Below are 57671 nucleotides of genomic sequence, written 5' to 3'. Positions count from 1 at the left end.
GGGGAGAGCCTGAAGATATTGCAGACATTGCTGCTTTTCTCGCTTCAGCAGACAGCCGCTGGATTACCGGACAATTAATTGATGCAAGCGGCGGTTCTCATTTGTAAGTTTAGTTTTTACACCTTCCCACTGCTTCAAGCAGTGGGAAGGTGTTCCCCTAGCTTTTTTACTTTGAAGCCTCTACTCTCCCTGAAGTATCGGAACAAAAATATCCGCGTTATTAAAATGCTGTTCTTCTCCAAATTTGAATACTTCAAGCGCAAGCGCCAACGTATTATTTTTCAGATCATTTTCTTTCAAGAACGTTTTGATTAGTACATACGGGTCCTGATCCACAGCTCTCACCTTGGCATAGGATTGGCTGTCTACAGTGAAGCCGATCATGCCTTTCGGGATATCCTCAATATTCTCAACTTCCATACAGTAGATGTAGGTAAAAAGTACATCATTCGCAAAATGAGGACATACATACTGATGTTCATTCAAAACTCTTTTAATTTCAATCTTTCTTTCCAGAAATAATCGATTTGCTTCGTTAATGCTTCCCTTGTCGAATCTTTTAAAAACATTCGTTACAGGAACGCCAACGAAATGCTTCGCCTCCAGCGTCACGATCTCGATTTGATTGTTCTGCATGAACCTCTCTCCTCGCAATATGAGTTAGCCGCCTATGATCCTTAAATGATTATAAATATATGGATATTTTACCAAATACAATCTTTGAACACTATCATCTAATTGAGAAAAAAACACCGCTAGATCACTCCAGCGGTGTCGAGTCATCAGGCAGAAAGCTCCCGCTCCTGCTTTTCCTTAAGCTCAACGAGCAAAGCGTGCAGCTGCTCTGTCGCGAGTCCATGCAGCACCAAACGAAACCCGGCTCTTAGCGTTGTCAGCGGCACCATCGGATGCTTGTTGTTAATGAGCGCAAGCCGGTCATTGCTTCCGATGATTTTCGAAGCGAGTATGCCTATCGTTTCATCCAGCTGCAAGGAATTGGTCGCCCGCCAGAAATCATTATCGGTCAGGAATAATTGGTAGACTGGCGTAAAGCATTCAATTGCGGTCGTAAGATCCATAAAGTTCGTCCAACGCTTCGGCATGGCATCAATAGGCAATGGCGTAGACGTAATGGCAGAGAAATTTAGACGTTCCTGCTTGGTAACTTCAATCCCTTTATCCAGCAGCTCCTTGTTCAAGTTAATGACGAAGTTGTACAGGTTCAAATCATGAATAAGGAATAAATCGTCCTTCACCGGCTCCAGATTGGTCGGCTTAAGCGGGTTCATCGTTATGTTAACGCCCGGAACATTGTCGCGAATGAACTGGAGCACCTCCGACCCGAGATAGAAATGACGCAGAATCATATAGTTGGCGCTCGGGCTGACGAACGTTTTCATGCCCCAATGCAGCACGCGGTGCAGCACCCGGGAAGACGTGAGCGCCTTCGGTACGATGATCTTATAAATTTGCAGCAATATGATCAGGAGACGGGCAAACGGGCGAAGCAGCGGGAGCAGAAACTGTCGCGACCGGCTTGAGCAATCCTTTAAGTAGGCAGCCTTTGCTTCCTCATTGAAGGGAATGCTTTGATCAAGATAAATTGCCAGAAAAGGATTCGGGTCGTCACGGTCATGTGCCATATTGCGAAAAAAGTCCGCCTCGCTCATACGTTATTCAGCTCCTCTAATTGCAGCAAATAGAGCCGTGCCGTTGTCTTGGCCGTCTTGACAATGCGGTCTGCAATATCGGCTGTTAGCAGCGGGTGCTGCACCACCGTCTCCAACCGCTCAAAGTGCAGCTCGTCGGAATCGCTATGATAGAGCAAGAACGAGACCTGCTCGTCGTCCAACCCCAGCTGATCGCGAATCATTTCTCCCCAATAACGGGCCATCCGGCAGCCAAGTCCCTCGATAATCCACATAGCACCGATGAGGTCGACGGGGTTGTCACGGCTCGCACGCTGGAACAAGTAGGCCGACAACGCCTCACTGCCGATATTTTTCTCCCCAGCTTGAATGGCTGTCAGATCTCCCCCAACTGCTGCATAATTACGCTCTAGAATTTGAAAATCACGATGCTCATCGCGTGCATGAGCAATGAACGTCGATCGCAGATCGATATGCTCAATCGGAATGTAGGACGCTGCACGCGCGATCCACTGCGAGCCGTCGATAACTTGCTGGCGGATATTTTCCATCAGCGATTTATAGTCGTTCATCGAGAATTTCCCATGATACAGCTTATGAATAATCGGCACGCGGGCCAGCTTCTGTTCAAAATCGATCCATACACGCACAAGCTGGCGAACGAGGTGAGCTTGCACATCATTTGTGCTGTCATATTTCAAATTCGGCGCTTCCGGCGACCGCTCCTCGAAGGTTGACTGAGGCACTTCGTCCTTAGAGCCAACAACGTTCAGCAGCATATATGAGGTCTGGAACCGGCCGCTCTCCGGCACCATGCATAGTACGCGCTCGCCGGGCGTCAGCTTGCCGCTGCCAAGCAGCTCCTCCAGCATAATGTAGATCGATGCCGCTCCTGTATTGCCCCGCGTGTACAGATTGGTGAACCATTTCTCCTCCGGAATCGTTAAGCCGCCAAGCTGCAGCAGACGGAATATTTCATCACGGAAGAAGTGCGAGGAATAATGACACACCATCCAGTCGATCGAAGCCGGATCAATTGCTCCCTCCTCTACAAGCTCGAAGAAGCGGTCCACCCCCACCTTCGGCATTTCATTCACAAGCCGGATATCCTGCTTCAGATTGATCGCGCCATCATCGGCAGCATCGTGAATCGTCCGGTAATCCTGCCAGCTGGCATGTTCCTTGTTATCCATATTGCTTCCTGCGTACATGCATACGTCATAGCTGTTCGCATAGGACTTGTTGTCGATCCACTCGATACGAAGCGACAAGCCGCTCGGAGCAGGACTATTCTGCAAAATGGCCGCTCCAGCACCATCCGACAGCATGAAGCGGAGAAAGTCCGTATCGAATGGCACCGCGCTGTCATGGTAAGCCTGCTGCGCTTCGAACCGTGTATGCTTGAAGACGCGGCTCGGAAACTCGCTGGCGCAGGATATCGCGATACGACTCTCGCCAGACAGCACTTGCAGAAAGGCGTTTTTCATCGCCTGCATGCCACTGGCGCATACGCCGTGATGAGTTGCGATCTCCATGACGGGCAAGCCCGTCTCCGCATGAACCATACTTGCGAAGCCGGGAACAAGCAGGTCACCCTGCGTTGTTCCCACCGCAAGGAAATCGATGTCGTTCTCAGGTGCGTTCGGATTGCGATTCAGCGCATCGCGAATGGCCAGCGCCGCCATCTCGGCGTTGCTGTACAAGCTGCGCTGCTCCTTATCGATGGCATAATGGCGATAGCGGATTTTATTTTGCTCAAGGATGCGTCTCATGGACTTCGAGCTCTTGCCGTTGATTCGGCCCAGGTAATCTTCTATCTCCTCATTGCCGATTGGCTCTCCCGGAAGGAACTTTCCCATACTTGTCACGTAAACGTCGTTCATCCGTGCACCTCCAGTAGAATAGGGTATATATCCCATAATCTCTGATGGAGCCGTCTACGGATAGTTCCAACTTTTTATAGTACTAGTGTAATCTGCACAATCACTGCAATTCAGCAAGAAGCCAGCATGAGGCCTTATAAATCCCCTCATACCGGCCTCTTGCTAATTTCTAAATGCCTTAATTATCTCCATAACTATGCTCTTCTTTGTTTCCTGCTAATAAAACGCCTATCGATGAACCAAGCGATAAGCAAGGACAGGATGCCGAGCACAACCGGTATGCCAAACGCTTCGTAAGAGAATGAGCTGCCTTTCAGCTTCAAATGATCGGCAGCACGGTATTCAAGCCGCTTAGCCGCAAATTGCGCTGTCCGGACATCTTCTTGTGCAGCCAAGTCTTCAAATGCAGCGTCCATGGCAAAGCGGTCTGACTGATCGCGATGCAAGTAAAGCAGCTTCGAACTATGCCCGCTGTTATTCCATTGCTTGATGTCCTCGGCAGCTGTAGTCTCAGCATCCGCCCCTACGACAATCATTTTCGCAAGCTTCGGCACGTCTCTAGTCTGATAGCGCGCAACCAAGTTCAGGCCATGCTTCGTTACGATGACTTCATTACTGCTGGATACCGTTAGTGTCGTTGTCGTTCCGGAAGCGGCATACGTATCAAATGCGGCGGACAAATCGAGTTCATCCGCGCCATTATAGAGCAGCACACCCGCTTTAACTTTGTTCCACTGATACGCATTATTCATTACGTATGTAATATCGCTCAATCCGGCTTGGAATGGCTTCATATACGGATTTTGCACGTAATCGTAAGAAGGATAGTTCATATGTTCCGCTACCGTTCTCGCAGCGGTATCGCCTAACTGCTGGGAAATAACATACAGCGTTGCATCGATTCCCGATGTCAGACCGGCAGAAGATACGATATTGCCCTGCGGCACATAGCGCTGGTCTTTCACCCACTGAACCTCAGGATATTTCTTAATCAGCCTGTTAATATCCCCCCAATGCGTCGCGGCTGATTTGCCGTTCAGCAATCCGGTATCCGCTAGATTCTCTGCGCCATTACAGATGGTGAGCAATGTCGTGTTCACGCTTGAATGCTTTTGAATCCATTCACGGACAGGCGCATATTTATGGTCATCTAGTATCGGCATAAACGGAATGACGATAATGTCCGGGCTTTTACCCAGCATCGCGTCCATTTCATCAAATGAATAATGAGGAACGACATCAAGTCCCCCGGTGAGAGATTTAATGCTGCGGTCAGGTGCAACACCGTATACATTGTAAGCTCCTGTCATTGCAAACATCTCGTACGGAACGAGAAAATCGAACACTTCAGTCACTTCGTTAGCCAGCAGCACAGCCACTGTCGGTTTTTCGGCGTCATATTCCGGCACTTGTACATTCGTTAAAGATGGAGCCGTCTTATCATAAATCGACATGCCCGCATTCATTGTGTTAATGAACCCTGCCGCCCCTGTCCCTCCAACGACAATGACAAATAGAATGAGATAAATCATAACTCGCAATACTGCTTTCACTTGTGTGTTCCCCTTTAGCACTGGATTGTTTGCCCTACAAATGATAACAATCCAAACCGCGTCTATCATCGGGCTGCAGAGGGTGAGCGGCTCTCAACTTAGGTCGGGACAGGTGCTGGACCCCGGTCTGTTCTCTTTTTTTCGCAAGACTCGATAGAGCTATTGCTCCATTTATTTTCATAGCATTTGGTGATCAAAGAACAATGCCCTCTTCCATAGGGGTTCTATGTTAAATCTGTTTGTCATTACATATCATTTATCCTATTGATACTTGCATGCTGTACGCGCTTCCTCCCTGTGAACAGAGTAAGTCCAAAGCACAAGATTAAAATAATTCCAGCAGCTACATAAGGGAAGTTCAGGTTCACATCGAATAGGATGCCTGCGGCTATCGGTCCGATAATATTGCCCAGGCTGGTAAAGGAGGAGTTAAGTCCTGCCACATACCCCTGCTGTTCTTGGGCGGCCATGGACATTTGCGTACTAATGGCCGGACGCAGAAGATCAATAGCCAAAAATATAACAAAGGTTACAGCGAAGATCAGCCAGTATTGCTCGACTAATAATGTCAGTAGCACGAACACTCCTGCAGCGAGCAGGCATAATGTGATGACCAGCTTTTCACCATAACGGTTCATGACCCAGCCGAAAATAGTCAGCTGAATGACCGCACCCCCGATAGACGCAAATGTGAAAATAAAGGCGATATCCTTCGGTGTAAAGCCAAACTTGTGGTCGACGAATAGGCCAAACACCGCTTCATAATTAGCAAGTCCAAACGACATGACGAACACAATAATTAAACTTATAAAATACGGTTCACGGTAAGCGAAACGCAGCTGCTGAAGCAATTTCGGCGCCGGGTGAGACAATGCCTTGTCGCTGTTCTTATCAGTTTTCACAATCGATGGCAGCGATTCCGGTAGTATAATCATCGTCAGAACTGCAGCAATCAGTCCGGCTGCTCCAGCAGCAAAGAACGGCACGCGAATACCAAACTCCGCAATAAAGCCTCCAATACCAGGAGCGATGATATAGCCTGTCGAAATCGAAGCATTGATAAAACCCATTCCTTTGGCACGCTCTTCTTCGGTCGTGATATCCGCTGCATAAGCCATAACGGCTGGCATAATAAGCGCTCCGCTAATGCCTCCCAGCATCCGGGATACAAAGAGCAGCAGAGCAGAATCCGCTAATCCGAATATGACCTCCGCACAGGCGAAGACCAGCATACCAGCTATAATAATGCGCTTACGCCCGAAGGAATCAGACAGCCGCCCTGCCAGCGGCGAGAAGACCAGCTGTGTGAACGCAAAGGAGGCGGTAAGCAAACCGGCGATGCTTCCGTTAACGTCCAGCATTGTAATGTATTTAGGAATGACAGGTATAACCAGACCGATGCCGGCAAAGACCAAAAACAAATTAAACATCAGGAGCAGCATAATGCCCCTGTTTCTGAATAATAAAGCCATCTGATTGTCCCCCAGCCAGTGCCAATTTCCATTCCGACCACTTAATAAACATAAACATATAAAAAGTATGTTGTGAATGTAATACACAAATTTTACAGTGTCAATATAAACTTTTTAAATGAAAATGTTTATTATATAGAAAAAGTAATCCCTCTAGCACGGTTAGAGGAAAAGGCATCTAAAGAGAAACCAGATAGCTTCTGACGAAGCTGAACTAGTCAAGCACGGGTATCGATTTCATGGTCAGTGAAATTAAGCGATGGCTGATCCCGATCTTCCTTGTTCTTTTTATGCTCGATGTGATGAAATCCCCACCCGCACATATCATTAAGAACTGTACTGAGGGTTTGCCCATGCTCAGAAATGCAATATTCAACTTTAGGCGGAATCTCCTGATACACCCTCCGAACGATCATGCCATCTCGTTCCAGCTCACGAAGCTGGCTGGTAAGCATCCCTTGGGTGATAGTTGGAATCATCCGTCTCAGCTCTCCAAATCGTTTGGTACCTTCCGTCAGCAAAATATATAAAATAATCGGCTTCCACTTCCCTCCAATGACTTGGAGAGTTGCTATGACTCCATTTGTTAAATAAGAATTGTTTATATCTTCGGCCATCGATGATCCCTCAAATACTCATATTTTTTTGTAATACCTTTAGAGTACTGCTATTGTAACAAAAGAAAAGCGGTTAACCAATACGCTCAAAAAGTGTACTTAGTACGCTTTAGCATACTAATGGAAATTCAGTAACGAAGGTACTTTCAACCCGACTTAGTATGAGAAAACAGCGTACTTTACAGGAATTAATTCCTCAACAATAATGGAGCAGTCAAGCGCTGACGCCATCTTGTGGAGAGAGGAAGATTCCCATGAAAATTTTAGTCATTGTTACCCACCCGTCCTTCGATCAGTCTCGAGCCAACCGTGCTCTTATTGATGAACTGAGTCCTTATGATAATATTGATGTTCACAACCTTCACGAGGAGTACCCGGATTGGAACATCGACATCGAGAGAGAACAGCAACTGCTGACCAAGTATGACCGTGTAGTACTTCAATTCCCTTTATTTTGGTACAGTACCCCGCCGCTGCTCAAAAAATGGCTGGACGATGTGTTAACGTACGGATGGGCGTATGGGACAGGCGGCGATAATCTGAAAGGCAAGGAATTCATCGTGGCGGCAACAGCAGGCGGCAGCGAACACAATTATCGTTCAACCGGCCACTATGAGTTCACGATAAATGAGTTCTTAAGGCCTTTACAGATAAGTATCAAATATACCGGCGCTGTCTACTTGCCTGCCTTTGTTATATACGATACCCTGGAAGCCACGGATGACCAGCTGAAATTGGAAGCACGCAAGTATGCAGAACATATCCGTGCCTCCGCAGATGTACTCGTTGAAAATACAAAGGCCTCTTAAAATAAGCAACTCCGTACAATATTAACCAGAGAACAAACAAACACACCGCTTCAAGCTGCTATAGCTTGGAGCGATGTGTTCACTTTGTAGCGTTTCGCGGCCTCTAAATTTCGCGACTAGGATCAAGCACTAAAGCTTCTCCATTAACCTTGACGTGCTCTGTGATCATCGTGCCCCAATCTGGAAGATGTTGTGTTTCCCCTAGAAACCTGCTTCCGGCTAAAGATCCGTTATCCATCTTTGCTCCTGCAAAAAGACATCCCTCGAATTTACAATACATAAGATGAGCACCGCGAAAGTTAGCATCCGAGAAGCGGCAGCGGACGAAGGATACATCTCTTCCTTTCGTATGGCTCAAATTGCTGCCTGTAAAATCACAATCCTCAAACTGTTCGCCAAACGCAGCATTCTTGAGAATTGTTTTATGAAACGAACAATGTTTGAATATCTTCGTGATGAATCTGCCATCTAGTTTAACCCCATCAAAACGGCAATTCGTAAAAGTAGAATAGATTAAGCCCCCTCCAGGCTCGAAAACTGCATATGATAGATCAAGGTTTTGTACAGTAAGATACTGCATGGACTCGGTCAGAACGACCCCTCGAAAATCCTCTAACCCGTCAGCGGTTTGGCCATAAGGGGACGAAGGGAAAGAGCGGTCTTTTTTGTGCAAGTTTTGTTTTCCAGTTACAGCAGCTAATGCCTTGTTGACGGCAGCGATCTGAGCTGGCTCCCACCTGGAAATCAGTTGCTTCTTGTTCAATGAGTGAACCTCCTCACAGCTCAATTCATGTTAATTAATACTACCATAATTCATAGATGAGATGAGACTGTGATGAACCTGTTACCGTCTTCTTTTCACTCACCAATGACTATGATCACTTCCAAAATGCAATATATCCTTTACATTTTCCAATACATAACTTACAATAACTTCTAATCATTAACCGGAAGGGACCCCTTGTATGCTTGTTAATAAAGTTCGTGAACTACGAGCGCGCTTCAGATGGTCGCAGCAGGACCTAGCGGATGCCATTGGAGCCACTCGTCAAACCGTAGGGTTAATTGAGAAAGGGGACTACTCCCCTTCTATTACGCTTGCCCTTAAAATTGCCGCAGCTTTCCAATTACCTGTGGAGGAAGTTTTTTATTTAAAGGCGGAGGAGGAATAAGATGCTAACACGGATTATACGCTCGCCCTTACTTTCACTCACCCTGTTTCTCAGCACGTTAGGCTTGGCTTATCTATTAAAGCTGATGCTGACAGGGGAGCTTTCGACTACGACGGGAAGAATTTATTGCGCGATCTTTGCTATCCCTCTAGGCGTGCTGTGGGTATTGCTTGTAAGGACTTATAATCGAAGAAATCCGAAAGACCGCATTAGTGTCTGGGCCGTAATCCCGTTTGAAATTCGAGAAGTCGATGAGGGGCAGCAATGGATCTCATTCAAAGCTTGCCGGAACGTCTATATTTACTATGGCTGTGGTATACCCTTAGCTGCGATAACCATCCTGTTAATTCCACCTAATGCTGTCTATACTTTAATCACTTTCGGCTTGCTAGGATTGGGCCAATTTCTCGTCTATGGTCTAACCATGTGGAAGTATAGCCGCGTCTAATTCTACCTATTCGTATTTCTACCGAGGGGAGAGCAAATGCCTATGAATGCAGCCGTCAAGTTGATGCAGAAATTCAAAGATTCCGAGAATCAGAATAGACTGAAAGTCTATCAGGGCAAGGTGGAGCTCATTAGGAAACGGAATTTGGAAGCATGGGATGACGGTGACCTTCTAGCGGAGTCCCTCCGTCTGCAAAAGGAAGCAAAGTCCGGAACACCATTGGACGAGTTGCTTATCGATGCTTATGCGTTAGTCTGTGAGGCAGCGAAGAGAACACTGAGCTTACAGCCTTACGATGTTCAGATCATGGCTGCTATCGCTCTGCACGAGAGATTTCTGATCGAGCAGCATACCGGTGAAGGTAAAACGCTCTCTGCTGTCATGCCTGCTTATCTTAATGCGTTAACCGGCGAAGGCGTTCATGTGCTGACTTTCAACGATTATTTGGCCAAACGGGATGCTGATTGGATGGGACCGATCTATCGTTTCCTCGGGTTAACGGTACACTCGGTTCAAGCGGGCATGAGCTTGCCCGAGAAACGGGAGGCGTATGCCAAGGATATCACTTACGTTACGGCAAAAGAGGCAGGCTTCGATTATTTGCGTGACACGATTGCACTGAGCGAAGCCGATACCGTACATCGTCCTTTCCACTACGTCATCGTCGACGAAGCCGATTCGCTGCTTCTTGATGAAGCGCGGGTACCGCTAGTCATCGCCGGCGTGTCGGGCTCTTTCGGCAACGAAGCCTTTCGTTTTGCTGAAGTGGCCCGGCAGCTTGAGCAAATCGAGCATTACGACTTCGACGAGTCCATGCGGAACGTTTATTTGAATGAAATGGGCTCTGCAAAGGCAGAATCGCTGCTAGGCTGCGGCAATTTGTACGAAAGCCATAATAATCATTTATTGTCTTCATTAAATTGCGCGCTGCATGTAGAGACGTTATTGAAAAAAGACGTCGATTACATCGTCCGGGACGGGAAAATCGAGCTGATCGACGAATATACCGGCCGCGTGGCGGAGAACAGGCATTTGCCGGACGGGCTGCAAGCTGCACTTACGGCTAAAGAAGGGCTGCAGTCGGCATCCGACGGGAAAATTCTTGGGACAATTACCCTGCAACACTTCCTTAGCCTCTATCCGAAGGTTTGCGGAATGACAGCCACCGCATACGCTTCTGCATCGGAATTCGAAGCGATTTATGAGCTGCAGGTTGTGCGAATTCCGCCAAGCCGGCCAAACATACGGATTGACCATCCGCGCCGGATATATACCCACAAAGAAGCCAAGCTTAAGGCGCTTGTACAAGAAATCTCGTCTGTTCATGCAACGGGACGTCCGATGCTCATTGGCACATCTAGCGTCGAGGAGTCGGACACGCTGGCGAATGCGCTAGCGGCTGCCCGTATATCCTGCCATGTTCTGAATGCGAAAAACGATGCCAAAGAAGCCGAGATCATCGCCAAAGCGGGAGAAATCGGGGCTGTGACGGTGTCCACGAATATGGCAGGACGCGGCGTCGACATTCGGCTCGGCGGCGGCAACCCTACTCAAGCAGAAGTTGTAGCCAAACTTGGCGGATTGTATGTAATAGGTACACATGTGAACGAAAGCGTGCGGATCGACAATCAGCTGCGCGGGCGTTCTGCCCGCCAAGGCGACCCGGGTTCGTCTGTATTTTTCATAAGCTTGGAAGACGAGTTAATGCTTCGGTTCGGCATTGATAAATGGGTTCGAGGCCGCAGGCAAGATGAGCCCCTTGAGGAACCCGTTCTCCAAGGCAAAATCTCGCATATCCAGCGCGTTGCCATGGCCCAGAACTTCGATATTCGCCAGGAACTGAACTATTATTCAGATATGGTGGAGGATCAGAGACGAATTCTGTATGAGGAGCGGCTCAGAATTTTGAACGGCGAGCAGCCGATGAGCCCGTCGGAGCAGCGGGTACGGCTTTTTTATATCGACGAGTTCTGGGCGGATCATCTGGCATACGCTTCTTACATTCGCGAGGGCATCCACTTAGAGAGCCTTGCCAGCCGCAATCCGATGGACGAATTCCATGCGCTAATCACCCAAGCCTATGAGCAAATTCCGGCTAAAATAGATAGAGAGTCAGCGGATATACTTGCAAGACTCGGAGGTTCGAATGATCCGGCGGAGTGGGAAAAGCTTGGTCTGAAGAGCCCTGCCTCCACTCGGACTTATATGATCAGCGATCACTATATCCAGAACAAGCGCAGCTCATGGACACCAATGACGGTAATAGCTTACTATTTGCGTAAGGTTCTGAGGGCGGCTTTGCTGCCGATACACAAGCTGCCGAAATATTAATATCGTGGAGTTTTTCGCCGCCATAGTTTTGGCGGCCTTTTTTAAATTCGTTTTTCTGCGATATAATAGCCTCACCACATATAAGGCTGGCTTCAGCAGCTCACGGAAGGAAGACAACTCTCCAATGAAAGCAACCGTGAATGTACAAGAGCACATACTGATCTGGAATCATGCCACGTTCAAAATCATGGATGTACGACATATCGGCATACAGGACGGCGAATCCGTGCCCCCTTACCTGTTCCCTGCTAGCGCCTTTCTGTATGTAACGCAGGGTAGTGCAACGCTAATTTTGGACGGAAACGAGCATACTGCAAAGCGTTTCTATATGCTTCATGGCGGCAAAGGTAGCCGTCTGGACATTATCCTGACGGATGAATCGTTTCATTATTACCTGATCTTCTATAAAGCCTCCTTGCCGCTAGCTGTCGAGCAGCGCGCACTCCGGCATGGAGATCAACAATTGGCATTCCACCTTCAATACGGTTTTATCCCGCTCCACCCTGCCATTCTATATGAACTGGCTGAGCGAATGCTGGACGAATGGCTTGAACAGGGACGTTTGGAGCGGCTTCATGTCAAAACACTATTTTACCAATTTGTATACGAGCTGCTTCGGCAGATGGACCAACAGCAAGTCAGCATCGTTAAGCCTAACCTTGCCTCTCAGCTTATCCGCTACATGCAGGAGCATTATGCCGAACCGCTCACCCGGGAATCACTGGCGAGCACATTCCACTACAGCGTACCCTATCTGTCTAAGCATTTCCGCCGGGAAACTGGAACTAGCATCATTGATTACTTAATCCGCATTAGGATGAACCGGGCAGGGAAGCTGTTGCAACAGACCGAATTTTCTCTGCAAGAGATTGCTGCAAGTGTCGGATATGCAGACGTATCCTATTTCATCAGAATGTTCAAAAAGCATACCGGAGTAACACCCAAACAATTCAAGGATGAGTTCGTACAAGGAGCAAGAAGCTCCTATCGTCCTATCATTAGGCTCGGATCATCCATTGTTCCGCGTAGGCTTCGTCGTTATATTGATATCAGAGATGATAATGATTATCAATATAGCGAAAAAGGAGATTTACAGATGTATAGAAGCAAATTACCTGTTGGAGTTACGTTGCTGCTGTGCCTGACCCTATTACTTAGCGCATGCGCCGGCCCAGCGAACACGAACGGCAGGACTGGCACTAACCTTGCTCCAAGTCAAACTGCTGGTTCAGAGAGCAATCCCAGCAATTCCGGCAAAGCAGCAACTGGAAATACAACAGGCAGCTCGGAGATGGTAGCCTATTCCGCTGTTAACGGTGAAGTACAAATTCCCAAAAACCCTCAAAGGATCGTCATGGTGGCAGGAGCCTTCACCGGACATTTGCTAGCGCTGGGCCTGAAGCCTGTGGGAACCGGTGACGAGTCCTTTAACAGCTATACAGAAGGAATACTGGATGACGTTGTCAACATCGGCAGCGATGTGCCTTACGAGAAAATAACGGAGCTGCAGCCGGATTTAATTGTAGTCTGGAACGACCGTGAAACGATCGAAAATTTGTCCAAAATCGCGCCGACTGTCGCTGTTGAATACGGGGTACCTCTGCGGGAGCAATTAATGGATTTTGGCAAGATGACTGGCAGAGAAGAGCAGGCGAAAGCCTGGATTGCAGATTGGGATGCTAAAATCGCAGAATACAAACCTCTCGTGAAACAAGCGGTAGGTGACCGCACCGTTTCAATATTCGATTCGGGAAATCCTAAAGAATTTTATGCCTACGGAAGCTTTGGCAGAGGCGGAGACATTATTTATGGCGAGTTCGGTCTGAAAGCACCTCCGATTATTCAGAAGGAAGCCATCGACAGCGGCACAGGCTGGGCCAAATTATCGCTTGAGTTGTTGCCGGAATACGCAGGCGACTATATCTTTATCAGCGGGTGGACTGACGATAAAAATGCGGCGCCGGTTTTTGAAGGCAGTATCTGGGCTAACCTCCCTGCTGTCCAAAATAATCACGTTTATCGCGAAAACAGCCGGGGCTTCGTCTTTAGTGACCCTATTTCGATGGAAGCCCAGCTTAAATTTGTCGTAGATAGCTTAACCAAAACATAGTGAAATTTAGTAGACGTACGGTTTGTGAGAGGCGAGGGGGAATCCCTCGTCTTTTTTATCTAACCAATCAGCGGAAAACGAATCGCAATTGTTGTACCCTGCCCTGTCTCACTGCTAATACGGATAGAACCTTGGTGCTGATCGACGATCCAGTGTGCGATCGAAAGCCCTAAGCCCGCTCCTTGATCCCCTCTATCTCTTGCGGAATCTCCCTTATAGAAGCGATTAAACACGAGCGGCAAATCACGTTTTAGAATCCCCGCTCCATTATCCTGAACGATTATAAGAACCGACTTCCCCTGCTTGACGCATCCCAGATCAATTTGTCCATGCTCCTGCGTAAATTTAATAGCGTTGTCCAATAAGATCATGAACAACTGCCTGAGTCGATCCTCATCACCTTTATAGTAGAATTGCGAGTGCTTTACAGATAAAATACTTCCAGAAATAAATAAGTTGACTTTGAGAAATGAAAAATACATCGCCGGGGCGCTTTGGCCATATGGCGATGTATTCATGGTTCATATTGCTATCAATCTTTCCGATATTCCTCTTCCCCGTCGCAATCGGATTTTCCTCATAACTAAACCAATCGTTTCAACTAGGGAACACTCCACCTTCCTAGTGGGGTGAAAAAATCAGGGCACTCAACAAATAGAGCCCTGATTTCATTGAAGGGGTTATGTGCGGTAAAGTGAGTAAGATAAAATCTACAATTGATTTTATTTATTGTCCTTAAACTTACTCAAACTTGAAAAGTACCAGGCAACTTCATGAATATGTCTGAATCTGTAGCACGTCTACTTCTTGCATTTCTAAGCGCGTCTACATCTACTGTTGTAATAGATATGCCTTCAACTCCAGAACCAAATTGAGATAATATTTGTTTAACAGCTATTTTCCTTTTATCTTCCTCTAAGTATCTTATTGGTGCAAAAACACCACTTTCCCCAAATTGAGATACATTACTCATTACAACATACTGATAAAATCGGTGTGAATCGGCGATACAGCAATGTTTATAAAGAGATGCATCTGGATTATATGCTGAAATAAAAAGAATATCCAGAGGATCAATTTCGCCGGAAGGTATTGAATTTATTTTTTTCACTATATCAAAATGACTGTAATCATAACAAATTAATATACCAAATCGACCTAAGGATTCATGGTGGAATCTATATACAGAACTACCCTGCTCCATTTTGAATTTGGTATTTTTAGGTGTTAGCGCATCGTATTTAGAACGAGTTAGCTTCTGATATTCAAATATCTTCACTTTATTATTTCTAGCGGATGGAATGAAAATATTACATCTATTCTTGCCATTCGCATCTTCTAAAATATTAACATCTTTTTGCTCATCAAATTCAAAACCACCAATAATAATCGTATTAAATTTTAACGCGAAATCTTCAAGGTAATCTTGCATAGATTGTGGTAAAAATACTTCAGGGAAAATAAGAAAATCTACGCGCTCTTTAGTAATTTCAATTCGCTTTTTAAATGTATCCATTACAAATTTTAATTTCTCAATAAATTTACATGCATTAGGCGATGAAGAAAAATGGTAATAATGATTGCGGTAGTCATCTAACCCTATTGAGTTTAATTGTGCAACAGCAATGTTTATTTGACGAAGATCATCACTTCTTGTAGATTTATAATTTATAGAATTCAGATCGATTTCTTTAATAAAGTCAGGGGAATTAATGTAGTTTCTATAATTAGGTTGATGGCTTCTAAAATATTCAGGCGGTGAAATCAACTCATAAACAGAATCTTCTTTTATCGTATTGTGTAAGAAGTAGGCTTTAAAATCCCTTAAAGTACGAATGGGTAACTGATACTGGATGTGTGCAACTCCGTCCCCACTTGCATTAAACAGTTCCCCACCAACTGTAATACCCTCGCCCTTTTTACCTTTTCTTCTAATTGGCCCGTATATACCACTGCCACCATAATTAGAAATATTGGAAAGCAAAACAAAACTAAAAAGCCTATGAACATCAGAGAGTGCATATTCTTTATAAAGGCGAGTTGCAGGATTGAAAGAGGAAACAATTATAAAATCCAAATCTTCTCCTACAACTAAATCCATAACTCCCGCATCTGTATAGTCATGGCAATTTAAAACAGTAAACTTACCAAATGGTGAATGAAAAATATGTATAGATGATCCTCTTACTAAATCCCCATTCTTTTCTTTTCTATCTTCATCTTCGACTGAAAAAGAGATTTGATCATGAAATACAGGCTCTTCTGCTGGAGTAATAATAACGATTGAATTTGTATAAACGTTATGTTTTTTATAATAGCCTAATCTGGCGATAATAATTCGATTATATTTATTAGAATGTTCTTGAAACAAATCGATAGATACGCTATTCCCTGGATGCTCAGAAAGAATTAGAATATTTACGTCTGAAGATATCCTATCTAATGTTTTTTTCACTTCTTCTACATTATTCATTACTTCAATCTCATTCATTTCCAATTGCCCAGAATATATCCTATTATCTGTTCTTTTATCAATAAGATTTAACGGATATAATTCTTGGATTAAAGCTACATTGACCTTGTCTTGTAATATATCAAAATTTGAGATTTCAATTACATGATTGATTTTTTTAATTGGTCCAATCATTGGTATCTCCTTCCAAGTATATTATATTACCTTTTAAAAACCCCTCATTTTTACATTTATAATTCAAGGCTATTATACAGCATACACTACAATATACAGATAAGATAGAGAAGATCAGACGGATATCCAAGCCAAACAATTCACAGAAAGTTTTTCGACAATCAATTCTAAATTCATTAAATACTCTCAACTATTTAGAAGGTTATCCAGTGGATATTCTTGTAGTTGTGTAAAATAGCAACCCTGTCACACCAAAAGTCTTTCAAAATGAGCCACCTGCGACTTAGTTTGCATTGTTAAGCAGGAATCACATCTTCCAATTGTTTGGACAACAAGGAGCCACGAATATTTTTAAATTTTGATCCAAGAAAAATTAGATGTTTTGTTACAAATAAAGGTAAATGAAAATGATTTCTCGTAAACATTGTCTATAAACACCATACAATTTCTTTTATAGCTATTTACTTAAAAGCACTTCATTGATTCGGGTGGCAATTAAGCCCGCTCCTCTATCGACATTTGCTAGAACGTGAAGTTCCGCCTTCATCTCAGGGTAATAAGAAGATTGCATGACAACACCGGGATCTCCTCCCATGACAAAATACTTGAATATTTCGTTGTTTATCATTGTAATCCATACTCCGTAGCCATAATGGATAAACTCACTATCTTGAACGTGCGGGGAAAGTATTCGTTCCGTTAAGCTTTTTGATAATAATTGATTTTTCATTAACGAACTCCAAAATTTAGATAAATCATATACCGTTGTATACGCCCCTCCATCGGGTCCACCTACAATTGGAATGGAGTAAATGTTGGTTTTCCAATTATCATCGTTGCCAACATAGCCAATAGCGGTACGTTCAGGTAACTGATTCATGTGATAATATCCTGAATCATTCATTTCACAAGCTCGAAAGATATTTTCTTCGACATAATCGTTAAAACTTAATCCCGTTAATTTTTCAACTATTAAGCCAAGTACAATAAATCCAGCGTTACTGTATGAAAACTGAGTTCCGGGTTCAAACTTCATAGGATTATTCCGAAACAATGGCAGAAAACTCTTTGGTGAATTAACATTATACATCGGCACTGTTTTCCAAAGACTTTCATAGTCTGACATGAATTCTTCATCGAAGTAATCAGGAATACCGGAGGTATGGGTTAGTAAATGATGCACTGTAATTGTTGGATCAAATTGATTTAGATTAAGTTCTAAATCGCATAATTTTGTGTCAAATTCTAAAAGCCCTTTTTGAACAAGCTGACAAATAGCAATTGCGGTAAATATTTTACTGCCAGATGCTATTCCAAATCTTGTATTCGGTCTATTTTTAATCTTGTCGCTTCGATTAGCAAACCCATAACTATTTTCAAACTTTGTTTCATCCTCAGCCCTAAATAAAATGGCACCCGAAAACTGCATTCGTTGATTTTCTTCTTGGTTATGTTTCTTAACTATTTCATTGAAATCCATATTTGACCCACCTCAATTATTACCTTCTGAACTGAGTGTAGAAAAAATTCTGACCCAGTGATATAGCTAGAACAATTATATGTGTCTTATACACAATAAGGCTCGACAGTGCAAACAACTGTCGAGCCTCTACTTAAATTATTTATTTGAATAGACAATTTAAAATTGCATATTGATGGAGGCGAGGGGAGTAAAACCCCTGTCCGAAAATCACACAAAACTTCTTACCCTTCCCCCGTCGCCACCGGATTCTCCTCATACGAAGTCCAATCGCTCCAACTCCCCACATAAAGCTTCACATCGGTATACCCGGCTTCCGTCAGCGCAAGCACATTGGGACAAGCCGTAACCCCTGCTCCGCAATAGACAATAATCTCCCGATCTAGCGGAATCGACTTAAAGCGTTCGCGCTGATGAGCAGCGTCAAGGAACACACCCTCTGGAGAGCCGTCCTCCCAATAGTGATTAATGGCGCCCGGAATGTGGCCGGCTTTCAAATACTTTGACGTATCCTCGCCTGTGTAACGCCCGTGAATGCGCGAATCTATCAGTACACGATTCTCAGCACCGATCCCGGCCCTTACTTCCTCTATTGTCACTTGAAGACTATCATTCACGCGTGGAACAAACTTCTTCGCAGCAGGTAGAGCGATCTCCGTTGTAACAGGAAATCCGCCCGCCTGCCAGCCCGAGAAGCCATCGGCCAGCAGCTTCACCCGTTCATGCCCAGCATGCTTCAGCATCCACCATAACCGTGAAGCGATACTGCCCCCTTGATCGTCGTAAACAATAACTTCCGTATGTTCATCAATGCCTGCTTGGCCCAGCTTACGAGCAAATAGATCTGCTTCAGGCAACGGGTGCCCACCGCCATGCTCCTCCTTGGGACCCGAGAGATCATGGTTCAAATCGAAAAAAACCGCCCCGGGAATATGCCCGAGCCGATACGCTTCCTCTCCCGCCGACGGCTGACCCAGCACGAATCGCACATCTGCGAATACCGTGTTCGAATCATGAAGCCGCTCATAAGCTTCGGAGGCGGAAATTAAATAAGACATTGGCGTTAACCCCCAATAGGTAAAATAAGTTCGGTAATATAATTGTCGCTGACCGTCGTGCTCCATGGGTCGATAATATAACGCTCATAGGAAGCCCCTTGCAGCGGTATGCCTTGCTCCTTTGCCCAATCCTGGACTTTGCCGTAGGTGTCGGAGATGGTCCGGTAATCGCCTTTATGGACGACGCTTAACGCCTCGAAGCCGCCGACCTCTGTCGTCATCGCTTCATTCGTCTCCTCTTCGATGACAGCAGTGTAGCAATCGACTCCTGTGAAGGTATGATGAATACGCTGATCGACATTATCGAAATACAGCATGAACGGCCCATAGGCGTAAATGTTATTTTTGTTGCATATTTCAACCAGCAAGTTGCTGTACAAAAATTCGATATCGACGGTTTGCGATTTCTCCAGCTCATAATGGAACTTTAAGGTCCGATAGCGGGGAACGCTCGAAATTTCAATCTTATTTTCCCCTGTTGGTTCGGCAAGCAATGTCTCGCCCTGTTCCAACAGCCGCTGCCACTCCTTAATCGCAAAATGCTTCTTCTGCAGCTCCGCCATCTGCTTCTCAACGATAAGCAGCTCCTTGGCCATATAATCTTCCAGCACGTCGAAATTAGACCGCTCCAGCATCCGGCTAATGTCCTCCAGCTTAAAGCCCAGCTGTTTATAATATTTGATGACGGGTATTTTCCTCATGCCTTCGATGGAATAGTAACGGTAGTTGGTTTCAGGTGCGATCCGCTCGGGCTTCAGCAGGCCGATATCATCATAATAGCGAAGCGTCCGAATGGGAATATTGCATAGCTTCGCTACCTCCCCAATGGTATACCATTTCATGCTGAGCCCCCCTTTTTTTGACCAATTGACCAACCCGCTCTACAAAAGCCCTTTAATCGCTTCCTTCATCATTAACAGCTCAGGATTCAGCAGCCTTCCCGGCTTGTTGCTGCGGTCGAATTCAACCGAAATCTCTTCCTTCACGACCCCCGGCCTCGATGACAGCACATAAATCCGGTCCGACAGCAAAATCGATTCCTCAATATCATGCGTTATAAAAAGAATCGTAACCCCAAGCTCCTTCTGCACCTCAAGCAGCCATGTTTGCATTTTCCCCTTCGTTATAGAATCCAATGCGCCAAATGGCTCGTCCAGCAGCATAATTTCTCCGGAAGCAAGGAAGGTGCGCAAAAAGCTTGCACGCTGCTTCATTCCGCCAGACAGCTGGCTCGGATACCGGTGCTCATAGCCTCTAAGCCCGATCCGGTCAATCAGTGCATCCGCCTTCGCCCTGGAAGCCTTCTTATCGAAACCCTTCAAGTCCAGCGGCAGCACGATATTGTCGAGTACAGTCTTCCATGGCAGAAGCAGATCCTTCTGCTGCATATAGCCGATTTCCCCGTTCACATGCAGCGCTCCCTCATCGGACGGTACAAGTCCCGTGATGATATTGAACAGGGTACTTTTTCCAGAGCCGCTTGGTCCAAGAATCGATACGAACTCGCCTTTGCTGATGTTCAATGAGACTTTATTCAGTATCTCCGCAGATCCGTAAGACTTGCTAATACGGTCCAGCGTAATCAAGGCTTCATCGCCGGAAGAAGCCGGCACTTTCTTTTCCAATACCGCTCTATCCTGCATGGCAACCTCCGCTATTTCCAGTGAGTTGTTTTTTTGGCCACATAGTTAATCACATAAATGAAGGCGACACTGACGATGACGATGACCAAAATCGCCGCAAACACTTTATCCAGCGCATAAGCATTTTTAGTCCGTACCATGTAGACGCCGATCCCTTTCGTTCCGCCCTGCCATTCACCGATAATCGCCGCCATAATCATATAGGTTGCCGCGATTTTGAGCCCGGAGAACAGATTGACAAGCGCATAAGGAAACTTCAAATGAATGAACGTCTGCAGCTTAGATGCTTTATAGGAATGAAATAAATTCAAGTAATCTTTGTCTACCTTCTCGAAACCGTCCACCAGACTAATACAAATGGGGAAAAAGCACACCATAACGATAATAAGAATTTTCGGCAAAATTCCAAACCCAAACCAGACGATAAGCAGCGGAGTAAGGGCGATGGTCGGAATGGTCTGAGAGACGATCAGAATCGGATAAATCGACTTCTTCACGACCTGGAAGCTGTCCATCAGAATGCCCAATACGAACGCCAAAGCGATCGATAGCGCAAAGCCAAGGACCGATTCGTACAGCGTCGTGCCTACATGGCCTGCAATAGCGCCAAAGTCGCTAACGAGCGCATTCACCGTGTCCAGCGGAGAAGGCAAAATATATAAGGGAATATGGGCCAGAGTAACAATCAGCTGCCACAGAATGACCGCAAGGAAAAGGGTAGCGATCGGATATATCCTCTGGTCCAGTTTCTTCAGTCTATTCATACGTAAGTCACGCCCTTAGTCGCATTGCTTTCATGTTATTCATTCAATATACTATAATTCCGATATGATTAATAATAAATTAACAACATCCCGCTATTCTGTCAACGGATAATCTCCGCCATTCTAGCTTTGAATGCCATATCGCTGCTCCAGAAAAGCAAGTAATTGCTGACCGGTTGGGCTTGCAAACCATTTCGCATGTCCCAACAAGAAGGTGTCATAGGCAATATCCGCATTGGAGACTGAACCAACAATCCCGGTAAAATAATCAATTTCCGACAATGCAAACTCCGCATGTACCAGAGGAAGCATCGCTACAAGCGCTGCCGCCTCTTCACTCCTGAGCGGGCGGATCGTTTCATAGCCGTTCAGCAGCGCTTCTAGCTGTTCATAATGAACGACATTCTGGCAGTCGCTCTCTTCCAAGGCAAGCCATTCAATCGCATTGCGCTCAATAGCGGTTGCCAGATCATAGACCGCATTCGTCCGGTCTGCGAGGCCAAAATCCAGAATCGTCTCCACACGCGACGTTCCTCCGGTAAGCTCCGCATCGCTCCACAGCAGATTGGAGGCATGCCAGTCATTATGGGTCCAGAGCGGTTCGAGCTCTCCAAGCCATGGCTCAAGGCGGGAGAAGAGCGGCATAAACACCGTCTCCAAATCCTGCTCCCAAGGCCGATTGCGGATATAATCCGATAACGCCTTCCTTTGACCGATGTAAGCAGCCATCGCCGCTCGCGGATCAGCCGATCCGAAGATCGAGAAGCTGGACACCAGCTGACGACCCGCTCTTGGCGGGGCGTCGTAGCCCTCGGCAGCAAGATGAACTCGTGCTAATGCGTCTCCGGCTGCATAAGCATGAGCCTCCGAAAGAAATGGGCTCCAAGAGACGGCATCACGGTACAAGTCGACGCCCTTGGCTAACCGGTGTATTTCGTAGGTCCATTCCCCGATTTCAAAGGCAGTCTGCCCACTTGCTCCGGTTATGATATCGCTGACCGGAATTCCCCGATCCCGCAAATGCCGGATCAGCCGGTGCTCTTCTGTCAGTCCGGCCTTATCCCGGACGGAATGATGATGCCTTTTAATAAATAACGATTCCGAAAATGTTGCCGCAATTGTCGCACTGGAGAACGGACGCGGACTGTGCCAAGTAAGCGCGGACGCCGGCTCCAAATCCGGATACCGGCTAAGAAGCTGGTTCGCCTCCTCCAGCGTAATTGGCGCCCAGTCCGGACGGACAAGCGTCGTTCCCATCCCATGCGCTTGTACTTCTGCCGCTTTGATCTCGCTCATCGTTATTCCCCCTGAGGCAGGAAGGCATTGGTATAGGCATTTTTCCAGCCATCGCGGTTCTTCAAGATGTCATGGTCGGCCAACCATTCTGCATAAGGTGCCATTAACTCCGTTCTCTGCACGCCCCATACGCCGTTATGCAGCCATGTTGGTGCAATAAGCGGCAGCGAACGTTCGACGAGACTGGCAGGGAAATAAGGAATAATGCGTTCATATAACGGTGCGGCCTTCAACGGCTCAGCCGCCAATGCCTGATAGCCCCGTGCCGTAGCCGCCAGAAATGCGCGTACTGTCTCCGGATCCCGCTTTGTTGCCTCTTCCTGTGTGCCAAGCAAATAACTGTGATAAGGCGGCGCGCCAATTTCGTCTACTGGCCATATGATTCGCTCTTCATCCGGAACTGCTGTATCCATTAGAATTTCCCACGCCCAATAGCTGCCGAAGGTCGCATCCGCCGCTCCTGCTGCAATAGCATCAGGGGTTAACTCACGTGCACCACTGTTTACAATAATAATGCCGTCCGGATCGCCTCCATCGGCTTTCACCAGCTGACGGATCATTGCCAGCCCTCTCGGCGTCGGATTCATCGCGACCCGCTTCCCGCTCAAATCAGCGGGACGCCGGATTCCGGTGCTGCGAACTGTCTGCACCGTCTCCATTCCGCGGTGGTTAATCGCTGCTACGCCGATCACGACAGGCAGTTTCTCCCGTTGTACGAGCAGCCGGTTGCTGGGGAAGATACCGAAATCAGCATCTCCTCTAGCCAGATACGCCAGTGTGTCTCCCCGTTCAGGGTCGTACACCGTAAATTCCACATCCAGACCCGCTTCCTTATACCAGCCCTGCTCACGGGCATAATAGAATCCGGCTGCATTCGTCCAAGGATAAAAGTACTCCAGCATCACTTTTACATTTTTCATACGGCAACATCCTTTTCTTTAAGGTCTGTTTCTTGGCATTCGGTTAGCCTATAAATTGTTTATCTAATGGTCTCCGGCTCGGCTCGGCGCCCGCTCACTTCGGTAAAAACTCATTAGTGAAAGCATCCTCCGGCTTCAAATCCGATTCCAATAGTCCTCTGTTCTTCAGAAACTGCGCGTAAGCGCTCCATACTTCCGTCTTCATCTGCCCCCAAGCAGGAGCATCCGCAATGTACTGAGCGGCTAGAAACTTCTGACTTTCCACAGCAAGCTGCTTGTCGATCTCCGGCGCATGCTTCAGCAGCAGCTCAGCGCTCTCCTCCGGATGATCAATGGCATACTGATAGCCCTCTTGTGTAGCCTTCAGAAACTTGCGCACTTTTTCTGGATCTTTGGCGATCGTCTTCGTCCCCGTGATCAGAATAGGTGTGTAATAATCTAGCGCAGGATCAAGATCCCTCGCCGGAATATAGGTCAAGTCAACGCCTTTGAGTTTGGCTTTCACGCCGGTCCAGCCTTCGAAAATCCATGCAAAATCTACATTTTTCAGCGTGGCGGCGAAGAAATCATCGTTGCCGATATCGACGTGCTTCAGCTTGCTGTAATCGGCTCCGTTCTTTTCCATAACGGCTTGAAGAATCGCTTCCTCAGAAGGGGAACCCCAGCCGCCGTAAAATTTGCCTTCGAAGTCTTTGACGCTTTGAATGTTTTTGCTCTTAGGCGCCGCAAAGCCGGAGGTATTATGCTGAATAATGGTCGCAACTGCCTTAATCGGCAGCGGATTTTTACTTGTTAATGCAAACGTAACGTCCTCTTGATAGCTAACGCCAAAATCGCCTTTCCCTGCTGCAATCAGAGTCGAGGTTGTGCCTTCGGACGGCTGCACAATTTCTACATCCAGCCCTTCATCCTTGTAGTAGCCCTTCTCGAGCGCAACATATAACCCGGTATGGTTCGTATTTGGCGTCCAGTCGAGAATGACTGTTGTTCGCTCCAGCCCTTTCCCTCCTGCATTCTCTTGCTTTGATTCATTGCTGCCGCAAGCGGATAATGCCGCTATGGACACCAGGCCCAGACTGAGCAGTAACAATAAGCTCCGTTTCATATCGCAATCCTTCCCCTCTCGTCGTTTCAAAAATAAATTCTATTCCGATAGATTTAATATGGTATGAAAAAATAATAACCCTCCATTCGACTGGAGGGTCAAGCGTTTTATTCGGTTTTATGCCAATATAGAAAGAGTTGGACTCATTATAATGGAATGCTAGACCACGCAGGAGGGAAAAACAGATGCATATTGCATTGCTGGATTGGGACAATACGCTGCACCGGGGCTATACGATATATAGTTTAGCAGATTATTTGCTGGAGCAAGGGCTCGTGACGCGCGGGCTGCTCCATCACTTTAAGGAGCTGGAGCAGCTTTATTTGACCGGAGGCATTTCCTATGCCGAATATACGGAGCGGACTTGTGAGTCATTCGCCCAAGCTTTGAGCGGCTGCTCCGCACTTCTATATAAAGAAGCAGTGCAGTCCTATCGCCCTCTTAATGAAGCTGCTTTATTTGAAGACGTCCATGCCTTATTTCGGTTGCTTAGAAAGTACAACGTCCATACCTATCTCGTAAGCGGAGCGCCATTTGATGTGCTGAACACCTATGCCGAGGAGTTCGGCCTTCGCGGTATATTCGCCTTTCAGCTCGAAGTGTCGGGCGATAAGCTGACAGGCCGTGTCTCCAGTAACTATGGACTGGACAAAGAGCGAATTCTAAGCCATCCACTCTTACAAGCTCCGGGTGCCGTTCACCTGCTCAGCATGGGAGACGCCGTTGCTGACATTCCGCTGCTTGATCACAGCCTTATTCCTATTGTTGTAGGGAAGCATCGGCTTGCCCTGCACCCGGATTCGGATACACTGCATTTTACCGGAGAGAAGTGGGATTTGGAGCTGCTGGAGAAGAGAATTAGAGGGATTAAGTCCGCAGTTTATAGAAAGTTAATAACTTAGAGACTGAAAAAGACTTGAATCTTCAGCTACTGGAGATTGTAAGATTTGAATTAGCTAGCAGCTAGCAGCTTACTCAAATTTGGAGGTTCAATCTTATGAGGTCTTTGGAAATTATATTTATTGTCATTAATATTTTGCTGACGGGCTGGCTTATTTTCGCTAAAAACAAGCCGCAGCGCTTTCTCCTAATCGGGTTCGGCGTTTCCGCCATCTTTATGCTGATACATGGAGTTATAGAGGGCATGCGCTTGCCAATGATTCCTGCTTATGTGCTGACAGCATTGCCTCTTATCCTTTTCGTAGTCAGATCATTATCCAAGTCGGGAAAAGAACGCACCGCCCGTAAAGGTTCAAAGCTGAAGCTTATCGCAATAACAGTGCTGGCGGTTATTTATTCAGCTGTTACCGTTGCACTGCCAATTCTGATTCCGGTATTCACCTTCGCCAAGCCGGCAGGTCCGTATAAAATCGGCACAGTCACCTATGATTGGAAAGATAATTCACGGGATGAAATTCTGACATCCGATCCGGATGACAAACGCGAGTTAATGGTACAAATCTGGTATCCTGCTGATGCCAAAGCAAAAGGAAAGAAACAAGCTTATCATACTAACGTCGATGCGTTCGCTGAGGGCTATAGTAAAATGTTTGGTTTCCCTAAGCTGCTGTTTACTTCTCTTGGCTATGTTAAAACGCATGCCATCAAGAATGCAGCAATCACTAATGCAGAGCCGTCCTTCCCGGTGCTCATTTTCTCACACGGCCTGACTGGAAATAAAATGCAGAACACCTTCCAGCTCGAGCAATTGGTTAGTCAAGGTTATATCATAGTCGGCATCGACCACACCTATAGCAGCACCGCTTCGATCTTCCCGGACGGTCGTGTGGCCGCTTTGCAGCTGCCGGAAATCAAAAAATTCTCCGATTTGGATAAAGCAAATGAACAATGGGTAGAAGATGCCAAATTTGTTCTGGATCAGGTGGAGCAGCTGGCGGCGAATGATCCGGAGAAACGTTTTACCGGCCGGATGGATATGAATAATGTCGGTATGTTCGGACATTCCTTCGGCGGAGCAACAAGCGTGCAAGTGTTAATGACGGATTCAAGAATTAAAGCGGCGATCAATATGGACGGAGCGTTGTATGGTGAGCTTCGTATTCCGGAAGAAGGGCTGAAGAAGCCGTTTATGATGATGAGTGCAGATTCCAGTGTAGAGAATTTGAAGAAGCCGACAGGCAACGAACTGGATATGTCGAAGGAAATTTGGCCGCGATTCGCACATATAACTACAGGCGGCAGCTACTGGCTGATTCTGAACAAGACGAATCACCTCAGCTTTACCGATATGGTTCTGTTCTCTCCGCTATTTCAATTGATGCAAGGAACCGATGTTCGAGAGGCATTAGGTCTCATTAACGATTATTCGCTGGATTTCTTCGATCATTATTTGAAAAACAAGCCATCAAAGCTATTAGAGCAAAATATCGGCGAACATCCGAAATTTACACTGCAAAAAGGTTAAAACACACCATACCAACAGCCCGGAAACCTAGCTTTCGGGCTGTTCGTTTTCTTGCTCGGATTGCATCTTTCTCCGCAAGTTTTGAATAAACACGTTATTTCCTTCTGCAAGCAAGTTTAACTGCGGATTCATAATGGCACACAACCGGTTGACACGATCAATAAGAGGCGTACTGGTTAACTCGACATGCTCCATATAAGCATTAAGGAACTCCAGGTTATAGATCGTTTGCTCCGTATTGCTATAAAGCGACAGCGACTCTTCAATAATTGCCTGAACCTCAGGGCTGTCGGCAGACTTTTTGTTCTCCAGCGCTTGGGTCAACCGGATATAAAACTGATCCAGCTTCTTAATCCACGTATCGGCATCATAACGGGGCTGAAGCTCTTTCACAATGAACGAGAAATCCGTGTTTTTTGTATCTTCAAGAAATTGCGGATCGTTGATAATTTCCTGCAGCTCATTCCAAGCGGCGATTTGTTGAGCGGTTGTTTTCTCTTGATTGACAATATATTTATTAAAGTAATGCAGCATCGGGCTCTGCCAGTCTGCAGGAACTCCGTTAAAGAGATCGCCAGCCTCCACTCTCTCCGCAATGAACCGGTTTCTTTTTTCAACATTAGACGCTTTGGCTTGGACAAGATCGTAAAGGTAGCGCATGGAATCCCCTTGTCCCTGCTTCGCTTGCTGTAGGATCGATATCATATTGGTTAGCGCGCTGGCCTGAATGGAGAGCGATTCAATCTGCCAGTCGAGTGCCTTGTCTACCGATAAGTCTCCAGAGAACAGCTGGCTAATTTCTTCAATGCTGAAATCCAGATAACGCAGCGTTGCGGTCAATTCCAAACGCCAAATATCTTCTGCCGTATAGAGACGATGGCCTCCCTCTGTATGACTCGAGGGCTTTACTAACCCGATCTCATCATAATAACGGATATTTCTGACCTTGGATCCAATCATTTTGGCTACTTTCCCAATTGAATAGGTTTCCGGCGCCATGTCGTCGTTTGAGTGCAAGAAATCCGCCTCCAAAATAATCAATTACGATCTTCAACTGCTGAAGATTCAATACAATTATACTGTGTGGAAGGGGTGATTGCCCAATAGTGCGGAAGCGACTTTAGGCAGTTACAGCGGACAACATTCATGTGGTAAAATATAAATGAAAAATTTTGGAAGTGATGTTCGGGAGGTACATGCCAATGAGTGATACTGCGAAGGGTCATCATAAGCACGGGCAGCTAGCGCATATCGATATGCTGCCGCTGTTCTCCACTACAGACAAGAACGAACAGATGACTTCACTCCTGCCGGGACATCGCATCGGACGTGTGGCTCCGGTGCTGCCGTGGCTGTTTGCAGCCACGATACTGTGGGCGCTGACAGGCTCTGTGCCGTTCGGTGCCCTGCTGGGCCTGGCGCCTACACCGGAGATCAGCAAGCTCCTCGGTCATCCTGTCACGGTGGGCGTCGCCGTGGTGCTGTTTTTCGTCGTAATCGGCGTGACTGGCGGAGTTTACTCACGAGGGGTCGAGCAATTCGGACAAATCAGAGTCGCCGGCCTGTTTGCGACGCTGGCGATCGCAGGGGGTCTCTTTGCAGGTGCGGGAGTCCTTCTGCTCTGGACGCTGACAAGCAATCCGTCACGTCCCTTCGACCTCGAAGCCATAGTTACTTCCCCAACAATTCCGCCAGAGCTCGGGGTAGTCGTCGGGGCTTGCTTCGCCCTCTTGGCCGCCTACATGCTCTTGAGGCTGCCCGTCTCAATCGCCCACGCCCGGCGGCGTCAGGCGGACATCCAGCGCCTTCGCGCGGAGGGCTCGTCATTCATCGGGACGTTGACCGCCATAAACTTCACTAACAGTTGGCTCTTGAATTACCCTATGTTCAAGGTAGAAGTAAGTTATATCTCGAGCGGTGCTCCTCGTGTCGTCTCAGCGCGCATGCGCACCACCGCCGACCGAGTTCCCGTCATCGGCACGAGCATGCTCGTGCTGACGGACGATCACGGAACTATCCTCGTGGAGTTAGACCCCTCCAATGAAGCAGCTTTCGAGCCGGACGCGGGTAAATACGCCGCACCGGACGGTTGATTTTACGGTCCTAAGTTGCAAAAAGTCACATCAGAATTTAATCTGATGTGACTTTTAATAACTTACTTTTTGAATAAATAATCCTATCGAATGACCTTCCAATCGATGCCGTTGCTCGATAGCAAAACACGCTTATCAGCGATGCCAAGCAGCATGTTTCCCGTTTGTGAGACGAACATTTTCGGCTTAGCTTAGTCGTTTTCCAATTCACCTTATCCGTGGACGTCAGCACGTTTAAGCGCATAACACCAGAAGCATACCAATATTAGATGAAAATCATATACTGCTTGCCAACCTTATACATCGGTGAGCGGTAATCGTTCGTCGGGAACAGATCAGGACGGCTCGACATCGTGAACGTAATACCGTTGGTTGATTTCAACGTATTCCCGTATGAATCGAATAAGATGATCGTTCCATTTGTAACAGGCTGTTCTTCCTCGTAGTAGTAATTAGGAATCGGCTTGTTATTAACGTACATCGAATCATAGAAAAAGCCTTTTTTGATTGCCCCGATTGCATCGTCTTCAAACAAGACGATCTACTAACCTGAAACTTCCTTCCTCACGACAGCTTCACCATGATTTCCTCCAAAACCCGCTTCACGAAATAACATAAACGCTACAATGCAATATTTATACTACTTCAGTGCTGTTTAAGCTTTTTACTGGGCCTCCCTATAAGGAATCCCCATACAAGCAGCCACAGTAGGCATATTAGATTTTATTCTTCTGCTTCACTATATTGTATATCATTTACTCCATCTCTTTTAAAATCGCAATATGAACCAAGAAAAACACAATTACTTATAATAGAAACTTTTTCAAAGTCCACTAATGTTAGATTAGCGTTTCGAAAATTCACGTTTATTAAGCTAGCATTATTAAAATCGGACATTGATAAATCAGATTCAGAAAAATTAATATTTGTTAATTTTGCATATTGGAAGTTACAATTTCTCAACATGGAATTTGTAAAATCAGTATCTGATAATTCAGCATCATTGAAAAGCACTGCTTCACTGCTTCTCCTTCTTTTGATTGACTTATTTATATTTACAGCACTAGTGTTATTGAAAATAGCTCCTGAAAAATCAGATTTGTATAATGAAGCATTATTAAGATTTACATTGTTAAATACTGATTGCTGCGCCTTTACATCTATTAACTCAGCGCCAAGCATCGTACTATTAGTAAAGTTTGCTTTCTTTAAAAGTGAGTAATTAAGTACTGTCCTAGTTAAGATTGCCTCTTCAAAGTTAGAGTTCACAGCATTAGCATAATGCATCTCTCCTGCTTCAAATCTTGTAAAAGAGAAGTCTGCTCTAAAAAGATCAGCAATATCTAAACATTGATTCGAAATGTCTAGGAACCTCAAATGTGACATAACATTTCCATTTATAGCATTTGAACGCTGTCCTGTAATCATCTTTAAAATATTACCAAATGTATTTTTAGCCCCCCAATCTATTTTAACAGGGGATTTAACTAGATTAGATGTTAAACTTAATAAAACAACCAATGTCTCATAAGTATTATTCGAGTATATTCTCTCATAACTAAACAAGGGCCTAGGATCAATTCTATCAACTGGAACATCATGCTTAATGCAATAATTAAGTAATTTCACCAACGATTTTTGAATTTCTAATAATTTTTCCTTAGTTAAATAACGTAACTCTCCATTAATGAAATTAATTAAATATTTATCAACCTTTGCAAATCCACATATAGAGATAAGATGTACAATTGATGTCTTATCGTCCCAACCATCATCCGGATCTTCTTTCCTTCTCAACATCATTCTACTAATTTGAATTAAAGATTGAATGATTCTCCTTGAGGTAAGATACTCTCCAAAACTCTTATGAGTGAATTCAAAAGTATTGTCTCCCGAATTATTTAACCCCGACTCTCTAAAATAGAATGCAGTTAATAGTCTCGTTACACCTTTGGCAGCATTTTCTTGAAATCTATTCAATAGTTCTTTTAATCCATTATTATTTATATAGTTTTCTATATCTTTGATAGTCGTTGTTCTACCTGCTCCATGCCAAGCAGATACAGCGATAACTTCTAAAATCCGAATAAACTGTTCCAATGTAGTGTCTTTGATTGAAGGATGCTTACTATTTGCCCAACCTCTCTCATACACTGCTTGTAATAAATCTTTATATATTTCATTAAGATTATTCTCCTTTCTAAAATCAATTTTATCTCGTACAAAGCTTAATGCCACCAAATAGTTAAGTAGCGGTTGAGATGTAATTTCCTCAAGATTCTTTCCCCTCAATGTATCTGGCATAGAATTGTAATTATTTCCACTTGCAAGCCCGTATAATTTCCACCAAATATCTCGCTGGTCACTTACCAAAAGATTATCCGGATCAGAATAACTATACTTGTGTAATTCACCTTTCTTAATAAAATAGGGAAGTATCTCAAGTATTTGCTTAGGACGCCTAAATTGTTCTTTATTTTGCTGAACACTAAGTTCTCTTCCTGTCATTATTACTTGTAACCTCAGTTCATTCATATTAAATCTATCAACTTTGCGCTGTACCTCTTCGATAAATTGTCCTGCTATTTCATTTGCTAATTTTCCTTGTTTAGATAATTCGTCCAATCCATCAAAGAAAATAATTAATTTTTCCTCTCCGTTTTGTGGGTCAAGGGGATTATGACCAAAGAATTTATCAAATTGAACAAATCTACCAACAGCATCTATTAAATCATCTGTCAATTCAAAATGGTGTAAGGGAATAAATAGAACCGGGACAGCTTGACTTTCAGTTAGTTTAGCGGCGTAAATCTTAGCAAAAGAAGATTTCCCTGAGCCTGGACCTCCACTAATAATTCGAATAGCATCATCTTTGTCATTAGTCTTTAACCAGAAATCTAGTTCTCTCTCTAAATCTACGACAACTCTACTATTTCGTTGAGGAGCAGAGAAATCTACATCTTCGCCATCTGCAACTTCAATAATCCTTTGATTATAATAGGCCCTTAGTGGTACAAATATTCTTTTCAAACTAAAAGTTTCATCAAACATTCTCTTTTCAGTTTCTTTACGTAAATATGCTGAATAACGAAACCATGATAATTCTCTCTCGTTAGCTTTCATAAATGGTGATTCAAAAAAATTGGCAATACTTTTATATTCGTCAGATTTACTTCTCCACTCCTCATGAAGAGCTAAGACAAAGTAACTAGGTAAACGTTCAACTATAGATTTTATTTGACTTTCATTCAGACCAAAGCCATCTAGCCATTGACCGAAGGGAATTGCAATATCATTTAATATTGTTAATGCTTTAGGATTTTCAAAAAAATTCCGTTCAACCTTAAAAGTTTTATTCTCTAGAGAAAAATCAATTCTAAGAATCACGGCTTCTAAATCAACTTCTGTTTCATTTAAGGTTTCATTACTCTCTTCTACTAAGTTTGATATGGCTTTAGATAGTGAACGATATATTAATAACCAAGTAATTTGATTAATATCCTTTTCAAGCCCAAGTGCAAGTAGTGCCTCATAACTATTACTCACAACTTCCTTAGAATCCAAAAATACTCCACCAACTACTGCTTTTCCTAGAAATCTGAAAAAATCACTAAAATTCACTTTCATAGAAGAGTTTAATACTGCAATAGGCTTACTAATTATTAGAGATTCCATTTAAAAGCCCCCCTGTCTAATTCATTTTCATATAGTTAATATTAACATAATATGGAATGAAGTATGACTAGAAACTTTGAAGCATTAAAACTACTTATACTCCTCATGTAAAACTTTGAATAGACTTTTTGCCACAAGCTTTGCCTGTCAAGAAGAGACCATCTTTCTCCGTCACAAAAGCGATATTCGAGAATATAGTAGCCTGCTCAAGGCTCACCATATTGAACTGGAATTGATGCTGCATTTCGGGACTAGTCACTAGCTCCCACACAGGAAGAAGAAATTAAACTTGGCTTCCTCAACACCTAGGACGACTCAATACAGAAATTTTAGATAGAGCTATGTAAAACAATTGGCACAACGAAAAAGCCGTTACGTCTTCTTATAGAAGGTCAACGGCTTTCTCATCATCTCATATGATCAAGAAACTTTGGTAATTACTATTACAGCTTCTCCCCAATCTCCTCCAGAACCCGCTTCACGAATTCATCCGCCGGCTGCTGTCCCAGATCGCCTTCCTCCCGCTTCCTGACCGACACCATTCCCGAGCTCTGCTCCGATTCGCCAAGCACAAGCATGTACGGCACTTTCTCTAACTGAGCTTCGCGAATTTTGTACCCCAGCTTCTCCGTCCGCATATCGATCTCAACGCGAATCCCTGCCTCCAGCAGCTCCTGCTTCACCTCGAGCGCATAATCATTATAGCGGTCGGAGACCGGCAGCAGCTTCACATGCACAGGCGCCAGCCAGAGCGGGAATGCCCCGCTATAGTGCTCCGTCAATATGCCCATGAAGCGGTCGATTGAGCCGAATATCGCGCGGTGGATGACGACTGGCCGGTGCTTCTGATTGTCCTCCCCAATGTAAGAGAGATCGAATTTATCCGGCATCTGAAAATCCAGCTGAATCGTGCCGCACTGCCAACTGCGCTTTAACGCATCCAGGATGTGAAAATCGATTTTAGGGCCGTAGAACGCGCCGTCCCCTTCGTTCAGCACATAGTCGATTCCCCGTCTGTCGAGCACATTTTGCAGAGAAGCTTCCGCTTGGTCCCATAATTCCGGCGAGCCCATAAAATCAGCAGGCCTTGTCGACAGCTCCAGTGTGTAGGCGAAGCCAAACACCTCGTACATCTCTTCGATCAAGGCGATAACTCCGTTAATTTCCGCTTCGATCTGATCCGGGCGGACGAATAAATGAGCATCATCCTGACAGAATGTCCGCACGCGCATCATGCCGTTCAAAGCACCGGAATATTCATGACGGTGCACTTGGCCAAACTCCGATACACGGATCGGCAGCTCCCGGTACGAATGCAGGCTGTTTTTGTAGATAAGCATATGCCCCGGGCAGTTCATCGGCTTGAGCGCAAACGTCGTCTCATCCACTTTCGTGAAATACATATTGTCCTTGTAGTGATCCCAATGTCCCGACTGCTCCCACATCCGATTGTTCATCATCAGCGGCGAGCGTACTTCAACATAGCCCCGCTTCTTCTGCAGCTGGCGGGAGAAGTCCTCCAGTTCCGTCCGGATCGTCATCCCATTGGGCAAATAGAAAGGCATGCCCGGCGCCTCTTCGGAAAACATAAACAGCTCAAGCTCCGCACCGAGCTTCCGGTGATCCCTCTTCTTCGCTTCCTCCAGCGCGTGCAAATGCTCCTTCAGCTGCGCTTCCTTCGGAAATGCCGTACCGTAAATCCGCTGCAGCATTTTGTTGTTGGAGTCGCCCCGCCAATACGCCCCCGCTACACTAAGCAGCTTGAAAGCACGGATTCGTCCAGTGGACGGAAGATGCGGCCCCCGGCACAAATCGCTAAACTCGCCTTGGTCATAAATCGTGAGTACGGCATCTGCCGGCAAATCGCGGATCAGCTCCAGCTTGAGCGGGTCCTCTAACTCTCCGAAAAAGGCTAGTGCCTCCTCCCGGCTCACCACCCGGCGCTGAATCGGCAAATCCTGATCCGCTATTACCCGCATTTCCGCCTCTATAGCGGCCAGATCCTCAGCAGATAACGACTGAGCCATGTCGATGTCATAATAAAAACCGTCCTCGATGACCGGGCCAATCCCCAGCTTTACGGCCTTTTGCCCATAAATCCGCTTTAGCGCTTGCGCCATCAGATGAGCCGTGCTGTGCCTGTAAATTTCAAGACCTTCTTGGCTGTCTAGCGTAATGATCTCGATTCTGCTATCCGCCTCGATCGGCCTGTTGAGGTCAACCGAAACACCGTTTATTTTGCCCGCAACGGCCCTCTTCCCTAACCCCGGGCTTATCGACTCCGCCACTTGGGCGAGGGTCGTCCCTTGGACATACTCCTTTACTTTTCCGTCCGCCAACGTAATCTGGATTCCCACAATAAAAACCTCCTTGGATTTTTTTGAACGCAAAAAAACGCATCTCTTCCCACATAGGGACGAGTGCGTTCAGCTCGTGGTTCCACCCTCATTCGATTTGCCCGGGCCACCTGAACATACAGTCAGCATGACACGCAACAAATCCTTCGGTATCCGGTAACGGGGATAACACGGTAATGATTACTGCCGGGCATACAAATCCGCAGGTTCACCATCACAGCTGCAAAGGGGTAATTGCCATCCGGTCGCAGTAGAGGCTCTCAGCTTTCGCCCCTCTCTCTGTACAGCCCTTGACGGAAATCATGTCTTTGGTCTTCGCCTGATCTATAATGTCACCCATTATAGCCGCGGTTACCCGCTAGAGTCAATTGGCATTTTTACGGTTCTGAATTTGCCGGACAGCTCCTTAATCCCTTGAAGCCTCGTAAAGTCTCTGTGCCAGCAGCGCCGGCTGCGTACGAAAGAAGGTCATATGATCGCCATGTGATTTAATTAAGCGAAACACCCCGAGACGGCTCGACATATGGGGGTGCCAGCCATAGCCTTCCCCTTGCGGCAGGACATTATCCTCTGTCAAATACAAATAGCTGCGCGGTATTTGCAAACGGAAAAATGTCTTCAAATCGAGCTCCTCGAACAGCGGCTTAGCGGGTTCTGGGCGAATCTCGCTATACAGCTGGAAAGCAAGGGCATGGTCAGCCAAATTGACAAAGGTTTCTCGAAACAACGAGAAGGGCAGCATAATCGTATCTTCCGCCGACATTTCTCTCAATTGCGTGAACGCCTCTTGTACCGGGGGAGGGAGCTGATCGGCTAGTGACTGGCCGTCGGCCACCACGAATCCGTCCACAAATACGAGCCGTTTGATCCGGTCGGGCACCAGTTCAGCCACCTTCTGAATCACCGATCCTCCGAAGCTATGGCCGACAAGAATAATATCATGCAAGTTATGAGCAATAATAAAATCCACCACCGCTCTTGAAATCATCGCATGTGTCACATTCGTATCCGGGTCGCTTCCGTGTCCCGGGTATTCCGGCGCATAAACGATATGGCCTTGCCTTCGAAGCTCGGCGGCCACACCGTTCCAGAAACTAGCGTTCGCCCAAGAGCCATGCACAAGAACAAACGTCAGAGGCTGCACAGCTTCTCGAGGCAGCATCGGATAATAACCGTGAACGCCGGGCTGCGCGTGCACAAACGGCCGGCCCCCTGTCTGGCCGTTCATATACCCGTCACCTCTGCCAGCAACAGTTCCATAAGGCTGATTTATTACGTATCCATCCATGTGGAATTTCCTTTCTCGAATAACGCGATTATTAGCCTAGTTTATGATAAGAATGGGCAATCGGTTCATATACTTCCAGCCCTTAAACCATGTGTGATTATGTGCAAAAAAATAAAGAGTGTCGGTGACAGAAAGACCTCCAACACTCTCTATTTCATATATAACCAGCTCTTATGCCTGGACGATAAAATAGTCCAGGTTCGCGCCGGAATCGCCGCTATTCAGCTGCAGTTTGACGACTGCATTCGCTGGAATAGTAACTGCTGTCTGGACGGTAGCGTACGTACCGCTCCAAACTCCGGTAGAGGGAAAACTTACACTTTTGATAAAAGTGTTATTGACGTAGAGACTAAGCTTGCTGTTCGTATTCGCAGTCGTGTAGCCAATCGTGAGCTGACTGCCTGCGCTCGGACTGGTGAACGCGACCGAAGAGCTGCCAGGCGTGGACAGGCCCGTTACTTCGTAGCCTTCAGAAGCCGCTGAATCCGCTGTAACATTGACACTGGTCAGCGTTCCACTCTCCGCTTCGATCTTCTGGCTTTGCGACTCTACCGTAATATAGTCGATATTCGCTCCTGAGTCACCGCTGTCGAGCTGCAATTTAATCGTAGCTCCAGCCGGTATCGCTACTGTCACTGTGGCGGTAGAATACGTCGTATTCCATGTCGAGGTGGACGGGAACGTAATGTTGCCGCTATCTACGCCATTAATATACAGACTGAGTCTACCCGGATTGTTCGCCGTACAATACCCGATTACAAGCTTTGAGCCCGCCTGTACATTGGCAATGGACACGGAGTCACCGACATTGGAGAAGTGATCCGTTGCCTTGCCGTTAGAGGCTGCTGCATCATCATAGATGCCTACCGTTCCGGTTCTTGTTCCATTCTCCGCTTCATACTTCACGCCGGTATTTCCACCGTTGCCTCCTCCGCCGCCATTCCCGGAGCTGATGACCACCGATGACATTTTGTCATTCGCATTAGGGTTGGTGCTGCTTGGGAAATCCGTATCCGCAGTAAATATCCATTGCGTTCCCGTGAAATTGTCATTGTCATAGATCGTTACCGTATAACCGAGCGGCACTCGGATCGAAGACACCCAGTTGTCCGGAATGCCTGCAGCAGCAAGCTGCGCTGTCGTGTAGCTGCCCGGAGCCAGCGTCCTCGCAGTTCCCGAGTAATTGGAATCCTCATAGAAGGTCGTAATGGTGACACGGCCCCCATTCGCGTCCAAGCCCAGCTTGGAATTCGTGCCGCTTAACGCTTTCACGCCTTGATTGGCCGTTGCGGTAAGCTGCGTATGCTCAAAGCTCGAGAAAGGCTTGGCCGTCCGCTCCACAACATAGACCGCGCCTGCCGTCGTATTGAACGTAAACTCAGCACTCGAGGACGTGGAGACTACGGTATTGTCTGAGGTTCTGCGGACTTGTACCGCCTGCGTTCCCCAAGGATTGATGACAGTGGCCGGTTTGCCGTACAGACTTTTAATTCCGACATATTTAATCTCATTGGCCGCTTTCTCCGAGCTGACCAGAAAACCTCCGCTGGCAAGCAGCGTAAACTTGCTGACGAAATTCGTTTCGGTCGGCAGCGCCGGGAACACCCGGATTTTGTCGTTATAGCTTTGAAGCAGCGATTCATTCATCGCCAATAAATGGACGCCCATATATTCAAACTCGCCGTTTGAATTAGTCGTTCTGCCATTCGGATATTGCTGGTAGCGCTGCAGCATCATTTTCATGCCGAGATACGCTTCATTGCCAAGACCAAGGCGGGCGGCTTGTATCGGAGCCGGATCCCACACATTGTTGGACGTATACGGATAAGGTCGGCTGTTGTAGTTGTTCACCAGCATCTGATAATCCGCTGATCCGATGCCGCTTACGCTGTAAGGCCAAGCCAGCTCCAGCACCACATTCTCATTATTCCGGTTCTGTGATATCGGCGGCGTATGCGGCGCATATTTGTTCGGATCGCTTGGGTCAACCGGGTAAGCGACCAGATTGCTCAATATATTTTGCCACTCGGCACGCAGCGCAGCATCTGCACCCAAGCTCGCGCTCGTCTGAATCGTGACCGGGAATAGCGCGCGGATAGCCGCCAAGTCGGTAATCGCATTTTTCACATTCCAGTGCTGCTCGTGTGCGTTGGACGAAGCCATGAAATATTTGCCGGTTGCGCTATCGTAGGATAGCATTTTGGCATAGAACTTAGCTGCTTCCTTCATAAACGGATAAGCGGTGCCGCTCAAATAATTCGTATCATTTGTATACTTGTATTGCGCGTACATATTCAATGCCGCTTCCGCAGCGGTAGACAGCGTGTTTTTCGTGTAGTCACTGTAAATCGTGCCCTCCGCACTGCCGTTCCAGCCCATCGTTTCCGGAACCCAGATACCGTCGATGCCGTACCGGGTCATCGTATACGATTTCAGCGTATTGAAGTTGCGGCTGTACAAATTGTTAAACACGTTCACCATATCGGCGTGATTGGAGGCGAGGAAGGAATGGTACACATCCCGCTGATTCCAATACCAATAGGCGTTGCTCCATTTGCCGCTGTCATTGTCATTAACGGCGCTAAATACGCCATTAATAAAGTGGAACGGATAGTTGCCGAAGGAGCCTGCAGCGATCATATAAGTGCTCAAATAATAGAAGCTCTCCATATAATCCGCATCGCCTGAAGGGTTGGAATACTGCACGAAGGACTTGGCCCAGAAATCATGCCACCAGTTTTTATAACTCGTTAGGGTAGCTGCGTATCCTGTGTTCTTTACACTGGACAGCTGGCTTTTGGCAGCTGCTACCGAATCATGCCCTGGGGCATTAAGCCGGCTGGCGCTGGAGATCCAGATCGTATAGCTGGAGGATGGCGTAATGTTCAATCTCACTTTGCTGCCGCCAACCGCTTGGGTTGTAAAGCTTGCACCCTCTACAGTAGCTGCCAGCGTGTAACCGAAGTTATTTGCATCCGTCTGCCCTCTGCTCAGTCCAACGACCGTCGGATCGACAAAGGTGGATACGGTTCTCCATGTATTAATATTCGGCACATCGCCGCCGCTGAAATTGCTCACATCCCACAGGCTTAAATCCAGAGATACGTTGGACAGGCCCGTACGGCTGTCTTCCACATGAATGCCCATCACTTCAGAATTGGGCGCGCCCATAATGGTGATTTTACGGTTGGCATCGTATTCGGTCGTCAGCAGGCCGTCATAGAGTGAAAGCCGCTGCTTGTACGTCGTATAGCCTGTGTTCAGCCCCGGGGTCGTATACAGATTAACAAGCCCTTGTGAAGCAAAGCCTTGCTGGGAAGCATCCACACCGGATACCTGCATCGTAATGCCGTTAAGCGTATCCCACACCATTCCGCCTACCCGGCCGTTGCCGACGGTCAAAGCCCCTTTCGGATCCGATACAGGCGATTGAAAGACAACATCATGCTTGGACAAATACGAGGCATAGTCGACATCCAATACACCCGTTGACGTATTAAAAGCTTGTGACGCGGCGCTGTCTGCCGCCGATGCAATGCCGCTTGTTCCAATAAAAGCCGTGACGGAAGAAAACGCAAGACTCCCAACTACCAGCAGACTGGCAAGCTTCTTAAAGCCACTCTTCTTCTCCATTAGCTTCATGGTTCCGCAAACCTCCATTAGGTTCATTTTTTATAAACCAAATAATAAAGCGCTTACATTTATGTGTACCAAGACCAATTCCTAGACCTCCCTTATATTAACGCCACCCCCTTCCGTTTCATTTGTTCTGCCTCAATCTGCCGCAATAACATCATTTTCTCATGCTGGTTATACCCTTATCATAAAGCCTGTCCCATTTAAAACAATGGAATAATTTCCACAAATAGTCGAGAAAAATATGAAATGCTGGCGAAAGCTGTATAAAAAAGGACGCAGCGGGCTTGAAGCCTTCCGCTGCGTCCTTAATGCCTATATGTTAAAGAGCGAGGCCGCTCCAATTAAGCCAACATCGTCATTGAGCGCTGCAGGCACAATTTCGAATGTGCCCCTGTATGGGGCCATCACGTAGCGATCTGTCTCTTCCCGCAGTTTCGGGAACAGCAGGTCGCCCGCCTTGCTCACACCGCCGCCGATAACGATCCGGTCTGGATTAAAGGTGTGCACCACATTGGCCAGACCGATTGCAGTGTACCGGATCATCCGGTCGATAACCTCGCCCGCCAGTGCATCGCCTTGACTCGCCGCCTCAAACACATGGCGTGAAGATATTTCTTCTCCGGCCATCGCTGCAATCTTCTCAATCGCGGAGACGCCGCCCTCAAGACGCCGCAGTGCTTCATTGCGGATTGCCGTGCCGGAGGAGAAGGTCTCCCAGCAGCCGCGGTTGCCGCAATTGCAAAGCTCGCCGTCCGGATGAATAATCGTATGGCCAAGCTCGCCCGCGAATGACTTGCTGCCCAGCAGCAGCTTGCCGTCCAGAATAACACCTGCTCCAATTCCGGTGCTCAGCGTCACATACACCATATTTTGCGAACCGATACCGGCCCCGCGAACATATTCTCCCCAAGCGGCTGCATTCGCGTCATTGACCACCTGCACTTGAACGCCGCCCAGATCAGCTTCCATCCACCGCTTGATCGGCACATTGTTCCACTCCGGGAGATTCGTGCCGTTCAGCGCGATCCCCTCGCGGCTGTCCACCGCACCTGGAGATGCCAGCCCTACTCCGTTCAGCTTTCTCCCGCCGGATACACGCTCAATCATGCCGATCATGCTTTGCACCACTTCACGCGCTGTCGAAGCGTCTGCCGTATCGATCCGCTCGCGGTTCAACACGGTTCCCGCCCCATCAAATATAGCAGCGGCGATTTTCGTGCCGCCCAAATCCACTCCAACTACATAGTTATCGTTACTCAAAGCTGTTCACCTTTTTTCAACTCTATTTATACGCCATCAGGGATGCAAAATGCCCGCCAGGCGGCTAAGCCGTTCCGGATCAATAGGAGCCAGACCCGACGATCCGACTCGAACCGCCGAGCCAAAATGCACCTCGGACACGCCGGTAGCGGCCACAAATTCGCTTATCCCCTCAATCGTCAATCCGCTGCCCGCAAGAATACGCAGCGAGCTTCCCCGCGACGCTTCTTCCAGCGCCAGAATCTGATCGATCGCTTGCGGCGCCGGCATTAATCCGCCCGAGGTTAGAACGCGATTAATTTGCGGATAAGTCTGCAGCACCCGCAGACCTGCCAATTGATCCTCCAGCTCGTCAAACGCCCGGTGGAAGGTTACATTCAAATGGTCGGCCAGCGGCAGCAGCTCCTCCAGCCCGGCCGTGTCGATACGGCCTTCTTCATTCAATAGGCCAATTACGATGCCCGAAGCTTTCGTAGTGGCAATAGCCCGAATCTCCTCCGCCATCGTCTCCTTGTCCAGCTTATCGTATACGAATGACCGGCTGTGCGGTCTGACCATAACGTTAACCGGAATGCGAACCGCTTCCGTTACTTGCTTCACCATTCCGATGCCAGGCGTAAGACCGCCTTCGGTTATAGCCGTAATCAATTCAATCCGGTCCACACCGTTTCTCTCCGCCTCTATTGCATCCTGCACACAGGTTGCGATGACTTCCAATACCGTATGCCGGCTCATCCTTGGCTCGCCCCCATATTCGCATTCACAATATGCTCCGCTGCAAAACAGCGTTCCGCATAATCCGCCAGCAGCCGCGCTCCGTAGCCGGTTGCACCGACGCCAGAGTAGCCGACATCCGATTTATACTGAACGGTGCCCGCCATATCGATATGAACCCAATCCATTGAAGGCGCGACAAACCGCCGGATGAACAAGGCCGCCGTAATAGCACCGGCCAGTGTGCCGGTGCCTACGTTGCGCAGATCGGCATAATCGCTGCGAAGCTCGGATTCATACTCATCCATCAGAGGCATCGGCCACAGCCGCTCTCCGTTTCTTTCTCCTACCGCAACCAGCCCCTGCGTCATCTCTTCATCGCCCCAAATTCCGGCGATGCCAAGCCCTAAGGCTGCGCCAACATTACCTGTCAGTGTAGCGATATCTATGACTTTAGCCGCTCCAAGATTTGCGGCATGCAGCAGTGCATCGGCAATAACGAGACGGCCTTCGCCATCCGTATTGGCTACCTGAACCGTCAAACCGTTCGGATAACGGATGACCGATGACGGCAGCATTGCCTCCATGCCCGGCAAGTTATCCACGACAGCAATCAGTGCTGTCACGTTAACCGCTGCCCCAGTCCTCGCCAGAATGTCCATCGCGCCAACAACCGCAGCCGCTCCGCCCATATCCATTCTGGCATCGCTAATATCTCTGCCCGTCTTCACGTTCATGCCGCCCATATCGAACGTTACGCCTTTGCCGACAAGCGCCAGCATCGGCTCGCCAGGCGCGCCTTCATAAGCCAGCTCAATAAGTGCAGGCTCGTGCACGCTTCCCGCTCCGACTGCGAGAAGACCATTCATCTGGCGATCCACAAGCTCCTGACCTTGATAGACATGCAGCTTAACCGGCAAATCTGCGAAGTGCCGCTGCACGACTGCAACGAAAGCTTCCGGGTTAAGACCTTCCGGCGTCTCGTTCACGAGATCACGCGTCAGCATCGCCGCTTCAGCCCGAATGCGAGCCGCTGCCACTGCCGCTTCGTATTCAGCAACGGACATAGCTTCCTCAGCCGGCGCGAGATAGAGGTCAACCGTTCGATCCGATGCAGTCAGACCTCTATATTTGTCATAGCGGTACAGGCCAAGCAGCCAGCCCTCCGTCCAAGCTTGCAGACAAGCAGAGACGCCAGCCTTGAACGCTCTCGAAGCCTCGGCCAGCGCTGCGATATCCAGCTCGCCGCTAGAGCGGCCTTCCTTGTGCAGCGCTCTTGCCGCATAACCGCCGGCCCGGCGAAGCTTTTCCAGATTCAAGCCGTCCGCCTCGCCCATACCCAGCACGAGCTCATCAGCTTCTTGAATGGTTCTGGCATAGAACCACGTAACTGCTCCGGCTTCCCGGCGGTTGTCCGGCAATTCATATTTAAATGGCTGGCCGGCATAAGCCAGCATAATCTGAATCTTGGAACCGGCAGCCGATTCTATTCGAATATTCATCGTTATCCCTTCTTCGCCTGAAGTTCAACCTCGATCTTATACTTCGTTTAGTTCTTCGACATAACTTCCTCGTCATAGAGATGGCAAGCGACCTGACGGCCCGGCTCCACTTCCTGGAACACCGGAACCTTCGTCTTGCATACTTCCATACAAGCCGGACAGCGCGTGTGGAAGCGACAGCCGGATGGCGGATCAACCGGGCTCGGCAGATCGCCCTTCAGTATGATTCGCTCCCTAGCTAAGCTTGGATCGGGAACCGGAACGGAGGAGAGCAGCGCTTGTGTATAAGGATGAAGCGGACGCTCATACAGCTCGTCCTTAGGCGCCGTTTCCACGAGCGAGCCCAAATACATAACCCCGATGCGGTCGCTAATATGCTCGACGACGCTAAGATCATGCGAGATAAAGAGGTACGTAAGGCCGTATTGCTCCTGCAAATCTTGTAATAGATTCAGCACTTGAGATTGAATCGACACGTCCAGTGCAGATACCGGTTCGTCGGCTACGATCAGACTCGGACGAACGGACAACGCGCGTGCGATGCCGATCCGCTGGCGCTGCCCGCCGCTGAATTCATGCGCATACCGCTCCGCATGAAAGCTGTTCAGACCGACAACTTCTAGCAGCTCGGAGGCAAGCTTATCCCGCTCTCCTTGGCTGAGCTTCGTATGAATCAGCAGCGGTTCTGCTACGAGATCCTTTACCTTCATCCGCGGATTAAGGGACGCATACGGGTCCTGGAATACCATCTGCATTTCCTTACGGATCGGACGCATTTGATTATCATTCAATTGCGTAATATTTTGCCCGTTGAACCAGACCTCGCCTTGATTGGGAGTCAGCAGTCTCGTAACGAGACGGCCGGTCGTCGACTTGCCGCAGCCGCTTTCGCCCACGAGGCTGAACGTCTCGCCTTTGCCAATGGAGAACGAAATATTGTTGACCGCCTGCAAGTATTTGTTGTTGCCAAACCAGCCTTTATTGACGAGAAACGACTTTTGCAGCCCTTTTACTTCGATAAGCGGCGTGCTCATGCGCCGGTCCCCCCTTTCAATTCCGTCTCCTGCGTCAGCCAGCAGCGGCTTTTGCGCGTGCTGTCGCCAGATGCCGCGAGCAGTTCAGGCTCAGCCGTCAGACATTGCGGCATCACATGCGGACAGCGAGGCGCGAATTTGCAGCCTGCCGGCATGCGGGACAGATCCGGCACATTGCCCGGAATCGACTCCAGCCGCCGTACTTTCTGGCGAAGCTTCGGCACCGAGCGAATCAAGCCCTGCGTATACGGATGCTGCGGGTTTGCGAACAGTTCTTTTACAGGAGCCTCTTCAACAACCCGTCCAGCGTACATCACGACTACGCGGTCGCACATTTCTGCTACTACGCCAAGATCATGCGTAATGAGCAGCATGCCCATGCTTCTCTCTTCCTTCAGCCGCTTCATCAGATCGAGAATTTGCGCCTGAATTGTTACGTCGAGAGCCGTCGTCGGCTCATCTGCGATCAGCAGCTGCGGATGGCACGACATCGCCATCGCAATCATGACGCGCTGCCTCATCCCGCCGGACAATTGATGGGGATAGTCGTTCATAACCCCTTCCGCCCGCGGAATGCCAACTAGCTGCAGCATATGAATCGCATGCTCGCGCGCTTTTGCCTTGTTATAGCCCAAATGCAGGCGGATTGGCTCCTCCAATTGCTTGCCAATTCGCAGCACCGGATTGAGCGAGGTCATTGGCTCTTGGAAGATCATCGCCAGATCCTTGCCTCGAACGCTGCGCATTTCCTTATCCGACAGCTTCAGCAAATCTTTGCCTTTAAACTTCACGCTGCCTCCGGCATTCCTGCCCGGTGTTCCTTTCAGCAGCCTCATAATCGACAGGGACGTTACGCTTTTGCCGCAGCCGGATTCTCCGACGAGGCCAAGCACTTCCCCGCTGTTTATATGAAAATCCAATCCGGCGACGGCCATTACATTGCCGCCGTCCCGCTTGAATTCCGTTTTCAGCCCTTCTACTTCCAGCAATTTATCCATCGCGGCCTGTCCCCCTTTAGTTTTTCATTTTGGGATCAAGAGCGTCCTGCAGTCCGTCTCCGACCAGATTAAAAGCAAGCACCGTAAGAAATATTATTAAACCCGGGAAATAAACGACATGCGGAGCAATGCTCAAGTAGTCACGCCCCATGCTGAGCATAGCGCCCCAATCCGGCTCCGTCGGCTTTGCGCCCATACCCAGAAAGCTTAGAGACGATGCGGCCAGAATCGCTCCGCCGATTTTCATCGTGACGTTGACGATAACGCTCGGAAGCGTCTCCGGGAAAATATGACGCCATATAATTCTTCTGTCCTTCGCGCCCATCGAGCGGGCTGCTTCTACGAACAACGTTTCTTTGGCCGATAGGGTAACGCTTCGGATCATCCGTGCAAAGGACGGGATGCCGAATACTGCAACTGCGATAACGACGTTAGTCAAGCCCGGACCGAGGATCGCCACGATACCGATAGCAAGCAAAATATCAGGAAACGAGAACAGCACATCGCTGCTTCGCATAATAAGCCGGTCCAGCCATTTGCCGTAAAAGCCGCTAAGCAGACCAAGGATGGTGCCAAAGAACGCAGCGATAAATACAGCGCTTAGACTAACGGCAAGCGAGAGACGCGTGCCCTCAATCAGCCGGCTCAGTATATCACGGCCATATTCATCTGTTCCCGCCCAGTGCTTCAGCGAAGGCCCGGACAGCATGGCATCATAGTCCGGCGCGTCTGGATCATACGGCGTCAAGAACGGGCCGAATATAGCGACCAGCAGCAGCAAAACAATAAAAATTCCAGCAACGAGCGAAAGCTTCTGCTTGCTGAATTTACGGATAAATTCAGCCATTGCGCTTTTCCGCTTTGCGGGTGCAGCCTCCCCTCCGGAGCCTCCGGATGAGCGATGTTCTGCAGTTGTCGATTGTTGACTCATCAGTGATTCTCCTTCCTCTAGTTCGAATCGAATCTGATCTTCGGATTCAGTACGCCGTACAGCAGATCGACGACCAGATTAATCAGAATAAACTCGGTAGCGAACAACAGCAGCTCCGCTTGAATGACGGTATAATCGCGGAATGCGATCGAATCGACAAGCAGCCGGCCAAGGCCCGGAATACTGAATACCGTCTCTACCATGACGGAACCGCCAAGCAGGAAGCCAAATTGCAGGCCTGCGACTGTCACCACTTGAATGAGTGAGTTGCGCAGCGCATGACGCCCAACAACGACGAATTCATGCAGCCCTTTTGCCCGGCCTGTCCGGATATAATCCTCGCGCATCGATTCCAGCATCGACGTTCTGGAGAATCGCGCAAGCATCGACATAATACCGGCTCCAAGCGTCAAGGACGGAAGTACATAACTGGACCAGGAATCGACGCCGCCGGTCGGAAACCAGCCAAGCTGTACGGAGAAAATTTGAATTAGAACGAGACCAAGCCAGAAGCCCGGAACCGAAATACCGGATATTGCGGTAATCATCCCAACGTGATCCGGCCATCTATTGCGCTTAACCGCCGAAATGATCCCGATCAATACGCCGATAATAACTGCCCACACCATGCTGAATATCGTCAGCCAGATCGTCGGCATGAAACGGCTCGCCAGCATGTCACTGACGGGAAGGCCGGAACGAATGGAGTTGCCAAGATCGCCTTGGAACAGCTTGGCCATATAATCGATATACTGTCTCCAGAGCGGATCATTGAGGCCCAGCTGTTCACGGATGCCGTTGATCTCTTCTAGCGTGGCGTCCTTGCCGGCAACAAGTCTGGCCGGATCGCCTGGAATAAGGTGAATGAACATAAATACGAGCACCGATACGACGAAGAGGAGCGGTATCACTCCCAGCAATCGTTGCAGAGCATATCTTCCCAAGCTGGAAACCTCCTTAGAAAAAAGAGAGAGGCCGCTTCAATAAACCCATGCTGAAGCAGCCCCTCTCTCTTATTATTGCTTCCTATTATTCGTGGTCTTGTTGAATTATTGCTTTACTTCTGCTTCACGAACATTGATGGAACCGTCCGGATAAACTTTTACGCCTTCCAGATATGCGCGTTTACCGGAGATGACTTGGTCAACACCCAGGAACGCCCATGGCGCGTCAGTCCAAATTTGTTTTTGGATATCAGCATAGATCGATTTCGCTTTTTCTGCGTCCGTCGATTTATTCGCTTCCGCGATCCATTTATCAACGTTTTCGTTTTTGTAGTACGCTGTGTTCGAGCCTGCAGGAGGGAACATTTCGCTGCTGAACAGGCCTCTTGTAGCACCGTCTGCATCGCCGGAAGACGGCGACCAGCTTACGAACCACATTTGAATTTTTGCTTCTTCTGGCGTTTTAGCCGAGTTGATTTGATCGGAAAGCGTAGCGCCCTCCATCGATTTCACATCCAGCTTGATACCTGCAAGTGCCAGCTGTTGAGCCAGGAACTGCATGCCTTTCATTGTCTCGGAGTCGTTCTCACCCCAGATTTCAGCAGAGAAGCCATCTGGATAGCCCGCTTCTTTCAACAATTGCTTGGCTTTTTCCAAGTCATAGCCGTAGCCTTCTTGCTTGGAGTAGTATTGCGTTTTCGAGGACATGCTGGAATCAAGCGCCGAGCCCAGTCCCGATTTTACAACTTTGATGAAAGCATCTTTATCGATTGCATAGTTGATTGCTTGACGAACCTTCACATCGTCGAACGGTTTTTTCATCGTGTTCAGTGTTACATAACGCACGATTGTGGAGTCTGTTTTGTCGATAACGATGTTGTTGTCAGTTTCAAGCAGGTTCACTTGCTCAGTCGGCATTGGATAGATGAAATCCGCTTCGCCTGTTTTCAGCATCGCAGTACGCGAGCCGTTCTCTGGTACCGGCTTGAACGTTACGCTGTCGACTTTAGGAAGACCAGCTTGCCAGTAGTCTGCGTTTTTCTCTACAACAAGGCGGTCGCCTTCTACCCATTCCTTGAATTTGTAAGGGCCTGTACCAACCGGATTTTGACCGATTTTGTCGCCAAATTTCTCAAGAGCAGCCGGGCTGATCATCAGACCCATAGCCAGCTTGTTCAGAAATGCGTTGTACGGCTCGCTAAGTGTAATTACAACAGTGTTCGCATCTGGCGTTTCAACCTTCGCTACTTTCGCAAAGCTTTTACGCATTCTCAGGTTGTTTTTCTCATCCTGAATACGTGCGATGTTGATTTTTACAGCTTCCGAATTGAAATCCGTGCCGTCGTGGAATTTCACACCTTGTCTCAATTTAATCGTGTAGACCAGGCCGTCCTCGCTAATCGCATAGCTTTCTGCCAGAACCGGCTTCAAGCTCATATTCTCATCAAAGCCCATCAGGCCTTCGTACATGGATCTTGCACCGGAAATCGAGTTTGTGTCGCCTGCATTGTGGGGATCAAGTGTAATAAAGTTCGCGTTCAGCGCGACAACTACGTTGTTGCCGTTTTTCGAGCCAGCTGCCGGTTTTGTGCCTTTGCCGTCCGTTCCTGCATTTGCTCCACCGTTATTGCCCGATCCGCAGCCAGCGGCTACTACAGCAACAATGACAAGAAGCATTAACATGGACCATGCTTTTCCTTTGAATTTCATTCTGCCACACTCCCTATGCTAGTATTGTGTATCTATTAGAATCACTTCATTCCGGCACCTTGAGGCTTTCCGTCACAAAGAATATTCTCCTTGCCTTAGAGCGAGAAGACCGGCTTGCGTTCGCCGACTACCGTTCCCCCGTCATTTACAATGATGTTAGGTACAATGTCATACAAACGGTCGATCGTCGAACGGTCGCTGTAACCAAGCTTTTCTAGAATCGTCGCGATAATGCATGGCCATACTTGCTCGGAGCCGTCTGATACCTTTAGGGAAATACCCAGTCTCTCCTTGCGAAGACCGATGCCGTAAACCCCTTTCGCCCCGCCCTTAGCGGTAAGGTTGCTGTCTTTCAGCAGTGCAGAGCAGACAAATTTCGTATCCGCGATCATATCGGGATTCTCATTCATCAGTTGGGCGATTCGGGCAGCAGCCGCTCTAATGTCGGCATCTGCAATCAAATCCGGACATGCAAGCTTCAAGTACACCAGCGCGATCTTATGAAGCGGAAGCGCGTGAACCGGGAGGCCGCAGCCATCGATCCCAACTGGAATAGATGATGCCGGCACCTCAGCCAAGTAAGCAAGCGATTCGATAATTTCCTGCTGTACCGGATGATCCAGCTGATAATAGGTTTCTGCGTTCCAGCCCATATGCTTGCTTAGGCCAATCAAGCCCAAATGCTTGCCTGAGCAGTTATGGAACAGTCTGCGCGGAGCCTCATGATTCTGATGCCGTTCCGCCTTCGCTTGCTCATTGAGCGGGTACGTCGAGCAGCAATGAAGCGTGCTCTCGGAGACATCCATCTTGCTCAAAATCGATTCAAGCGCATCAATATGAAAGGATTCGCCGCGATGCGAAGCTGCAAACAACGATGCTTCCTTGCCTGTTAAGCCGTACACCTCGTCAATTTGCCGTTTCATCCCCGGCAGCGCCTGAAAAGGCTTGGCCGCTGAGCGAAGAAAGGTCATATGCTCCGGATTTCCTGTCTGATAAATGATCTTCCCGGTCTCGTCCACAACCGTTACGGCTCCATAGTGGACGTTCTCGAGAACGCCGCCCCGATATTCCTCAACCAATGGCACAAAGCTGCTGCTCATGCTGTACTCCCCCTTAAGCTATATCGTTTCTATATCTAATTGACCGTTGCTTAATCCAGTTTGAAAAACTGCGTCTGCGCCAGCAGGCCGGAGCCGATCATGACGCCCGCTACATTCAGCTCCGATCTTACGAAGCGGAAGGAATCCTGCAGCGGCTCCCATACGAAGCGCGACATGCAGCGCTCCTTGACTTCTTCATACAAGCCCGGAAACTTATCTGCGAGTTCACCGCTGAAGATAACGCTGTCCGGGTTGTACATGCATACGACGTTATTGACTGTAATCGCCATATAAGTGAGCGCCCTATCAATGAGATGAATCGCCCAGCGCTCACCCGCATCTCTTGCAGCGAACAGCTCCTCCACCGTCTGAATCGGTGCGATCTGATTCGCTTCCTGAAGCAGCGATGGAATCGTAATATAGCTTTGCAGGCAGCCCGCCTTGCCGCATTCACATAACGTGCCGTTAGGATCCACCGTAGTATGGCCAATCTCCCCGGCGCTGTTCATTTCACCGCGATAGATTTCGCCTTCCACAATGAGCGCCGAGCCGACACCATTGCCGAATCCCAGCAGCGCCGTCCGGCTGGAGCCGATCGCCGAGCCCTTCAGCTGCTCCGCCAGCGCTTTAACCTTCAGCTCATTGTCGACATTGACCTTCAGGCCCGTCAGCTTCTCTAGCGATTCGCCGAGCTGTACGTTCTTCCAGCCCAGCTGGACGGAGAATACGACGACCCCATTGTCATTGTTGACGATACCGGGAAGTCCTACACCAATACCAACGACTTGCTTGCGTGCGACAATGTTCCGATTCAGCATGCCGTTCAGTTCATCGGCAATCCGCTGTACGGTGACAGCTGGCGCTTCCTCCAGAGCCCGGTCATGCCGTTCGCTATGGACCAAATTGCCCTGCAGATCGACAACACCTACGCTTATTTCATGACGATCCAGCTCCACTCCGATCGTGATGACCGAAGCATCGACCATCCCAAGCAGCGTTGACTTCCGGCCCAGGCCCTCGGACACTTGCTCCGACTCCAGAATGTATCCCTGCTCCGTCAGCTCTGCGACGATACGCCCTACTGTTGTAGGACTCATGCCTGTCTGCTTCGCGATCATCGCTCGTGAAATGGGGCTATGACTTTTAATCATTTCAAAAACGGTCAGCCGGTTTTGTCGTTTAATGAAGTCCTGATCATGCTTCATACAATTCATTCCCCTATTTAATTTCTCCATTGGATTAATTGGCGTGAAAAAAGGCATGAAAATGATGTTTTATCTGGTAAATTGGGGTTAAATTTAAGGTTTTACTCTTTATATTCTCCAGTGATGTTATTAATATAAAGCATCAAACTGCGATGTGTCAACATATATAACATTTTTCGCCCCTTATAATTTTGGATGCTTGAAGTAAGCGCTTCATATTCCAGTAAAAGCATCGGTTATAAAATATTACATCGAATTAGGCTCGATTCTCACACAAAGCTAACATAAAATCCGACTGGTTACATATTTTTATTGTAAAAAAAAGACTCGATGCCGCTTCTCCTGAAGAGGCTTCGAGTCTTTTTTTAGATCGTTATAGACTTTGTTCACTTACTCCGGTGACTGGATCAAAGCTCAACATTTTCGTCCCGATTTTATCGATAAAGAACCTGTCATGACTGACTGTAATAACGGCGCCAGGGAAATGAATCAGCGCCTGCTCCATGACCTGGATGCTCGTTAAATCCAAATGATTCGTCGGCTCATCCAAAATAATAACGGCCGCACCCGACAGCAGACATTTCGCAAGCGCTACCCGGGCCTTCTGCCCCCCGGACAGACTGCTGATGTTCTTGCTAAGATCTATTTCTGAAAATTGCAGCATAGACAGAAACTTGTTGACCTTTTTCCGCGGCGCATCCAGACCAAGTCCATACGTGTTGACAGCATGGCTGACCGTATCTTTCGGATCAAGCTCGTCCCACATCCGGTTGAAGTACGCGTAGCTGACGCCCCGTTCCCAGACCACTTCCCCGGCTTCCGGCTTCTCTGTGCCTGTGAGCACTTTGATAAGCGTCGATTTGCCGCTTCCGTTCGGTCCTGCGATCACCAGCCGATCCTCCTTCTGGATATCAAAGCTGACATCCCGGAAAATTTCCCGGCCTTCATATGACTGCCCGATAGCCTTCACTTCGCACAGCTTGTCCGGAAACCGCAGCCGCTCGTAAATATCGGTAATGAGCACATTAACGGGATGCGGCTCAATCCGTTTCTTGTTGTCCGCCAATTTGCGGGACAGCCTGTCCTTCGCAGAAGACTTGCGGCTCGCACGGCTGTCGATCGCTTCCGATTCCATAAGAAGCAGCTCTTCCTCCCACTCAAACTGGCGGTCGAGCTCCTTCTTGCGCATCTTCTTTTTACGGATATAATCGGTGTAATTGCCCTCGTACTCCTGAAAATGATAGTTCTCAATCTCAATCGTCCGCGTCACGACTTTATCGATAAATTCACGGTCATGCGAGATGAGAAGCATCGCGCCTTTGAAGCGGTACAGCCACTGCTCCAGCCAAGCAATCCCTTCCAGATCAAGATAGTTCGTCGGCTCGTCGAGCAGAACAACATCCGGCCGTTCAATAAGCATCTTCGCAAGTGCCGCGCGATTTCTCCAGCCGCCTGACAGCTCTTCAACCGGCTGATGACGCGACCGGTCATTAAAGCCCAGCTTCGTAAGCACTGTATTAATCTCGACGGATACGTTCCAGCCGTCCAAATGATCCATTTGCTCGAACAGCTCCGCTTGCCTCGTTAACAGCGCTTCCATCTCGCCGTCGTCGCTGACCAGGCCAAGCTTCTCTCCTACCTCTTGCAGCTCTCGTTCAATGCGGGCCACTTCCTCAAAGCTGTTCTCCAGCTCTTGCTGGACAGACAGATTGCCGCGCATTTCGGAAAACTGCGAGAAGTAGCCGATCTTCACTTGCGGGTCGAGCTCCACCTTCCCGGAGGTCGGCTCTTCCTGGCCCATAATCAGCTTGAATACTGTAGACTTGCCGGCGCCATTGCGCCCGATCAATCCTACCCGTTCTCCTTGGCTCAAGCGAAAATAAATTTCGCGAAAGATCATTGCGTCTTCATATTTCTTCGTGACGTTCTCCAACCGAATAACGCTCATAGCTTCACCCTTCTGCTTCCGTTAGTCTAGTTGATTATAACACTTGTTCGCGGGCGCTTGCCTATGATACTAAGGACGGGCTGCGAGTGCGCCATAGCGTTTAATGTACTCCGGATAAGCACGAAGATGGATGGCCTTCGCCCGCTGCCGGGTTTTCTCCATCCATTCCGGTACGCCACTGGCCTCGACATAATCGGCAAGCACATCGATGACATCATCGAGCAGCTTTGCCCTGAAGTAAAGCTCCAGCCGTTCGGATATACCTGTGCTTTTGCCCGCAAGCTCCAGAGCTTGCTCCTGCCAGCGCGGCCATTCCTCCGACTCATGCAGCGTCCACAGCAGAACGGAATAATCCATCGCCGCATCCCCGGCTGCCGACAAATCATCCCAGTCGATAATCCAGAACCGGCCGGAATCCTCTACCAAAATATTATCCCAATGAATGTCGTTATGCACGACATCGTTGGCGGTATGCTGAAATGCAGGACTGTCACTTGCCAGCTGGCGCAGCACTTCGACCTCTCGGTCAAACCCGTCCAAATCCGGCTCCGTCACAAAATCCAAGCTTTCCTTCTCCGCTCTAATCCCTTCCATATCCTCTTCAAAGCGCTCCATATATTCTTCGATAAAAGCGTCCGTATAGGAGGGGGCAGCCTCCGCTTCAGCGAGTATTTCTCTAATCCGCTCATCCTGCTGCAGCCGCTGCAAGAGCTCCAGCACTTTTATCGCCACAGGACCCGGATCTGCCGCTTCACTTAGCGGCTTGCCTTTAATAAATTCCAACACAAGGCCGTACGTATAGCCGGGAACGATCTCTTCCTTTATTTCCGCGATCAGGCGCGGTGCATGGTAACGCTCGGCAAGTTCACTGCTTACACTGGCCCAGCGCTTTAAGCGATCCGCCTTCTTCGGCGGCGCCAGCTTGAAATGGCGGGTTGTATTGCCATCCGATACGCGGTAGGACTGGTTGGTCAAACCGCCGGGATTCCATATCGAATGGACGTCTATCCGGGCAGGATTCAGTCCTAGTGATGAGGCATGAGCGATCGCCCAATTTTTCACTTTTGTTTCAGCAGCTTGCATATCCATCTGGCCGTGTGCCCCTTTCAGGAAATCAGTTATAGCTAGCATTACTATGCCATCCTAATAATTCTAGTAAAGGGCGGTTTATCCTTTATACTATTAAAAATGAACCTGATGGCCTTATGCGTTGTCTGTTTAGGGTGAGTCTGAGAACTCTGAGGGCAGCAAATTTTGCCGAATTTTCGTTCCATGCAAGGCGCGTTTGTGAAGGCGTACCCGGGGGTACAACGAAGCAGGGGGCGGAAAGGCGGTGAAAGGTGCCACTGAACGAGTTTTCAGACACGCCCTTATGGAGGTGAGGAATGATTGGATTTTACATACTTGGAGACGCTCTCGGACGGTTATAACAGGGAACAAATACTGAGCGATCTGATTCTGGCCTACCGGAACGAAGTGTGGGATTATGCGCTATCGTTAACGAGGAGCCCGCATATGGCGGATGATATTGCTCAGGATGTTTTTCTGGCCGTCTATGAAAAACTGCATACGTTCCGGGGAGAAGCTTCTATTAAAACTTGGCTGCTTCGGATTACACGCAACATTAGCTTTAACCGGAGAAAAAGCAGCTTCGTTCGCCGTGTCCTATTAATGAAGGATTTGCCGGAGAATGGGAGCAACTCTCCCTCTGCTGAGATTGAGGCGATGGATAACCTGTTCTCCTCAGAAGCATGGCGGCTCGTTCTCCAGCTGCCGGTTAAACAGCGAGAGGTGATGGTGCTGCATGCGCATCACAGCCTCTCTCATGAAGAAATTGCTTCCTTGTTACGGTTGCCGGTTGGCACGGTGAAATCCCGTCTTCACCATGCAAGAATCAAATTAGCGAAAAGCTATGAAGGAGGTCAAGAGCATGACGGAATATAATCTTGATTTGGAGCGGCAGCTGCAAGAACGTCCGCTTCCCGCTAAGCAGGTACAGGTGTCGCTGGAAAGTATCATAGCTGAAAGAAGGCCCAATAGGCACGGCAGGAGCAGACGGATTATGGTTGCGTCGACTGCTGCTATTGTGGTGGCTATTACGGTGGGGTTTTGGGCAAGCGATATTCAATGGAAGCAAGTTGAACGCCTATTGCCAGCTGGTGGCACCGACAACCGGGTTGGCGCAGCCAGTCAGCATGACAATAGCAACAGCCATACTGAAGACTTGAAGGACTTGCATGCTCTGACCTCCGATCAGTGGAAGTCGCTTCTTAGCGGCAATTCAATCAATCCTTCTATTGAAATGGTGCATCAGGAAAAGCTGAATGAGGATACTACTTTGGCCTTTCTCATCCAACGATTGAGTTCAACAGACGAATACCGGATTGCAGTCGCAAATGTAAGGCGAAGCGCAGAAGGCGAATATAAATCGGTAAGTACGACGAGTACTTATGTATCTAAGCAATGGACCGCAGGACCGTACAGCGAAGGCAACGCCTACTTTTTGAATATGGCAGCTATCGGCAGAGAGGGCAATGATCCTTTGAGGGGACAACTGATCGGTATTATTAGGGACAGTAACGTCGCTGCTATTCGCCTGACCAATGAAGCTGGCGAACATGTGAATGCGGATATCATTCGAAGCGCATCCGGTGACTCATTCTTCTTCAGCCGCATACCGGACTCTTGGCTTGAAGGCCTCCGCAGATATATGGATGTCTCGGCGCTCGACAAAGACGGCGCTGAGCTTAAGACGGAGAAGCATTATTTGTAGACTTCCTTGTTGCGTCCATCGTTAGGGTCGCTGCGCGTTTCGGTTCATGCTGCTGTTCTTGATTCCATTTCCCATCGCTTACTCGATGTACTTGGAGCTGAACCTGCGAAAAAGCATCCTGAACTCGAATCGCTGCGCTTCCCTATATGGCACATGTCTAACTAAACCTTACCCGGTATCCAAAGCTAGGATCGCTGCGCGTTTCCCTATATGGCATAGGCTAGCTCAGCCTTGATTTAAAGCTAGGGTCGCTGCGCGTTTCGGTTCATGCTGCTGTTCTTGATTCCATGGTCTCATCGCTTACTCGATGTACATGGAGCTGAACCTGCGAAAAAGCATCCTGAACTCGAAACACTACGCTCCCCTTAATTTGCACAAGACAATAACTGGGCTGTTGCCCCGGAGAAGCCCAACCTAATTGTCTAAACCACCTAACCCTATCAAACAGCGAATCGACTTCGCTATTTAACGAAGGACGCTTCGCAAATTATCCGAAATACATGTGCATTTGAGCTGGACTTCACAATTAGCGAAGAGAAGTTCCCTTTTGGAGAAGCTACGTTCACCAACAGCGAAATTCTCTTCGCTGTAGCCTATCTACCAGCCAAAAGGCAGACATGTAGCGAACTTTGATTCGCTGTTTTGCGAAGCAGGTTCGCTAACAGGTCCGCCGCGCACCATTTTCATGACACTCACTCTCTATTTACTAGAAGCAGGTCAGTTAGCCGATCGTTTGAACGATGTACGTTGTCATCCTGCCCCATCCCTATCAAACAGCGAATCGACTTCGCTATTTAGCGAAGGACGTTTCGCAAATTAACCGAAATACATGCACATTTGAGCTGGTCATCAGCATTAGCGAAGAGAAGTTCCTTTTTGGAGAAGCTACGTTCACCAATAGCGAAATTCTCTTCGCTGTAGCCTCTCTACCAGCCAAAAGGTAGACATTTAGCGAACTTTGCTTCGCTGTTTTGCGAAGCAGGTTCGCTAACAGGTCCGCCGCGCACCATTTTCATGACAATCACTCTCTATTTACTAGAAGCAGGTCAGTTAGCCGATCGTTTGAACGATGTACGTTGTCATCCTGCCCCATCCCTATCAAACAGCGAATCGACTTC

At 48.0% G+C, this 57671-nt stretch carries 47 protein-coding genes (1 of these 47 cut by a window edge); 11 read left to right on the top strand and 36 right to left on the bottom strand.

Annotated features, from left to right (window positions below):
• Nucleotides 1-107: the 3' end of an SDR family oxidoreductase gene (locus tag ACFVVF_RS21640; RefSeq protein WP_387814309.1), read on the top strand. 658 nt of this gene lie to the left of the window's left edge; 107 of the gene's 765 nt are visible here — the last part of the coding sequence; its start codon lies beyond the left edge, outside the window; the stop codon is at nucleotides 105-107.
• Between the two features lie 73 nt (nucleotides 108-180).
• Here ACFVVF_RS21640 and ACFVVF_RS21635 read toward each other — a convergent pair whose 3' ends face one another.
• The 6 genes from ACFVVF_RS21635 to ACFVVF_RS21610 all read right to left on the bottom strand — a co-directional run bounded on the left by ACFVVF_RS21635 (nucleotide 181) and on the right by ACFVVF_RS21610 (nucleotide 7174).
• Nucleotides 181-636, bottom strand: coding sequence for a GyrI-like domain-containing protein (locus ACFVVF_RS21635; RefSeq protein WP_387814113.1), 456 nt, complete (start codon nucleotides 634-636; stop codon nucleotides 181-183).
• Between the two features lie 146 nt (nucleotides 637-782).
• The gene (locus ACFVVF_RS21630) at nucleotides 783-1670 is read right to left on the bottom strand and encodes a DUF6999 family protein (RefSeq protein WP_387814111.1); all 888 of its coding nucleotides are present in this window, start codon (nucleotides 1668-1670) and stop codon (nucleotides 783-785) included.
• Complete coding sequence (locus ACFVVF_RS21625; protein WP_387814110.1) at nucleotides 1667-3532, bottom strand: 3-oxoacyl-[acyl-carrier-protein] synthase III C-terminal domain-containing protein; 1866 nt, start codon at nucleotides 3530-3532, stop codon at nucleotides 1667-1669. Before ACFVVF_RS21625 ends, ACFVVF_RS21630 begins: the two co-directional genes overlap by 4 nt.
• Before the next feature lie 194 nt (nucleotides 3533-3726).
• Complete coding sequence (locus tag ACFVVF_RS21620; RefSeq protein WP_387814108.1) at nucleotides 3727-5085, bottom strand: DJ-1/PfpI family protein; 1359 nt, start codon at nucleotides 5083-5085, stop codon at nucleotides 3727-3729.
• A gap of 245 nt (nucleotides 5086-5330) precedes the next feature.
• Nucleotides 5331-6557 carry an MFS transporter gene (locus ACFVVF_RS21615; RefSeq protein ID WP_387814107.1) on the bottom strand — a complete coding sequence of 409 codons (1227 nt, stop codon included), beginning with the start codon at nucleotides 6555-6557 and terminating at the stop codon, nucleotides 5331-5333.
• A 218-nt stretch (nucleotides 6558-6775) separates the two neighbouring features.
• Entirely contained in the window at nucleotides 6776-7174 is a 399-nt protein-coding gene (locus tag ACFVVF_RS21610; RefSeq protein WP_387814105.1) for a winged helix-turn-helix transcriptional regulator, read from the bottom strand.
• Nucleotides 7175-7428: 254 nt separating this feature from the next.
• On the opposite strand from ACFVVF_RS21610, the gene ACFVVF_RS21605 reads away from it, so the two are divergent.
• Complete coding sequence (locus ACFVVF_RS21605) at nucleotides 7429-7983, top strand: NAD(P)H-dependent oxidoreductase (RefSeq protein WP_387814103.1); 555 nt, start codon at nucleotides 7429-7431, stop codon at nucleotides 7981-7983.
• A 103-nt stretch (nucleotides 7984-8086) separates the two neighbouring features.
• On the opposite strand, the gene ACFVVF_RS21600 is transcribed toward ACFVVF_RS21605, so the two are convergent.
• Nucleotides 8087-8746 carry a pentapeptide repeat-containing protein gene (locus ACFVVF_RS21600; protein WP_387814101.1) on the bottom strand — a complete coding sequence of 220 codons (660 nt, stop codon included), beginning with the start codon at nucleotides 8744-8746 and terminating at the stop codon, nucleotides 8087-8089.
• 202 nt (nucleotides 8747-8948) lie between these two features.
• On the opposite strand from ACFVVF_RS21600, the gene ACFVVF_RS21595 reads away from it, so the two are divergent.
• From ACFVVF_RS21595 to ACFVVF_RS21580, 4 genes are all read left to right on the top strand, one after another.
• Complete coding sequence (locus tag ACFVVF_RS21595) at nucleotides 8949-9155, top strand: helix-turn-helix transcriptional regulator (RefSeq protein ID WP_387814099.1); 207 nt, start codon at nucleotides 8949-8951, stop codon at nucleotides 9153-9155.
• A gap of 1 nt (nucleotide 9156) precedes the next feature.
• On the top strand, nucleotides 9157-9603 hold the full coding sequence (locus tag ACFVVF_RS21590; RefSeq protein ID WP_387814097.1) for a hypothetical protein: 447 nt from the start codon (nucleotides 9157-9159) through the stop codon (nucleotides 9601-9603).
• A gap of 42 nt (nucleotides 9604-9645) precedes the next feature.
• A complete protein-coding gene (locus ACFVVF_RS21585; RefSeq protein WP_387814307.1) occupies nucleotides 9646-11934 on the top strand; it encodes a preprotein translocase subunit SecA in 2289 nt (762 codons plus the stop codon).
• A gap of 124 nt (nucleotides 11935-12058) precedes the next feature.
• Nucleotides 12059-14044, top strand: coding sequence for an AraC family transcriptional regulator (locus ACFVVF_RS21580; protein ID WP_387814095.1), 1986 nt, complete (start codon nucleotides 12059-12061; stop codon nucleotides 14042-14044).
• Nucleotides 14045-14103: 59 nt separating this feature from the next.
• On the opposite strand, the gene ACFVVF_RS21575 is transcribed toward ACFVVF_RS21580, so the two are convergent.
• The 10 genes from ACFVVF_RS21575 to ACFVVF_RS21530 all read right to left on the bottom strand — a co-directional run bounded on the left by ACFVVF_RS21575 (nucleotide 14104) and on the right by ACFVVF_RS21530 (nucleotide 24957).
• Nucleotides 14104-14526, bottom strand: a complete 423-nt coding sequence (locus ACFVVF_RS21575) for a sensor histidine kinase (protein WP_387814305.1) — start codon at nucleotides 14524-14526, stop codon at nucleotides 14104-14106.
• Between the two features lie 263 nt (nucleotides 14527-14789).
• Nucleotides 14790-16691, bottom strand: coding sequence for a carbon-nitrogen hydrolase family protein (locus tag ACFVVF_RS21570; protein ID WP_387814093.1), 1902 nt, complete (start codon nucleotides 16689-16691; stop codon nucleotides 14790-14792).
• Nucleotides 16692-17148: 457 nt separating this feature from the next.
• Complete coding sequence (locus tag ACFVVF_RS21565) at nucleotides 17149-18171, bottom strand: serine hydrolase domain-containing protein (RefSeq protein ID WP_387814091.1); 1023 nt, start codon at nucleotides 18169-18171, stop codon at nucleotides 17149-17151.
• A 224-nt stretch (nucleotides 18172-18395) separates the two neighbouring features.
• Entirely contained in the window at nucleotides 18396-19229 is an 834-nt protein-coding gene (locus tag ACFVVF_RS21560) for a sulfurtransferase (RefSeq protein WP_387814089.1), read from the bottom strand.
• Nucleotides 19230-19234: 5 nt separating this feature from the next.
• Nucleotides 19235-20071, bottom strand: coding sequence for a MerR family transcriptional regulator (locus ACFVVF_RS21555; protein WP_387814087.1), 837 nt, complete (start codon nucleotides 20069-20071; stop codon nucleotides 19235-19237).
• 39 nt (nucleotides 20072-20110) lie between these two features.
• Nucleotides 20111-20872 carry an ABC transporter ATP-binding protein gene (locus tag ACFVVF_RS21550; RefSeq protein WP_387814085.1) on the bottom strand — a complete coding sequence of 254 codons (762 nt, stop codon included), beginning with the start codon at nucleotides 20870-20872 and terminating at the stop codon, nucleotides 20111-20113.
• Nucleotides 20873-20883: 11 nt separating this feature from the next.
• Entirely contained in the window at nucleotides 20884-21636 is a 753-nt protein-coding gene (locus tag ACFVVF_RS21545) for an ABC transporter permease (RefSeq protein WP_387814083.1), read from the bottom strand.
• A gap of 123 nt (nucleotides 21637-21759) precedes the next feature.
• Nucleotides 21760-22932, bottom strand: a complete 1173-nt coding sequence (locus ACFVVF_RS21540) for a phosphotransferase enzyme family protein (protein WP_387814081.1) — start codon at nucleotides 22930-22932, stop codon at nucleotides 21760-21762.
• Between the two features lie 2 nt (nucleotides 22933-22934).
• On the bottom strand, nucleotides 22935-23852 hold the full coding sequence (locus ACFVVF_RS21535; RefSeq protein ID WP_387814079.1) for an ABC transporter substrate-binding protein: 918 nt from the start codon (nucleotides 23850-23852) through the stop codon (nucleotides 22935-22937).
• 94 nt (nucleotides 23853-23946) lie between these two features.
• Nucleotides 23947-24957 (bottom strand): ABC transporter substrate-binding protein, encoded by a 1011-nt coding sequence (locus tag ACFVVF_RS21530; RefSeq protein WP_387814077.1) that lies wholly within the window; start codon nucleotides 24955-24957, stop codon nucleotides 23947-23949.
• Between the two features lie 185 nt (nucleotides 24958-25142).
• Here ACFVVF_RS21530 and ACFVVF_RS21525 point away from each other — a divergent pair, with 185 nt between their 5' ends.
• Both ACFVVF_RS21525 and ACFVVF_RS21520 read left to right on the top strand, forming a co-directional pair.
• Nucleotides 25143-25859: an HAD family hydrolase gene (locus ACFVVF_RS21525; protein WP_387814075.1), complete on the top strand. Its 717-nt coding sequence runs from the start codon at nucleotides 25143-25145 to the stop codon at nucleotides 25857-25859.
• Nucleotides 25860-25954: 95 nt separating this feature from the next.
• Nucleotides 25955-27382, top strand: a complete 1428-nt coding sequence (locus ACFVVF_RS21520) for an alpha/beta hydrolase family protein (RefSeq protein ID WP_387814073.1) — start codon at nucleotides 25955-25957, stop codon at nucleotides 27380-27382.
• Between the two features lie 27 nt (nucleotides 27383-27409).
• On the opposite strand, the gene ACFVVF_RS21515 is transcribed toward ACFVVF_RS21520, so the two are convergent.
• On the bottom strand, nucleotides 27410-28399 hold the full coding sequence (locus ACFVVF_RS21515; RefSeq protein ID WP_387814071.1) for a MerR family transcriptional regulator: 990 nt from the start codon (nucleotides 28397-28399) through the stop codon (nucleotides 27410-27412).
• A 185-nt stretch (nucleotides 28400-28584) separates the two neighbouring features.
• Between ACFVVF_RS21515 and ACFVVF_RS21510 the strand changes: the two genes are divergently transcribed.
• Nucleotides 28585-29475 (top strand): hypothetical protein, encoded by an 891-nt coding sequence (locus ACFVVF_RS21510; RefSeq protein ID WP_387814069.1) that lies wholly within the window; start codon nucleotides 28585-28587, stop codon nucleotides 29473-29475.
• Nucleotides 29476-29740: 265 nt separating this feature from the next.
• Here ACFVVF_RS21510 and ACFVVF_RS21505 read toward each other — a convergent pair whose 3' ends face one another.
• From ACFVVF_RS21505 to ACFVVF_RS21420, 18 genes are all read right to left on the bottom strand, one after another.
• Nucleotides 29741-30010 (bottom strand): hypothetical protein, encoded by a 270-nt coding sequence (locus tag ACFVVF_RS21505; RefSeq protein ID WP_387814067.1) that lies wholly within the window; start codon nucleotides 30008-30010, stop codon nucleotides 29741-29743.
• A gap of 188 nt (nucleotides 30011-30198) precedes the next feature.
• Nucleotides 30199-33150, bottom strand: coding sequence for a pentapeptide repeat-containing protein (locus tag ACFVVF_RS21500; protein WP_387814065.1), 2952 nt, complete (start codon nucleotides 33148-33150; stop codon nucleotides 30199-30201).
• A 443-nt stretch (nucleotides 33151-33593) separates the two neighbouring features.
• Entirely contained in the window at nucleotides 33594-35507 is a 1914-nt protein-coding gene (thrS, locus tag ACFVVF_RS21495) for a threonine--tRNA ligase (RefSeq protein WP_387814063.1), read from the bottom strand.
• 214 nt (nucleotides 35508-35721) lie between these two features.
• Nucleotides 35722-35847, bottom strand: a complete 126-nt coding sequence (locus ACFVVF_RS21490) for a hypothetical protein (RefSeq protein WP_387814061.1) — start codon at nucleotides 35845-35847, stop codon at nucleotides 35722-35724.
• 66 nt (nucleotides 35848-35913) lie between these two features.
• Nucleotides 35914-36795, bottom strand: a complete 882-nt coding sequence (locus tag ACFVVF_RS21485) for an alpha/beta fold hydrolase (RefSeq protein WP_387814059.1) — start codon at nucleotides 36793-36795, stop codon at nucleotides 35914-35916.
• Nucleotides 36796-36966: 171 nt separating this feature from the next.
• Nucleotides 36967-40428: a glycosyl hydrolase family 95 catalytic domain-containing protein gene (locus ACFVVF_RS21480; protein ID WP_387814057.1), complete on the bottom strand. Its 3462-nt coding sequence runs from the start codon at nucleotides 40426-40428 to the stop codon at nucleotides 36967-36969.
• A gap of 318 nt (nucleotides 40429-40746) precedes the next feature.
• Nucleotides 40747-41694, bottom strand: a complete 948-nt coding sequence (locus ACFVVF_RS21475; protein ID WP_387814055.1) for an ROK family protein — start codon at nucleotides 41692-41694, stop codon at nucleotides 40747-40749.
• A 36-nt stretch (nucleotides 41695-41730) separates the two neighbouring features.
• Entirely contained in the window at nucleotides 41731-42429 is a 699-nt protein-coding gene (locus ACFVVF_RS21470; protein ID WP_387814053.1) for a copper homeostasis protein CutC, read from the bottom strand.
• Nucleotides 42426-43910 carry a M17 family metallopeptidase gene (locus tag ACFVVF_RS21465; RefSeq protein WP_387814051.1) on the bottom strand — a complete coding sequence of 495 codons (1485 nt, stop codon included), beginning with the start codon at nucleotides 43908-43910 and terminating at the stop codon, nucleotides 42426-42428. Before ACFVVF_RS21465 ends, ACFVVF_RS21470 begins: the two co-directional genes overlap by 4 nt.
• A gap of 47 nt (nucleotides 43911-43957) precedes the next feature.
• Nucleotides 43958-44944 (bottom strand): ABC transporter ATP-binding protein, encoded by a 987-nt coding sequence (locus ACFVVF_RS21460; RefSeq protein ID WP_387814049.1) that lies wholly within the window; start codon nucleotides 44942-44944, stop codon nucleotides 43958-43960.
• On the bottom strand, nucleotides 44941-45942 hold the full coding sequence (locus tag ACFVVF_RS21455) for an ABC transporter ATP-binding protein (RefSeq protein ID WP_387814047.1): 1002 nt from the start codon (nucleotides 45940-45942) through the stop codon (nucleotides 44941-44943). The genes ACFVVF_RS21460 and ACFVVF_RS21455 overlap by 4 nt, the downstream gene beginning before the upstream one ends.
• Nucleotides 45943-45958: 16 nt before the next feature.
• The gene (locus ACFVVF_RS21450; protein WP_387814304.1) at nucleotides 45959-46789 is read right to left on the bottom strand and encodes an ABC transporter permease; all 831 of its coding nucleotides are present in this window, start codon (nucleotides 46787-46789) and stop codon (nucleotides 45959-45961) included.
• 101 nt (nucleotides 46790-46890) lie between these two features.
• On the bottom strand, nucleotides 46891-47817 hold the full coding sequence (locus ACFVVF_RS21445; protein ID WP_387814045.1) for an ABC transporter permease subunit: 927 nt from the start codon (nucleotides 47815-47817) through the stop codon (nucleotides 46891-46893).
• 105 nt (nucleotides 47818-47922) lie between these two features.
• Nucleotides 47923-49527 (bottom strand): glutathione ABC transporter substrate-binding protein, encoded by a 1605-nt coding sequence (locus ACFVVF_RS21440; protein WP_387814043.1) that lies wholly within the window; start codon nucleotides 49525-49527, stop codon nucleotides 47923-47925.
• A gap of 95 nt (nucleotides 49528-49622) precedes the next feature.
• Nucleotides 49623-50627: an asparaginase gene (locus tag ACFVVF_RS21435; RefSeq protein ID WP_387814041.1), complete on the bottom strand. Its 1005-nt coding sequence runs from the start codon at nucleotides 50625-50627 to the stop codon at nucleotides 49623-49625.
• Nucleotides 50628-50677: 50 nt separating this feature from the next.
• On the bottom strand, nucleotides 50678-51832 hold the full coding sequence (locus ACFVVF_RS21430) for an ROK family transcriptional regulator (RefSeq protein WP_387814039.1): 1155 nt from the start codon (nucleotides 51830-51832) through the stop codon (nucleotides 50678-50680).
• A gap of 373 nt (nucleotides 51833-52205) precedes the next feature.
• Entirely contained in the window at nucleotides 52206-53780 is a 1575-nt protein-coding gene (locus ACFVVF_RS21425) for an ABC-F family ATP-binding cassette domain-containing protein (RefSeq protein WP_387814037.1), read from the bottom strand.
• Between the two features lie 69 nt (nucleotides 53781-53849).
• Nucleotides 53850-54911, bottom strand: a complete 1062-nt coding sequence (locus ACFVVF_RS21420; protein WP_387814035.1) for a phosphotransferase family protein — start codon at nucleotides 54909-54911, stop codon at nucleotides 53850-53852.
• Nucleotides 54912-55169: 258 nt separating this feature from the next.
• Between ACFVVF_RS21420 and ACFVVF_RS21415 the strand changes: the two genes are divergently transcribed.
• Both ACFVVF_RS21415 and ACFVVF_RS21410 read left to right on the top strand, forming a co-directional pair.
• On the top strand, nucleotides 55170-55724 hold the full coding sequence (locus tag ACFVVF_RS21415) for an RNA polymerase sigma factor (protein WP_387814033.1): 555 nt from the start codon (nucleotides 55170-55172) through the stop codon (nucleotides 55722-55724).
• Nucleotides 55711-56553 (top strand): hypothetical protein, encoded by an 843-nt coding sequence (locus ACFVVF_RS21410; RefSeq protein WP_387814031.1) that lies wholly within the window; start codon nucleotides 55711-55713, stop codon nucleotides 56551-56553. The genes ACFVVF_RS21415 and ACFVVF_RS21410 overlap by 14 nt, the downstream gene beginning before the upstream one ends.
• Nucleotides 56554-57671: the final 1118 nt, after the last annotated feature.

The sequence above is a fragment of the Paenibacillus sp. NPDC058174 genome (genome assembly GCF_042883865.1).
GTDB lineage: Bacteria > Bacillota > Bacilli > Paenibacillales > Paenibacillaceae > Pristimantibacillus.
The sequence above is the reverse complement of the archived record's forward strand: the minus strand, read 5'-3'. Positions and strand labels throughout refer to the sequence as shown.

Excerpts from the sequence above, each read along its gene's own strand:
- ACFVVF_RS21635 (WP_387814113.1), bottom strand. The coding sequence starts at position 636 with ATGCAGAACAATCAAATCGAGATCGTGACGCTGGAGGCGAAGCATTTC.
- ACFVVF_RS21630 (WP_387814111.1), bottom strand. The coding sequence starts at position 1,670 with ATGAGCGAGGCGGACTTTTTTCGCAATATGGCACATGACCGTGACGAC.
- ACFVVF_RS21625 (WP_387814110.1), bottom strand. The coding sequence starts at position 3,532 with ATGAACGACGTTTACGTGACAAGTATGGGAAAGTTCCTTCCGGGAGAG.
- ACFVVF_RS21615 (WP_387814107.1), bottom strand. The coding sequence starts at position 6,557 with ATGGCTTTATTATTCAGAAACAGGGGCATTATGCTGCTCCTGATGTTT.
- ACFVVF_RS21610 (WP_387814105.1), bottom strand. The coding sequence starts at position 7,174 with ATGGCCGAAGATATAAACAATTCTTATTTAACAAATGGAGTCATAGCA.
- ACFVVF_RS21605 (WP_387814103.1), top strand. The coding sequence starts at position 7,429 with ATGAAAATTTTAGTCATTGTTACCCACCCGTCCTTCGATCAGTCTCGA.
- ACFVVF_RS21595 (WP_387814099.1), top strand. The coding sequence starts at position 8,949 with ATGCTTGTTAATAAAGTTCGTGAACTACGAGCGCGCTTCAGATGGTCG.
- ACFVVF_RS21590 (WP_387814097.1), top strand. The coding sequence starts at position 9,157 with ATGCTAACACGGATTATACGCTCGCCCTTACTTTCACTCACCCTGTTT.
- ACFVVF_RS21585 (WP_387814307.1), top strand. The coding sequence starts at position 9,646 with ATGAATGCAGCCGTCAAGTTGATGCAGAAATTCAAAGATTCCGAGAAT.
- ACFVVF_RS21580 (WP_387814095.1), top strand. The coding sequence starts at position 12,059 with ATGAAAGCAACCGTGAATGTACAAGAGCACATACTGATCTGGAATCAT.
- ACFVVF_RS21575 (WP_387814305.1), bottom strand. The coding sequence starts at position 14,526 with ATGTATTTTTCATTTCTCAAAGTCAACTTATTTATTTCTGGAAGTATT.
- ACFVVF_RS21570 (WP_387814093.1), bottom strand. The coding sequence starts at position 16,691 with ATGATTGGACCAATTAAAAAAATCAATCATGTAATTGAAATCTCAAAT.
- ACFVVF_RS21565 (WP_387814091.1), bottom strand. The coding sequence starts at position 18,171 with ATGGATTTCAATGAAATAGTTAAGAAACATAACCAAGAAGAAAATCAA.
- ACFVVF_RS21560 (WP_387814089.1), bottom strand. The coding sequence starts at position 19,229 with ATGTCTTATTTAATTTCCGCCTCCGAAGCTTATGAGCGGCTTCATGAT.
- ACFVVF_RS21555 (WP_387814087.1), bottom strand. The coding sequence starts at position 20,071 with ATGAAATGGTATACCATTGGGGAGGTAGCGAAGCTATGCAATATTCCC.
- ACFVVF_RS21550 (WP_387814085.1), bottom strand. The coding sequence starts at position 20,872 with ATGCAGGATAGAGCGGTATTGGAAAAGAAAGTGCCGGCTTCTTCCGGC.
- ACFVVF_RS21545 (WP_387814083.1), bottom strand. The coding sequence starts at position 21,636 with ATGAATAGACTGAAGAAACTGGACCAGAGGATATATCCGATCGCTACC.
- ACFVVF_RS21540 (WP_387814081.1), bottom strand. The coding sequence starts at position 22,932 with ATGAGCGAGATCAAAGCGGCAGAAGTACAAGCGCATGGGATGGGAACG.
- ACFVVF_RS21535 (WP_387814079.1), bottom strand. The coding sequence starts at position 23,852 with ATGAAAAATGTAAAAGTGATGCTGGAGTACTTTTATCCTTGGACGAAT.
- ACFVVF_RS21530 (WP_387814077.1), bottom strand. The coding sequence starts at position 24,957 with ATGAAACGGAGCTTATTGTTACTGCTCAGTCTGGGCCTGGTGTCCATA.
- ACFVVF_RS21525 (WP_387814075.1), top strand. The coding sequence starts at position 25,143 with ATGCATATTGCATTGCTGGATTGGGACAATACGCTGCACCGGGGCTAT.
- ACFVVF_RS21520 (WP_387814073.1), top strand. The coding sequence starts at position 25,955 with ATGAGGTCTTTGGAAATTATATTTATTGTCATTAATATTTTGCTGACG.
- ACFVVF_RS21510 (WP_387814069.1), top strand. The coding sequence starts at position 28,585 with ATGAGTGATACTGCGAAGGGTCATCATAAGCACGGGCAGCTAGCGCAT.
- ACFVVF_RS21500 (WP_387814065.1), bottom strand. The coding sequence starts at position 33,150 with ATGGAATCTCTAATAATTAGTAAGCCTATTGCAGTATTAAACTCTTCT.
- ACFVVF_RS21490 (WP_387814061.1), bottom strand. The coding sequence starts at position 35,847 with ATGGGTGACATTATAGATCAGGCGAAGACCAAAGACATGATTTCCGTC.
- ACFVVF_RS21485 (WP_387814059.1), bottom strand. The coding sequence starts at position 36,795 with ATGGATGGATACGTAATAAATCAGCCTTATGGAACTGTTGCTGGCAGA.
- ACFVVF_RS21480 (WP_387814057.1), bottom strand. The coding sequence starts at position 40,428 with ATGGAGAAGAAGAGTGGCTTTAAGAAGCTTGCCAGTCTGCTGGTAGTT.
- ACFVVF_RS21470 (WP_387814053.1), bottom strand. The coding sequence starts at position 42,429 with ATGAGCCGGCATACGGTATTGGAAGTCATCGCAACCTGTGTGCAGGAT.
- ACFVVF_RS21465 (WP_387814051.1), bottom strand. The coding sequence starts at position 43,910 with ATGAATATTCGAATAGAATCGGCTGCCGGTTCCAAGATTCAGATTATG.
- ACFVVF_RS21460 (WP_387814049.1), bottom strand. The coding sequence starts at position 44,944 with ATGAGCACGCCGCTTATCGAAGTAAAAGGGCTGCAAAAGTCGTTTCTC.
- ACFVVF_RS21455 (WP_387814047.1), bottom strand. The coding sequence starts at position 45,942 with ATGGATAAATTGCTGGAAGTAGAAGGGCTGAAAACGGAATTCAAGCGG.
- ACFVVF_RS21450 (WP_387814304.1), bottom strand. The coding sequence starts at position 46,789 with ATGGCTGAATTTATCCGTAAATTCAGCAAGCAGAAGCTTTCGCTCGTT.
- ACFVVF_RS21440 (WP_387814043.1), bottom strand. The coding sequence starts at position 49,527 with ATGAAATTCAAAGGAAAAGCATGGTCCATGTTAATGCTTCTTGTCATT.
- ACFVVF_RS21435 (WP_387814041.1), bottom strand. The coding sequence starts at position 50,627 with ATGAGCAGCAGCTTTGTGCCATTGGTTGAGGAATATCGGGGCGGCGTT.
- ACFVVF_RS21430 (WP_387814039.1), bottom strand. The coding sequence starts at position 51,832 with ATGAAGCATGATCAGGACTTCATTAAACGACAAAACCGGCTGACCGTT.
- ACFVVF_RS21425 (WP_387814037.1), bottom strand. The coding sequence starts at position 53,780 with ATGAGCGTTATTCGGTTGGAGAACGTCACGAAGAAATATGAAGACGCA.
- ACFVVF_RS21420 (WP_387814035.1), bottom strand. The coding sequence starts at position 54,911 with ATGCTAGCTATAACTGATTTCCTGAAAGGGGCACACGGCCAGATGGAT.
- ACFVVF_RS21410 (WP_387814031.1), top strand. The coding sequence starts at position 55,711 with ATGACGGAATATAATCTTGATTTGGAGCGGCAGCTGCAAGAACGTCCG.